General features: G+C 72.9%; 47 protein-coding genes and 1 pseudogene (1 of these 48 only partly in view). 12 read left to right on the forward strand and 36 right to left on the reverse strand.

Features of this window, described 5'->3' with window-relative positions; all coding sequences use genetic code 11:
• Positions 1-165: 165 nt before the first annotated feature.
• From ACZ7DY_RS36000 to ACZ7DY_RS36010, 3 genes are all read right to left on the reverse strand, one after another.
• Entirely contained in the window at positions 166-1,029 is an 864-nt protein-coding gene (locus tag ACZ7DY_RS36000) for an esterase/lipase family protein (RefSeq protein ID WP_471143336.1), read from the reverse strand.
• A gap of 173 nt (positions 1,030-1,202) precedes the next feature.
• Entirely contained in the window at positions 1,203-2,198 is a 996-nt protein-coding gene (locus ACZ7DY_RS36005; RefSeq protein ID WP_471143338.1) for a DNA polymerase Y family protein, read from the reverse strand.
• Positions 2,195-5,653 carry a DNA polymerase III subunit alpha gene (locus ACZ7DY_RS36010; protein ID WP_471143341.1) on the reverse strand — a complete coding sequence of 1,153 codons (3,459 nt, stop codon included), beginning with the start codon at positions 5,651-5,653 and terminating at the stop codon, positions 2,195-2,197. Before ACZ7DY_RS36010 ends, ACZ7DY_RS36005 begins: the two co-directional genes overlap by 4 nt.
• 161 nt (positions 5,654-5,814) lie before the next feature.
• On the opposite strand from ACZ7DY_RS36010, the gene ACZ7DY_RS36015 reads away from it, so the two are divergent.
• Positions 5,815-6,858: an ABC transporter permease gene (locus ACZ7DY_RS36015; RefSeq protein WP_471143344.1), complete on the forward strand. Its 1,044-nt coding sequence runs from the start codon at positions 5,815-5,817 to the stop codon at positions 6,856-6,858.
• Positions 6,859-6,915: 57 nt separating this feature from the next.
• Positions 6,916-8,064, forward strand: a complete 1,149-nt coding sequence (locus ACZ7DY_RS36020; RefSeq protein WP_471143347.1) for an AAA family ATPase — start codon at positions 6,916-6,918, stop codon at positions 8,062-8,064.
• A 15-nt stretch (positions 8,065-8,079) separates the two neighbouring features.
• Here ACZ7DY_RS36020 and adhE read toward each other — a convergent pair whose 3' ends face one another.
• From adhE to ACZ7DY_RS36065, 9 genes are all read right to left on the reverse strand, one after another.
• Positions 8,080-10,686 carry a bifunctional acetaldehyde-CoA/alcohol dehydrogenase gene (gene adhE, locus ACZ7DY_RS36025; protein ID WP_471143349.1) on the reverse strand — a complete coding sequence of 869 codons (2,607 nt, stop codon included), beginning with the start codon at positions 10,684-10,686 and terminating at the stop codon, positions 8,080-8,082.
• A 265-nt stretch (positions 10,687-10,951) separates the two neighbouring features.
• Positions 10,952-12,031 (reverse strand): S1 family peptidase, encoded by a 1,080-nt coding sequence (locus tag ACZ7DY_RS36030; RefSeq protein ID WP_471143352.1) that lies wholly within the window; start codon positions 12,029-12,031, stop codon positions 10,952-10,954.
• Between the two features lie 279 nt (positions 12,032-12,310).
• Positions 12,311-13,138, reverse strand: a complete 828-nt coding sequence (locus tag ACZ7DY_RS36035) for a slipin family protein (protein ID WP_471143354.1) — start codon at positions 13,136-13,138, stop codon at positions 12,311-12,313.
• A 188-nt stretch (positions 13,139-13,326) separates the two neighbouring features.
• Positions 13,327-14,232 (reverse strand): S1 family peptidase, encoded by a 906-nt coding sequence (locus ACZ7DY_RS36040; RefSeq protein WP_471143357.1) that lies wholly within the window; start codon positions 14,230-14,232, stop codon positions 13,327-13,329.
• Between the two features lie 253 nt (positions 14,233-14,485).
• On the reverse strand, positions 14,486-15,307 hold the full coding sequence (locus ACZ7DY_RS36045; protein ID WP_471143360.1) for a DUF1684 domain-containing protein: 822 nt from the start codon (positions 15,305-15,307) through the stop codon (positions 14,486-14,488).
• A gap of 5 nt (positions 15,308-15,312) precedes the next feature.
• Positions 15,313-16,614, reverse strand: a complete 1,302-nt coding sequence (locus ACZ7DY_RS36050; RefSeq protein WP_471143363.1) for an NtaA/DmoA family FMN-dependent monooxygenase — start codon at positions 16,612-16,614, stop codon at positions 15,313-15,315.
• A complete protein-coding gene (locus ACZ7DY_RS36055; protein ID WP_471143365.1) occupies positions 16,611-17,693 on the reverse strand; it encodes an LLM class flavin-dependent oxidoreductase in 1,083 nt (360 codons plus the stop codon). The genes ACZ7DY_RS36050 and ACZ7DY_RS36055 overlap by 4 nt, the downstream gene beginning before the upstream one ends.
• Before the next feature lie 100 nt (positions 17,694-17,793).
• Complete coding sequence (locus ACZ7DY_RS36060; RefSeq protein WP_471143368.1) at positions 17,794-19,641, reverse strand: FAD/NAD(P)-binding protein; 1,848 nt, start codon at positions 19,639-19,641, stop codon at positions 17,794-17,796.
• A gap of 431 nt (positions 19,642-20,072) precedes the next feature.
• The gene (locus tag ACZ7DY_RS36065) at positions 20,073-21,413 is read right to left on the reverse strand and encodes a DUF5685 family protein (protein WP_471143371.1); all 1,341 of its coding nucleotides are present in this window, start codon (positions 21,411-21,413) and stop codon (positions 20,073-20,075) included.
• A 292-nt stretch (positions 21,414-21,705) separates the two neighbouring features.
• On the opposite strand from ACZ7DY_RS36065, the gene ACZ7DY_RS36070 reads away from it, so the two are divergent.
• Entirely contained in the window at positions 21,706-22,155 is a 450-nt protein-coding gene (locus ACZ7DY_RS36070) for a cell division protein SepF (protein ID WP_471143372.1), read from the forward strand.
• A 12-nt stretch (positions 22,156-22,167) separates the two neighbouring features.
• Here the strand turns inward: ACZ7DY_RS36070 and ACZ7DY_RS36075 are convergent, their stop codons facing one another.
• Positions 22,168-23,364, reverse strand: coding sequence for an acyl-CoA dehydrogenase family protein (locus ACZ7DY_RS36075; protein WP_471143374.1), 1,197 nt, complete (start codon positions 23,362-23,364; stop codon positions 22,168-22,170).
• 133 nt (positions 23,365-23,497) lie between these two features.
• The gene (locus tag ACZ7DY_RS36080) at positions 23,498-25,123 is read right to left on the reverse strand and encodes an MFS transporter (RefSeq protein ID WP_471143377.1); all 1,626 of its coding nucleotides are present in this window, start codon (positions 25,121-25,123) and stop codon (positions 23,498-23,500) included.
• A gap of 232 nt (positions 25,124-25,355) precedes the next feature.
• On the opposite strand from ACZ7DY_RS36080, the gene ACZ7DY_RS36085 reads away from it, so the two are divergent.
• Both ACZ7DY_RS36085 and ACZ7DY_RS36090 read left to right on the forward strand, forming a co-directional pair.
• On the forward strand, positions 25,356-26,504 hold the full coding sequence (locus ACZ7DY_RS36085; protein WP_471143380.1) for a hypothetical protein: 1,149 nt from the start codon (positions 25,356-25,358) through the stop codon (positions 26,502-26,504).
• A 248-nt stretch (positions 26,505-26,752) separates the two neighbouring features.
• On the forward strand, positions 26,753-27,781 hold the full coding sequence (locus tag ACZ7DY_RS36090) for a phosphatase PAP2 family protein (RefSeq protein WP_471143382.1): 1,029 nt from the start codon (positions 26,753-26,755) through the stop codon (positions 27,779-27,781).
• 123 nt (positions 27,782-27,904) lie between these two features.
• Here ACZ7DY_RS36090 and ACZ7DY_RS36095 read toward each other — a convergent pair whose 3' ends face one another.
• The gene (locus tag ACZ7DY_RS36095; RefSeq protein WP_471143383.1) at positions 27,905-28,120 is read right to left on the reverse strand and encodes an I78 family peptidase inhibitor; all 216 of its coding nucleotides are present in this window, start codon (positions 28,118-28,120) and stop codon (positions 27,905-27,907) included.
• Between the two features lie 451 nt (positions 28,121-28,571).
• Between ACZ7DY_RS36095 and ctaD the strand changes: the two are divergent.
• A pseudogene (gene ctaD / locus ACZ7DY_RS36100) lies at positions 28,572-30,143 on the forward strand (aa3-type cytochrome oxidase subunit I); the annotation flags it as partial.
• A gap of 1 nt (position 30,144) precedes the next feature.
• Here the strand turns inward: ctaD and ACZ7DY_RS36105 are convergent.
• From ACZ7DY_RS36105 to ACZ7DY_RS36125, 5 genes are all read right to left on the reverse strand, one after another.
• Positions 30,145-31,209: a helix-turn-helix transcriptional regulator gene (locus ACZ7DY_RS36105; RefSeq protein ID WP_471143385.1), complete on the reverse strand. Its 1,065-nt coding sequence runs from the start codon at positions 31,207-31,209 to the stop codon at positions 30,145-30,147.
• A 45-nt stretch (positions 31,210-31,254) separates the two neighbouring features.
• Positions 31,255-32,148, reverse strand: a complete 894-nt coding sequence (locus tag ACZ7DY_RS36110; protein ID WP_471143387.1) for a hypothetical protein — start codon at positions 32,146-32,148, stop codon at positions 31,255-31,257.
• The gene (locus ACZ7DY_RS36115) at positions 32,145-33,407 is read right to left on the reverse strand and encodes a glycosyltransferase family 4 protein (RefSeq protein WP_471143389.1); all 1,263 of its coding nucleotides are present in this window, start codon (positions 33,405-33,407) and stop codon (positions 32,145-32,147) included. Before ACZ7DY_RS36115 ends, ACZ7DY_RS36110 begins: the two co-directional genes overlap by 4 nt.
• Before the next feature lie 163 nt (positions 33,408-33,570).
• Positions 33,571-34,863: an ABC transporter substrate-binding protein gene (locus ACZ7DY_RS36120; RefSeq protein ID WP_471143392.1), complete on the reverse strand. Its 1,293-nt coding sequence runs from the start codon at positions 34,861-34,863 to the stop codon at positions 33,571-33,573.
• Complete coding sequence (locus ACZ7DY_RS36125) at positions 34,838-35,404, reverse strand: MTB12 C-terminal domain-containing protein (RefSeq protein ID WP_471143395.1); 567 nt, start codon at positions 35,402-35,404, stop codon at positions 34,838-34,840. The genes ACZ7DY_RS36120 and ACZ7DY_RS36125 overlap by 26 nt, the downstream gene beginning before the upstream one ends.
• A gap of 144 nt (positions 35,405-35,548) precedes the next feature.
• On the opposite strand from ACZ7DY_RS36125, the gene ACZ7DY_RS36130 reads away from it, so the two are divergent.
• Genes ACZ7DY_RS36130 through ACZ7DY_RS36140 form a run of 3 tightly spaced genes read left to right on the forward strand, consistent with a single transcriptional unit; the run spans position 35,549 to position 39,722 of the window.
• Positions 35,549-36,094, forward strand: a complete 546-nt coding sequence (locus ACZ7DY_RS36130; protein ID WP_471143397.1) for a hypothetical protein — start codon at positions 35,549-35,551, stop codon at positions 36,092-36,094.
• 4 nt (positions 36,095-36,098) lie between these two features.
• Complete coding sequence (locus tag ACZ7DY_RS36135) at positions 36,099-39,041, forward strand: ABC transporter permease subunit (protein ID WP_471143400.1); 2,943 nt, start codon at positions 36,099-36,101, stop codon at positions 39,039-39,041.
• Positions 39,042-39,722, forward strand: coding sequence for an ATP-binding cassette domain-containing protein (locus ACZ7DY_RS36140; protein WP_471143401.1), 681 nt, complete (start codon positions 39,042-39,044; stop codon positions 39,720-39,722).
• On the opposite strand, the gene ACZ7DY_RS36145 is transcribed toward ACZ7DY_RS36140, so the two are convergent.
• Both ACZ7DY_RS36145 and ACZ7DY_RS36150 read right to left on the reverse strand, forming a co-directional pair.
• Complete coding sequence (locus tag ACZ7DY_RS36145; protein WP_471143404.1) at positions 39,688-40,272, reverse strand: transglycosylase family protein; 585 nt, start codon at positions 40,270-40,272, stop codon at positions 39,688-39,690. The genes ACZ7DY_RS36140 and ACZ7DY_RS36145 overlap by 35 nt on opposite strands.
• Before the next feature lie 86 nt (positions 40,273-40,358).
• Positions 40,359-40,979 (reverse strand): LysM peptidoglycan-binding domain-containing protein, encoded by a 621-nt coding sequence (locus ACZ7DY_RS36150; RefSeq protein WP_471143406.1) that lies wholly within the window; start codon positions 40,977-40,979, stop codon positions 40,359-40,361.
• Between the two features lie 526 nt (positions 40,980-41,505).
• On the opposite strand from ACZ7DY_RS36150, the gene ACZ7DY_RS36155 reads away from it, so the two are divergent.
• Together ACZ7DY_RS36155 and ACZ7DY_RS36160 are read left to right on the forward strand one after the other, a co-directional pair.
• Complete coding sequence (locus ACZ7DY_RS36155) at positions 41,506-42,288, forward strand: hypothetical protein (RefSeq protein WP_471143408.1); 783 nt, start codon at positions 41,506-41,508, stop codon at positions 42,286-42,288.
• 154 nt (positions 42,289-42,442) lie between these two features.
• Entirely contained in the window at positions 42,443-42,751 is a 309-nt protein-coding gene (locus ACZ7DY_RS36160) for a hypothetical protein (protein ID WP_471143411.1), read from the forward strand.
• Positions 42,752-42,855: 104 nt separating this feature from the next.
• Here ACZ7DY_RS36160 and der read toward each other — a convergent pair whose 3' ends face one another.
• The 5 genes from der to aroH form a co-directional block, all read right to left on the reverse strand.
• Complete coding sequence (der, locus tag ACZ7DY_RS36165) at positions 42,856-44,334, reverse strand: ribosome biogenesis GTPase Der (protein WP_471143414.1); 1,479 nt, start codon at positions 44,332-44,334, stop codon at positions 42,856-42,858.
• 83 nt (positions 44,335-44,417) lie between these two features.
• Positions 44,418-45,155, reverse strand: a complete 738-nt coding sequence (locus ACZ7DY_RS36170) for a lysophospholipid acyltransferase family protein (RefSeq protein ID WP_471143417.1) — start codon at positions 45,153-45,155, stop codon at positions 44,418-44,420.
• On the reverse strand, positions 45,113-45,808 hold the full coding sequence (cmk, locus tag ACZ7DY_RS36175) for a (d)CMP kinase (RefSeq protein ID WP_471143419.1): 696 nt from the start codon (positions 45,806-45,808) through the stop codon (positions 45,113-45,115). The genes ACZ7DY_RS36170 and cmk overlap by 43 nt, the downstream gene beginning before the upstream one ends.
• A gap of 125 nt (positions 45,809-45,933) precedes the next feature.
• Positions 45,934-47,019: a prephenate dehydrogenase gene (locus tag ACZ7DY_RS36180; RefSeq protein WP_471143422.1), complete on the reverse strand. Its 1,086-nt coding sequence runs from the start codon at positions 47,017-47,019 to the stop codon at positions 45,934-45,936.
• Positions 47,016-47,378, reverse strand: coding sequence for a chorismate mutase (aroH, locus tag ACZ7DY_RS36185; protein WP_471143424.1), 363 nt, complete (start codon positions 47,376-47,378; stop codon positions 47,016-47,018). Before aroH ends, ACZ7DY_RS36180 begins: the two co-directional genes overlap by 4 nt.
• Positions 47,379-47,503: 125 nt before the next feature.
• Between aroH and ACZ7DY_RS36190 the strand changes: the two genes are divergently transcribed.
• Positions 47,504-48,262 (forward strand): nucleotidyltransferase domain-containing protein, encoded by a 759-nt coding sequence (locus ACZ7DY_RS36190; RefSeq protein WP_471143426.1) that lies wholly within the window; start codon positions 47,504-47,506, stop codon positions 48,260-48,262.
• On the opposite strand, the gene ACZ7DY_RS36195 is transcribed toward ACZ7DY_RS36190, so the two are convergent.
• The 9 genes from ACZ7DY_RS36195 to ald all read right to left on the reverse strand — a co-directional run.
• Positions 48,179-48,952 (reverse strand): nucleotidyltransferase domain-containing protein, encoded by a 774-nt coding sequence (locus ACZ7DY_RS36195; RefSeq protein WP_471143428.1) that lies wholly within the window; start codon positions 48,950-48,952, stop codon positions 48,179-48,181. The two genes, ACZ7DY_RS36190 and ACZ7DY_RS36195, sit on opposite strands and share 84 nt — an antisense overlap.
• Positions 48,953-48,955: 3 nt before the next feature.
• Positions 48,956-49,930: an ADP-ribosylglycohydrolase family protein gene (locus ACZ7DY_RS36200; RefSeq protein WP_471143493.1), complete on the reverse strand. Its 975-nt coding sequence runs from the start codon at positions 49,928-49,930 to the stop codon at positions 48,956-48,958.
• Positions 49,931-49,962: 32 nt separating this feature from the next.
• Positions 49,963-50,688, reverse strand: coding sequence for an NUDIX hydrolase (locus ACZ7DY_RS36205; RefSeq protein WP_471143430.1), 726 nt, complete (start codon positions 50,686-50,688; stop codon positions 49,963-49,965).
• 79 nt (positions 50,689-50,767) lie between these two features.
• Positions 50,768-51,895: a pseudouridine synthase gene (locus ACZ7DY_RS36210; protein WP_471143433.1), complete on the reverse strand. Its 1,128-nt coding sequence runs from the start codon at positions 51,893-51,895 to the stop codon at positions 50,768-50,770.
• Between the two features lie 12 nt (positions 51,896-51,907).
• Complete coding sequence (scpB, locus tag ACZ7DY_RS36215) at positions 51,908-52,546, reverse strand: SMC-Scp complex subunit ScpB (protein WP_471143435.1); 639 nt, start codon at positions 52,544-52,546, stop codon at positions 51,908-51,910.
• Positions 52,543-53,517 (reverse strand): segregation and condensation protein A, encoded by a 975-nt coding sequence (locus ACZ7DY_RS36220; RefSeq protein WP_471143438.1) that lies wholly within the window; start codon positions 53,515-53,517, stop codon positions 52,543-52,545. The genes scpB and ACZ7DY_RS36220 overlap by 4 nt, the downstream gene beginning before the upstream one ends.
• An 18-nt stretch (positions 53,518-53,535) precedes the next feature.
• A complete protein-coding gene (locus ACZ7DY_RS36225; protein ID WP_471143440.1) occupies positions 53,536-54,120 on the reverse strand; it encodes a hypothetical protein in 585 nt (194 codons plus the stop codon).
• Positions 54,105-55,277, reverse strand: a complete 1,173-nt coding sequence (locus ACZ7DY_RS36230; protein ID WP_384546000.1) for a ParA family protein — start codon at positions 55,275-55,277, stop codon at positions 54,105-54,107. The genes ACZ7DY_RS36225 and ACZ7DY_RS36230 overlap by 16 nt, the downstream gene beginning before the upstream one ends.
• A 348-nt stretch (positions 55,278-55,625) precedes the next feature.
• Positions 55,626-56,378, reverse strand: the 3' portion of a protein-coding gene (gene ald, locus ACZ7DY_RS36235) for an alanine dehydrogenase (RefSeq protein ID WP_471143442.1). Its footprint extends 363 nt past the window's final position; only the last 753 of its 1,116 coding nucleotides appear in the window; its start codon lies off the right edge, out of view; its stop codon occupies positions 55,626-55,628.

Raw genomic sequence — 56,378 nt, forward strand, 5'->3', positions numbered from 1 at the left:
GGGCGCCGAGTGGGCCGGGCGCCGAGTGGGCCGGGCGCCGAGTGGGCCGGGCGCCGAGTGGGCCGGGCGCCGAGTGGGCCGGGCGCCGAGTGGGCCGGGCGCCGAGTGGGCCGTCGCCTCCCCGCGGCCGGGGAGGCGACGGCCCTCGCGCGTCGGGGGTCCGGTTCAGGACAGGCAGGTGCTCGGTGTCGCGTGTGCCGGGTCCAGGGCGTTGGCCACCTCGTGGTGGGCGACACGGTCCAGGATTCCGATGGCGACGTGCTCCGAGGCGTCGACGGCGCACAGGTCCTGCAGCGTCACGTTGCGCACGCCCGGGCCGTCGAGGAACTGCGTGCGGTACGGGGTGACGACCTCGTCGTACTTGGTGGCGATGACGGTGTAGCGCACGCCTGGCACCGTGTCGCCGCCCGCGTTGAGCTTGGTCAGGAAGGGCGATCCCGCCACCTGGTCGGCGAGGGCCGGGGTCTTGGTGGTCAGCAGGTCCTCGATGCCGGGGAAGTACGGCAGCAGGGCGGTGAGGCCGAGCAGGGTGGTGCCGTGGTTGTCGGGGGCGAGGCCGATCAGGGCGTTCACCTTGTCGGCGCCGCCGAGGAACTTGAGGTAGTAGCGGGGCATCATGCCGCCCTGGGAGTGGCCGACGAGGTCGGCCTTGGCGGCGCCCGTCGAGGCGAGCACCTTGTCGACGAAGGCGTCGAGCTGTCCGGCCGATTCGTCGATGGGGCCGAGGCCGTTGAAGAGCGGGACGCCCGGCAGTTGCCCGTAGTCCAGGGAGTAGACGCAGTAGCCGCGCTTGACCAGGTAGGGCGCGAGGACGAGCCAGTTGTCGACGGAGTTCCCGAACGTGCCGTGCACGAGGACGACCGGGCGGGGGTGCGCGGCGGAGGGCTTGCAGCCGTAGTCGTTCCAGCCGCTCGACGAGGCGGTCGTCTCGGACGGCGTGGCCGCCGTGGCCGCGGGGGCGAGGGTGACCGCGCCCGTCACGAGCAGGGCGGCGGCGAACGCGCGCAGCGCGCGTCTCCAGGGCAGCATCGTGTGATCTCCTTGCGGCTCAAGGGAGTTGCGGGGGGATACGCCCTGTGACCCGGATCGACAGGATGCCGTGCTCACGTCAAATTACGCGCCGGTAGCCGAAGAGTGAAGCGGCGCGGCGGGAGAAGTTCCAGTGCTGACCGGCGCGGTTGCCGCGGCGGCGCGCCCGCGCCTCACGCCGCCAGCGTCCCCGGCACGATCGCCCCCGGCCCGAACTTCTCCCGGGCCCGGTCGGCCACCTCCTCGATCCGCCGGGCCTTCTCGTCCGCCGGATCGAACGTCAGCTGGTGGGTCGCGCGTTCGGCGGGACCGATGCCCTCGGCCCGCAGGGAGACGGCACGCACCCGGGCCCGCTGCAGACCGAGCGCCTCGTACATGCGATAGGCGGCCGCGGTCAGCGCGGTGGAGTGGGCGGTCGGCTCGGGCAGGGTCCTGGTCCGGGTGAGCGCCGCGTACCCGGTGCGGTCCGCGTACCGCACGGTGAGGGTCAGCGTGCGGCACACCTGCCCCTCTCCGCGCATCCTGACGCCCAGCTCCTCGGCGCCGGAGAGCAGGGCCCTGCGGTGCCGGAAGGGGTCCAGCTCATCGCGCGGGAAGGGGCGTTCGACGGACATCGACCGGGCGGCGGCGTTCGGCACGACCCGGGTGCGGTCGACGCCCCGCGCCTTCTCGCTCAGCTCGCGGCCGGCGCGGGCGCCGACGAGCCGCTGCAGGGTGGACAGGGGCGCGGCGCCGACCTTCCCCAGGGTGTCCAGGCCGTACTCGCAGAGGGTGCGGGCGGTGGCGCGGCCGATGCCGGGCAGCTCGCCGACCGGGCGGCCGTCGAGGAACTCCCGTACGCCGTCCGGACCTTCGGGCACCGCGCGGGTCACCCCGGGGGCGGCGCCGCGCGCGGCCATCCGCGCCAGCATCGGCCCGGGGCCCGCGCCGATCGCGCACTCCACCCCGTACAGCGCCAGCGCCCGCACCCGGATCAGCGCGGCCAGCTCGACGGGCCCCCGCCGGAAGTACCGGCGCGCGCCGCGCACGTCGACGAGCGCGGCGTCCGGCGGGAGCGCCTCGACCTGCGGGGTGAACTCGGCGAGCAGGGCGAGCAGTCGGGGCAGCACGGCCTCGCGCTCGGCCGTCAGCAGGAAGCGTACGTAGAGGGTGGTGGTCCCGTCGTTCATCCCGCGCTCCCCTGACTCTGGTGCCACAGCTTCCTGTTGCCGCCCGCGGCGCCCTCGCCCGCCGGGCGCAGATCCGCCCAGGGGTGCATCTCGTACCCCGTGCCCATCCGGATGCGCCGCCCGCCTCCCCGCTTCCGCCCCTCCTCGGGGGCCTGTCCCTCCTCGGGGGCGGCGCCCGCATCCGGCTCGGCCAGACGCAGCGCCACCGCCTCAAGACCGCCCTCCTCGCGCACCTCCACCAGATCCGCCAGATTCCACGCGGCGGCGCCCACCACGCTGAGGCTGCGCGGGCCCCGGCGCTGCACCACGCCGCGCACGAGCAGCAGCCAGGAGTGGAAGACGGTGTGCGCGCACCGCTCGTGGGCGTCGTCGAAGAAGGCCAGGTCGACCAGGCCCGTGCCGTCGTCCAGGGTGGTGAAGATGACGCGCTTGCCGGAGCGGATCGGCGGGGTCTGGGTGGCGGCCTTGGCGCCCGCGACCAGGACGGTCGCGCCGTGTTCGGCCTCGCGCAGGCGCCGGGCGTCGAGGACGCCCAGCTCCTCGAGGAAGGCGCGGTGGTCCCCCATGAGGTGGCGCGAGGAGTCCATGCCGAGGACGCCGAGTTCGGCGCTGAGCCGCTCCGCGTCGTCCAGGTCGGGCAGGCCCGCGGGGGCCGTCGCGCGCCCGCCGGCCAGCGGGAGCTGGGCCCCGGCCGCGCCGCGCGCGCCGCGGCGCAGCTCGGCCAGGTGCAATTGCAGGTCGCGGCGGTTGGCGCCGAACGCGTCGAGCGCGCCGACCTGGGCGAGCCGCTGGGCGACCGGTTTGGAGGGCCTGGCCCGCTCCCAGAAGTCGACGAGCGAGGCGTAGGGCTGCCCGTCGGCGATCCGGCCGGCCTCGGCCTCGCTGATGCCGTGCACGTCGGAGAGGGCGAGCCGCAGCCCCCACATCCGCCGAGGCTCGGACACCAGTTCGATACGGTGGGCGACCGCGGACCGGTTCACGTCCAGCGGGAGGATCGGCACGCCCCTGCGCCGCGCGTCCGCGAGCAGCAGCCGCTTCGGGTACATGCCGGGGTCGTGCGTGAGCAACCCCGCGTAGAAGGCGGCCGGGTGATGGGCCTTCAGCCACGCCGACTGGTACGTCGGCACGGCGAAGGCCACCGCGTGCGCCTTGCAGAAGCCGTACGACCCGAAGGCCTCGACGATCTCCCAGGTGCGGCCGATCGTCTCCGCGTCGTACCCCCTGGCGGCCGCCTGCTGCGCGAACCAGAAGCGGATCCGGCCCTGCGACTCGGGGTCGGAGAGCCCGCGCCGCACCCGGTCCGCCTCGTCGCGTCCGCAGCCGGTCATGATGTTCACGATCTCGATGATCTGCTCGTGGAAGACGACGACGCCGTACGTCTCCTCCAGCGGCCGCGCGAGGTCGGGGTGCGGGTAGCGGACCGGCGCGCGGCCGTGCCTGGCCTCGATGAAGGGCCGCACCATGTCGGCGGCGACCGGACCGGGCCGGAACAGCGAGATGTCCACCACCAGGTCGTGGAAGGTCGCGGGCTGCAGCCGCCCGACCAGGTCCCGCTGGCCCGGCGACTCGATCTGGAAGCAGCCGAGCGTCTCGGTGGACTTGATGAGCCGGTACGTCGCCGGGTCGCCCGGCGGGACCTGGCGGGGGTCGTCGAGGTCGACGACGTCGCCGGTGGCCCGCTCGACCTCCGCCACCGCGTGCGCCATCGCCGACTGCATCCGCACGCCGAGCACGTCCAGTTTGAGCAGGCCGAGGTCCTCGACGTCCTCCTTGTCGAACTGCGACATGGGCAGGCCCTCGCCGCTGGTCGGCACCACCGGGGTGCGGGCGAGCAGCGAGGCGTCGGAGAGCAGCACCCCGCACGGGTGCATGGCGACCCCGCGCGGCAGGGCGTCCAACGCCTCGACCAGCCCCCACAGCCGGTCGTGGCCGCCCAACTCCTCGGCGACCGCCCGCAGTTCGGGCAGCTCCTCCAGCGCGGCGCGGGCATCGCGGGCGCGGATGTGCGGGAAGGCCTTGGCGATCCTGTCGATCTCGGCCGGGTCCATGGAGAGCGCGGCGCCGACGTCGCGCACGGCGTGCCGCACGCGGTAGGTCTCCGGCATGGCGACCGTGGCGACCCGCTCGGTGCCGAAGCGGCCGATGATCGCGCGGTAGACCTCGAGACGGCGTGCCGACTCGACGTCGATGTCGATGTCCGGCAGGACGTGCCGCCGCTTGGAGAGGAAGCGCTCCATGAGCAGCCCGTGTTCGACGGGGTCGGCGTGCGCGATGCCGATGAGGTGGTTGACGAGGGAGCCGGCGCCGGAGCCGCGCGCCGCGACCCGGATGCCCAGTTCCCTTACGTCGTCGACGACTTGGGCCACGGTCAGGAAGTACGAGGCGTAGCCGTGGTGGGCGATGATGTCCAGCTCGTGGTGCATCCGCTCCCAGTACGCGCGCCGGGAGTCGTAGCCGCGCCGCACCATGCCCGCCGCCGCCCGCGAGGCGAGGACGCGCTGTGCGGTGCGCCGTCCGGCGCCGACCAGGCGCGGTTCGGGGAAGCGCACGGATCCGATGCCGATGTCGTCCTCGGGGTCGACGCGGCACTCGGCGGCGGCCGTCCGCGTCTGGTCGAGCAGGCGGTGGGCGGTGTCGCGGCGGAACCCCGCGGCCTCGACGACGCGCTCGGCGATGCCCAGCATGTCGTCCGCGCCCTTCAGCCACCGCTCGCCGCTGTCGAGCTCCTTGGTCGGGTCGACGGGGACGAGCCGGCGCGCGGCGTCGAGGACGTCGGCGACGGGGCCCTGCCCCGGGTCGGCGTAGCGGACGGCGTTGCTGAGGACGGGCCGTACGCCCTGTTCGGCGGCGAGGCCCACGGTGCGGGCGGCCAGCCGCAGCGAGCCGGGGCCCGTGCCCTCGCGGCCGTGCCAGACGGACTCCAGGCGCAGCGCGTCGCCGTACCGCTCGCGCCAGGGGGCGAGGAGGCGGGCGGCGCGGTCGGGGCGGCCCGCGGCGAGCGCGCGTCCCACGTCGGAGGCGGGGCCGAGCAGCACGGTCAGGCCCTCGCCGTGGTTCTCCTGCCAGGGCAGGACGGGCCGGCCCTCGCTGGCGCGGTGCGCGGCGGTGATCAGCCGGCAGAGCGCGGCCCAGCCGGTGGCGCCGTCCCTGGCGAGGTAGGTCACGCGCGGGGTCGACTCGTCGATGAAGGCACCGCCGCGCACGGGTGCCCGCCGCCGCTCGCCCCGGTCCGGGGCGGGCGATCCCACCGCGAGCTCGACCCCGAACAGCGGCCGCACGCCCGCCTTGGCGCACGCCTTGGCGAACCGGACGGCTCCCGCGAGGGTGTCCCGGTCGGTGAGCGCGAGGGCGTCCATGCCCCGCTCGGCGGCGCGCTCGGCCAGCCGCTCCGGGTGCGAGGCCCCGTACCGCAGGGAGAACCCGGAGACGGTGTGCAGATGCGTGAACCCGGGCACACGCACCTCCTGAAACCCTGAACCGATCCGATCTCACATCCCCCACCTCCACCATAGACCAGTTTCGAACTTACGTACGACACGTATGTTCGATTACGGGGCGTCGTCCGTTCGGCCCATCCCACCTGCGAGAACGACCGCGGCCCCCGAGCGTGGGGTGCATGAGCTTCGCCGACGAATTCAAGAGCGCCGTCACTCCGCGAGCAGCCCTGCTCGTCATCGGCGTCCTCGCCCTGCAGCTGTTGTTCATCGCCTCCTACGTGGGGGCGCTGCACAGCCCGAAACCCAAGGACGTGCCCTTCGGGGTCGTCGCCCCGGGGCCCGCGGCCGAACAGACCGCCGACCGGCTGGGGAAGCTCTCCGGTGATCCGCTCGACCCCCGCGTCCTCAAGGACGAGGCCGCGGCCCGCCGCCAGATCAAGAACCGCGACATCGACGGCGCCCTCCTCGTCGACCCGCGCGGCACGACCGACACCCTCCTGGTCGCCTCCGGCGGCGGCACCGCGCTCTCCCGGGCCCTCACCACGCTCGCCACCGACGTCGACGCGGCACAGAAGCGCACCGTGAAGACCGTCGACGTCGCCCCGGCGTCGAACCAGGACTTCAACGGGCTCTCCTCCTTCTACCTGGTCGTCGGCTGGTGCGTCGGCGGCTATCTGTGCGCGTCGATCCTCGCCATCAGCGCGGGCTCCCGGGCCGCCAACCTGTCGCGCGCGGTCATCAGGCTCGGCACCATGGCGCTCTACTCGATCGTCGGCGGGCTCGGCGGCGCGGTCATCATCGGGCCGATCCTCGGCGCCCTGCCCGGCAGCGTCCTCGGACTGTGGGGCCTCGGCGCCCTGGTGATCTTCGGGGTCGGCGCGATCACGCTCGCCCTGCAGGCCCTCACCGGCATCGTCGGCATCGGCCTCGCCGTCCTCCTCGTCGTCATCGCGGGCAACCCGAGCGCGGGCGGCGCCTTCCCGCTGCCGATGCTGCCGCCCTTCTGGCAGGCGATCGGGCCCTGGCTGCCGCCGGGCGCCGGCACCTGGGTGGCCCGCTCCATCGCGTACTTCGAGGGGAACTCGGTCACCCGGGAGCTCCTCGTCCTCTCCGCCTGGGCGGTCCTCGGCGTCGTCGTCACCCTCGCGCTCTCCGCCCGCCGCAGGACGCCGCACAGCAGCTCGATCGATCTCAGCGGCACCCGCTACCGGGGCATCGCGTGAGGTGAGCGCGGCCGCTCACCGGCGGGACTGTCACACCCGGGTGCGAGGCTTGAGCGCATGATCCGCACACTCGCCGTCGAGAACTACCGCTCCCTGCGCAAGCTGATCGTCCCGCTCGACCGGCTGAACGTGGTCACGGGGGCGAACGGCACGGGAAAGTCCAGCCTGTACCGCGCCCTGCGCCTGCTCGCCGACTCCGCGGGCGGCGGCGCGGTCGCCGCCCTGGCCCGCGAGGGCGGTCTGCCCTCCGCGCTCTGGGCGGGCGAGCGCAAGGCGGAGCCGGCGGGCCTGAAGCTGGGCTTCGCGGGCGACGAGTTCGGGTACGCGGTCGACTTCGGCCTCCCCTCGTCCAGCGGCGCGGGCCCCGGCGGCACCCCCTCCATGTTCGCCCTCGACCCCGAGATCAAGCGCGAGTCCACCTGGGCCGGGCCCGTGCTGCGGCCCGCCGCGCTGCTCTGCGACCGCGCGGGCCCCGCCGTGCGCACCCGCACGGCCGACGGCGGCTGGCACCGCACCCAGGGCATCCGGCCGTACGACAGCATGCTGAGCGAGTTCGCCGACCCGCAGCTGGCGCCCGACCTGCTGCGGCTGCGCGAGCTGATCCGCTCCTGGCGGTTCTACGACCACGTGCGCACCGACGCCGACGCGCCCGCCCGCGCCGCCCGCGTCGGCACCCGCACCCCGGTCCTCGCCCACGACGGCGCCGACCTCGCCGCGGCCCTGCAGACCATCCGCGAGACCGGCGACGACCGGGCACTCGACGAGGCGGTGGACGACGCCTTCCCGGGCAGCACGGTACGGATCACCGACAACGGCGGGCGGTTCGAACTCCGGCTGCACCAGCGCGGCCTGCTGCGCCCGCTGGGCCCCGCCGAGCTCTCCGACGGCACCCTGCGCTATCTGCTGTGGACCGCCGCGCTGCTCACCCCGCGACCGCCCGCCCTCCTCGTCCTGAACGAGCCGGAGACGAGCCTCCACCCCGACCTGCTGCGCCCGCTCGCGGAGCTGATCGTCGCGGCGACGAAGGACACACAGATCGTCCTGGTCACCCATGCCCGCCCGCTCGCCGACGCGGTGGCGAAGGGAGCGGCCCGCCACCGCGTCGACGTCAACTCCATGGAACTGGTCAAGGAGTCGGGCCGGACGACGGTGGCGGGCCGGGAGAGCCTCTTGGACGAACCGCTCTGGTACTGGCCCACGCGGTGAGGCGGCCAGAGCGGATCAGGCGTCCCTGCCGTCCCCGTAGTACGCCTTCCGCATCAACGCCTCCATCTCGGAGAGCATCGGCATCCGCGGATTGGCCGGCGCGCACTGATCCGCGTACGCATTCATCGCCTGCTGCGGCAGCGCCTCCATGAAGGCCGTCTCGTCGACGCCCTCCTCCTGGAAGGAGCCGGGAATCCCGCACTTGGCGCGCAGCTCCTCGACGGCGCGGGCGTAGGACTCGACGCCCTCCTGAGGGGAGTCCGCGGACAGGCCCAGCATCCGGGCGATCTCCTGGAACCGCTCCGGCGCCCGGTAGACCTCCGCCTTCGGCCACGGCGTCGCCTTGCCGGACACCGTGCCGTTGTGCCGGATGACGTGCGGCAGGAGCAGCGCGTTGGTGCGGCCGTGGGCGATGTGGAAGGTGTTGCCGAGGGTGTGGGCCATGGCGTGCACCAGGCCGAGGAAGGCGTTGGCGAAGGCCATGCCCGCGACCGTCGACGCGTTGTGCATCTTCTCGCGCGCCTCGGGGTCCTCGGCGCCGTTGACGACGCACCGCTCCAGGTTCCCGAAGATCAGCTTGATGGCCTGGAGGCAGAGGCCGTCGGTGTAGTCGTTCGCGTACGCCGAGACGTACGCCTCCGTGGCGTGGGTCAGCGCGTCGAAGCCGGAGTCGGCGGTGACGGTCGCGGGGAGCCGCATCGGCAGGACCGGGTCGACGATCGCGACGTTCGGAGTGAGCGCGTAGTCGGCGAGCGGGTACTTCTGCGCGGCCGCGGGGTCGGAGATGACCGCGAACGGGGTGACCTCCGAGCCGGTGCCCGACGTCGTCGGGACCGCCACGAGCTGCGCCTTTTCACCGAGTCCGGGGAACTTGAACGCGCGCTTGCGGATGTCGAAGAACTTCTCCTTGGTCTCCGCGAACTCGATCTCCGGGTGCTCGTACATCAGCCACATGATCTTCGCCGCGTCCATCGGCGAGCCGCCGCCGAGGCCGATGATGGTGTCCGGCCGGAAGTCCCGCATCCGCGCGGCGCCGGCCCGCACGGTCGCCAGCTCCGGGTTCGGCTCGACGTCGTCGATGACCTGGACGTCGACGGGCCCGGGGCGCGCCGCGAGGATGTCGGTCACGCGCCGCACGAAGCCGAGCCGCGACATCGTCTTGTCGGTGACGATCGAGACGCGCTCGATGCCCTCCATCTCACCGAGGTGGCGCAGGGAGTTGCGCTCGAAGTAGATCTTCGGCGGGACCTTGAACCACTGCATGTTGTTGTTGCGCCGTCCGATCCGCTTGATGTTGACCAGGTTGACCGCGGAGACGTTGTCGGACACCGAGTTGTGTCCGTAGCTGCCGCAGCCGAGGGTGAGCGAGGGCAGGAAGGAGTTGTAGACGTCGCCGATGCCGCCGAAGGTGGAGGGCGCGTTGACGATGACGCGGACCGCCTTGACGCGCCGGCCGAACTCCTCGGCGAGCTCCTCGTCCTCGGTGTGGATGGCGGCGCTGTGCCCGAGCCCGTGGAACTCGACCATCCGGGCCGCCAGTTCGAGCCCGTGCTCGGTGGTGTCGGCCTTCAGGGCGGCCAGCACCGGGGAGAGCTTCTCGCGGGTGAGCGGCTCGCCCTCGCCGACCTCCGCGCACTCGGCGACGAGGACCGAGGTGCCCTCGGGGACCTCGAACCCGGCCCGTTCGGCGATCCACCGCGGGGACCTGCCGACGACATCCGCGTTCAGCCGCGCCCCCGAGCAGTTGCCGGCGAACGCGGTGGTGCCGAAGACGAACTCCTCCAGCTTGGTCTTCTCGGCCGCCGTGACGACGTACGCGCCGAGCCGCCGGAACTCCGCGAGCCCCTCGTCGTAGATCTCCTCATCCAGGATGACGGCCTGTTCGGAGGCGCAGATCATGCCGTGGTCGAAGGCCTTGGAGAGCACGATGTCGTGAACGGCCCTGCGCAGCTTGCCGCTTCGGGTGACGTACGCGGGTACGTTCCCCGCGCCGACGCCCAGCGCGGGCTTGCCGCACGAGTAGGCGGCCCTGACCATGGCGTTGCCGCCGGTGGCGAGGATGGTGGAGACGCCCTCGTGGTGCATGAGCAGGCTGGTGGCCTCCATCGAGGGTTCCTCGATCCACTGCACGCAGTCCGCGGGCGCGCCCGCCTCGACCGCGGCGTCCCGTACGATCCTGGCCGCCTCCGCGGAGCACCGCTGGGCGCTCGGGTGGAAGGCGAAGACGATCGGGTTGCGGGTCTTCAGGGCGATGAGCGCCTTGAAGAGCGTGGTAGAGGTCGGGTTGGTCACCGGGGTCATCGCGCAGACGACGCCGACCGGTTCGGCGATCTCGGTGATGCCGTTGAGCTCGTCGCGGGAGATGACGCCCGCGGTCTTCAGGCCGCGCATCGAGTTCACCACGTGTTCGCAGGCGAAGAGGTTCTTGACGGCCTTGTCCTCGAAGAGGCCCCGCCCGGTCTCCTCGACGGCCAGCCGGGCGAGTTCCCCGTGCCGGCCCAGCGCCGCGAGAGAGGCCTTCTTGACGATGTGGTCGACCTGCTCCTGGTCGTAGGACTCGAACTGGCCGAGCGCGGCGAGTGCCCTCGTGACCAGGTGGTCCACCATCTCCTTGGCCTGCATGACAGGTGCTCCTTCGTCGGGACCGAGACCTTTTCCGTGCATCTCAATTCGACACCTGGAGGCTCCGCCCGACGGTCCGAATAAGGCCCGATCCAGCAGGCAGGAAGTCCCCCAGGGGCGCGAGGATTTCTCCATTCACCCGCTCTGACCTGGCCTTTCGGCACGGGACTTTCGACCCTTGCGAGCTTGTGAAAACTTTCACAAGTTTTACGGAAAAGGCCCCGCCCCCGATTTCCGGGGGCGGGGCACGAGCGGTCCGGGCAGGTCAGCCGATTTCGGCTCCGTAAGCGCTCAGCGCCTCCGGGACCGGCTGGAAGAACGTCTCGCCGCCCGATGAGCAGTCGCCGCTGCCGCCCGAGGTGAGACCCAGTGCGGTGTCACCGGCGAAGAGCGCGCCGCCGCTGTCGCCGGGCTCGGCGCAGACGGTGGTCTGGATCAGGCCGTCGACCTGGCCCTCCTGGTAGTTCACGGTGGCGTCGAGCGCGGTGACCTCGCCGTCGTGGACCTGGGTGGTGCTGCCGCTGCGCGTCACCTTCTGGCCGACCGTCGCGTCCCCGGCCTTGCTGATCGCCTGGGTGCCGCCGTAGAGGTTGACCTCGCTCGGGTGCGGGGTGTCGGCCGTGTACTTCACGAGGGCGTAGTCGTTGCCCGGGAAGCTCGACTCCTCGGTGGCGCCGATCTCCCCGCCGCCCTGGGAGTCCGACCAGCTCTTGACGGCGTTGCCGCAGTGGCCCGCCGTAAGGAAGTAGGGCTCACCGCCCTTGACCACGTTGAAACCGAGCGAGCAGCGCGAACCGCTCCCCCAGATCGCATCGCCGCCGGCGAGGAAGGCCTTGTACTCGCCCTTGCTCCGCCGCAGCTCGGCCCTGCCGCCCAGGCTCTTCACGATCGAGCCGACCTTGTCGAGCTTCGCGCCCCCGACCGTGCGGTCCGCCGTGACCACGATCTTGTTCGTGGCCGGGTCCATCGCCCACGAGGTGCCGGGCACGGCCGCCTTGTCGTCGAGCGTCGTGCGGGCGCTCTCCAGCTCGGTCAGGGAGTTCTCGACGATTCTGGCCTTGCCGCCGGCCGACTCGACGGCGTGGGCCGCGCTCTCGCTCAACACGTTCACGACGAGGTTCTTGGCCTTGGCGTCGTAGTACGTGCCCGCGGTGTCCGCGCCGAGGTCCTTGCCCAGGGACGAGGCGAGCTTTCCGGCCTTCGCCACCGAGAGGACGTCCGGCGTGGGGGCCGGGGAGTTCTCGCTCGCGTTCGCACTCTGGAAGGTGATGCCCGCGGCGACCAGCGCGGCGATGCCCGCGCCCGCCACGGCGGCACGCCGCTTGGGTATGCGTCGGTGCTTCAAGACTGACGACCTCCTGTGGGGGGAACGACCCGCCTGGCGTGGGGGCCTGACGGGTCGTAAGGCTTGCGCGACATGGAGGTACCGCGCCACGGAAGCCGCGTCCATGTCAATTTGGCCCCGCCCACTATTCCGACGCCGTCCCGTGGCACACAAGGTCTGCTTCAGGTCGCGCGCCCCGGGGCGGCCGCGCGCTCCCGGTCCGTCGGCGAGGCCGGGTCCCACCACGTCGGTTCCCGTTGCAAACACCGTGAGCAAGGAGCGGTCGTCAGCCTGTGAGGACTAGTCCTGTCCGGTTCTCGCCCCTCCGGCGGGGGGCGGCTGCGGCGGCTGCTGCTGTTGTGGCAGCGCCTGCTGGGCCCGCTCCAGGAAGCGGAGCAGTTCGACCGGGAAGGGCAGGACGAGGGTGGAGTTCTTCTCGGCGGCCACGGCCACCACGGTCTGGAGGAGGCGCAGTTGGAGTGCGGCCGGTTCCTCGGACATCTCGTGGGCGGCCTCGGCGAGTTTCTTGGACGCCTGGAGTTCGGCGTCGGCGTTGATGACGCGGGCGCGGCGTTCGCGGTCGGCCTCGGCCTGGCGGGCCATGGAGCGTTTCATCGCCTCGGGCAGCGAGACGTCCTTGATCTCGACGCGGTCGATCTGCACGCCCCAGCCGACGGCCGGGGAGTCGATCATCAGTTCCAGGCCCTGGTTGAGTTTTTCGCGGTTGGACAGCAGGTCGTCCAGGTCGCTCTTGCCGATGATCGAGCGCAGTGAGGTCTGCGCCATCTGCGAGACCGCGAAGCGGTAGTCCTCGACCTGCACCACCGCCTCGGCCGGGTCGACCACCTTGAAGTAGATGACGGCGTCCACCCGGACGGTGACGTTGTCGCGCGTGATGCCGTCCTGCGCGGGCACCGGCATCGTCACGATCTGCATGTTGACCTTGCGGAGCCGGTCCACCAGCGGGATGACCATGGTGAACCCCGGTCCGCGCACGGAGCGTTGGAGCTTGCCGAGGCGCAGCACCACACCCCGTTCGTACTGTTTGATCACGCGGGCCGCCGCCATCGCGTAGACCACACCGACAGACCCGAGGGCCGCTCCCGCCGCCACCAGCTCCTCGACCATGCCGGCCCCCAGGGTCCGAATTGGGCGTGTTGGGTGTTCTCTTCGAAGGTAGCCCCGCGCCGGACACAAAGGGAGGGGGCGTCAGGGAGCGGGGGCGGGTCCCGGCCGTGGACGGGAGTGAGCCCCCGCCCGGGGTCCGGACGGGGGCTCACACACTGCCGGCTGCGGTCAGTGGCCGTGCGCGGGGATCAGTAGACGCTGACGTTGTACGCGCGCAGCGCCTCGGTGACCGGCTGGAAGAAGGTCGTGCCGCCCGAGGAGCAGTTGCCGCTGCCGCCGGAGGTCAGGCCCAGCGCCGTGGAGCCCGCGTACAGGGGGCCGCCGCTGTCGCCCGGCTCGGCACAGACCGTGGTCTTGATCATGCCGTAGACGACGTCGCCGCCGCCGTAGTTGACGGTCTGGTTCAGCGCGGTGACCCGGCCGCTGTGGATGCCGGTCGTGGAACCGCGCCGCGTGACGGTCTGGCCGACGGTGGGATCGGCTGCCCCGGTGATGTCCTGGCTGCCCACGGTGCCGGACTTGGTGATCGAGCTGTTGGTGTACCGGACGATGCCGTAGTCGTTGGTCGGGAAGCTGGAGCCGGCCGTGGTGCCGAGCACGGTGGTCTTCGACGAGTTGGCCCACCAGGTGCCCGCGCCGTCGGTGCAGTGCCCGGCGGTGAGGAAGTAATAGGTACCGGCGCTGTTGCGCACGTTGAAGCCGAGCGAACAGCGCCAGCTGTCCGCGTAGATGGCGTCGCCGCCGGAGATGTACTTCTGGAACTTGCCCGGGGTCCGCTCGATCTTCAGGGCACCGGCGTTGGCACCGGCCGCGTCCTTGAGCTCGGCGATCTCGGACGCGGAGACCGTGCTGTCGACGGTGACGACGACCTTCTTGGTCTTCGCGTCGACGCCCCAGGCGGTGCCCGCGACGTCCGCGCCGAGCACGGCGTCGCTGGCCTGTTCGAGCTGGTTCGCGCTGAAGGTGGCCGGGGCGTCCTGTGCGTTGGCCGCGGGTACGGCGAGCGCTCCGGCGGCCACGAGGCCGGTGGCCAGGGCCAGCATGCGGGGGTGTCTCGATATGCCACTGCGGGGGATGGTGCGCTTGATCCTCACGTTGTTCCTCCCGAGGGAAGTCAGTGGGTCTTTGCGGGTTGAAGACCCGTGAGGCGCAGCCAAAGAGCAAGCCGGGGTTCCGGATATGCCGTGCTCCTGACAAGCGCTGCTCGGGAGTATTGGGGGGCGGGCACCGGCCGCACAAGGGCGCCTTTCGGCCGCCGACCGATACACGTCGGCCCGCCCCGGTGGGTCCCGTACCTGTCGTACGCCACCGGGGCAGGGCAGTCGTCCCTTTGTGGGCTCCGACGTCTCAGGCGTCGCGGAGGTTCCGCTCGCCTGCCGCGATCTCGGTGACGAGGGTGTTGCCGGGCGGCGGGAAGGGACAGATGAAGTGCTCGGCGAAGGCGCACGGGGGCAGCAGCGCGCGGTTGAAGTCCACCGTCGTGCGCCCGTCGGGGCCGGGCGCGGCGGGCCGCAGGAAGCGGAAGCGGTGGCTGGTCGTGCCGCTGGTGGCGTCCGCGAAGACGGCCCACAGGGAGCCGTCGCCCTCCACGCTCACCTGGAGGGTGTGCTCGACTCCCCCGAGGCGGAAGGAGAGTTCGCCGTCGAGACCGAGGCCGCGCTCCTTGCCGTCCGCGTTGCCGACGGTGACGGTGCGGCCCTCGCCGTACGGCGTGAAGCGTCCGGGCACGGCCCAGCGGGCGTCGTACGCGGTGGCCTCGATGCCCCGGAAGGTGTGGCGCGCGACGGCGTCCGGGTCGAAGTCGCGTACCGCCCAGAGGCCTTCGCGCCGCATGACGACGAGGCGGCGCCGGCCGTGCGCGACGCGGGCGTCGGCGATCGGCGCGGTGTCGGCGCGCAGCCGCGCCTCGCCGGCCAGGGGGCGGCCGTCGACGGTGAGGCCGTCGTCGGGGCCCGCGACGAGGACGACCTCGTCGCCCGCCTCCGTCCACCGGCCGGGGATCCCGGGGAGGTGTTCGTCGGGATGGTCGGCGAGCCAGTGCGTGCCGGTGAGGGAGAGCGGCCCGTAGGGGGCGGACACCGTCTCCGTCCGCTGCTCGTGCCAGTGCTGCCACTCCCGCGCGGCGTCCGTGGTCCCGTCGGCGGCGCGGTGGGTGTTCTCGGTGCTCATGGGGATCAACCCTTCCATACCGGCTCACGCAGCCCGAGGTGGGAGCGGAGCGTCGTGCCGCCGTACTCCGTCCGGAACGCCCCGCGCTCCTGGAGCAGCGGCACCACCCGGTCGACGAAGTCGTCGAGGCCGCCGGGGGTGAGGTGCGGGATGAGGATGAAGCCGTCGGCGGCGCGGGTGCGCACGGCCTCCACCAGTTCGGCGGCGACCGTGTCCGGGGTGCCGATGAAGGACTGACGGGCGGTCGTCTCGATGACGGTCTGCCGGATGGAGAGCCCCTTGGCCTCGGCGAGGGCCCGCCACTTCCCGGCGACCGCCATCCGGTCGGCGATCCGCACCCGGCCCCGGGCCAGTTCGGCCGTGGGGTCCGGGTCGAAGTCGGGCAGCGGCCCGTCCGGGTCGTACGCGGAGAGGTCCACGCCCCAGACCTGTTCGAGGGCGACGATCGCGTTCTGCGGGGTGACCTGGTCACGGCGGATCTCGGCGGCCTTCTCCTGCGCCTCGGCCGCGGTGTCGCCGAGGACCCAGGTGATCCCGGGCATGATCAGCAGCTCGTCGGCGGTCCGTCCGTACCGTGCGAGGCGGCCCTTGACGTCGGCGTGGAAGGCGCGGCCCGCCTCCGGTGTGCCGTGCCGGGTGAAGATTACGTCGGCTGCGGACGCGGCGAACTCCCGGCCCTCGGGCGAGTCCCCCGCCTGGATCACGACGGGGTGCCCCTGCGGGGAGCGCGGGAGGGTGAACTCCCCCTCGATCGTGAAGTGCCGCCCGTGGTGCGCGAAGGGCCGCGCCCTGCCCCCGGGCGTCCAGGAGTCCCACAGCTCGCGCGCGGTGGCGAGGAACTCGGCGGCGCGGGTGTAGCGGTCGGCGGGGTCGAGGTAGCCGCCGCGGCGGAAGTTCTCGCCGGTGAAGGCGTCCGAGGTGGTGACGACGTTCCAGGCTGCGCGGCCCGCGCTCAGGTGGTCGAGCGAGGCGAATCTGCGGGCCAGCTCGAAGGGTTCGTTGAAGGTGGTGTTGACGGTGCCCGCGAGGCCGAGCCGCTCGGTGACGGCGGCCAGCGCGTTCAGGAGGGTCAGGGACTCGGGCCGGCCGACGACGTCCAGGTCGTGGATGCGCCCCTTGTGCTCGCGCAGGCGCAGCCCCTCGGCGAGGAAGAAGAAGTCGAAGAGGCCACGCTCGGCGGTGCGGGCGAGCGCGGCGAAGGACGAGAAGTCGATGTGCGAGCCGGACCGCGGATCGGACCAGACGGTGGTGCTGTTGACGCCGGGGAAGTGGGCGGCCAGATGGATCTGCCGGTGGTGGCCGGTCATGCGGACTCCCCGGTGAGCGCGGCGTAGCGGTTGGCGGGCCGGGCGAGACCCAGGTGCTCGCGGAGCGTGCTGCCCGGGTAGAAGGTGCGGAACAGGCCGCGGTGCTGGAGCAGCGCGACGGTGCCGTTGACGAGCCGCTCCAGGTCGCGGCGCGGCTCGACGGGCGTGAGGTGGAAGCCGTCGACGGCGCCCGCGCGGTGCCAGCCGGCGACCAGGTCGGCCAGGTCGACGGGGCCGCCACGGTAGGCGGGCCCCTCGGCGGTGGGCAGCGGTCCCCCGCCGTGCCCTGGTTCCGCCGCGTGCTCGCCGCCGCCGAGGTCGACGTCGAGTGCGGCGAACACCCGCAGCGTCCCCGGGTCGCGGCCGAACCGGGCGGCCAGGGCGCGCAGTTCGGCCCGGGCGGCACCGGCACGCTCGGCGGACGAGGCGCGGACCAGGGCCACGTCCGCGTACCGGGCGGCGGTCTCGCGCGCCTGCGGCACGGTCGCGTCGACGACCCTCACCGGGTGGCCCTGCGGTGGCCGCGGCACGATGGAGGGGCCCCGCACCGAGAAGGAGCGCCCCACGAAGTCGACGTGGTGCAGCTTGTCGCGGTCGATGAAGCGTCCGCTCGCCGCGTCCCGTATCTCCGCGTCGTCCTGCCAGCTGTCCCAGAGCCGGGCGGCGACGTCGGCGACCTCGCCGGCCTCGCGCCACAGCTCCTCGCGGGGTGCGGCGCGGCGCCGCCCGAAGAGTGCGGCCTCGGCCTCGGTCGCCGATACGTCGAGCCGCCAGCCGGCCCGCCCGTGGCTGACCCAGTCGAGGGTGGCGACGGCGGCCTGCACGTGGAACGGCTCGGTGTGCGTGGTCGTGACGGTCGGTACGAGGCCGACGCGTGCGGTGCGGGGCGCGAGCCGGGCGGCCACGGCGAGCGCGTCGGGTCCGGGCCGCGCGAAGGAGTCCTGGAGCGTCACGAAGTCCAGCGCCCCGTCTTCGGCGAGCAGCGCCAGCTCGGCGTAGGAGTCCGCGTCGTACGCGCCGGGTACGTCGATGGCCGCGGCGAGATGGAGGGGTCCGGCGCAGGTTCCTCGGTGGGTCATCGGCTGAACCTTTCTGCGAGGGGTGGCCGCGGCTCGGGCTGGGCTCGGGCCGGGGTCCGGGAGGGGGGTGGCGGGTGCCGCGGCGGATCGCGCCGGCGGCTCAGAGGGCGCGCAGGAATGCGAGTACGGCGCGCGCGGTGGCGTCGTTCTGCCGGAACGTGGGGCTGTCGGTCCGCGGCCGGGTGAAGGCGCCCGCGCCCCGGGCGTCGGTGTGCGGGCCGAGCGCGAAGCGGCGCGGGTGCGGCGTGCCCGCGCGGTCGAGAACGCGCCCGTCGGCCGGGTCGACGGCGAGGAGCCCCGAAGCGGTCGACGCGGCCCCCTCGGCGTGCAGGGCGCGCAGCAGCGGGTCGCGGGTGCGGGCCAGGTCGGAGCCGGGCAGCCGCGCCTCGACGAGGGCGCGGGCCTCGGTGACCCGGCCGGGCAGGGTGGGGCTCTCGGCGCGGAACACCCCGTCCTCGGCCCGCACCCGGAGATCCGCGCCGAGGAACCGCACGACGCCGGCGCGCGAGAGGGCGAGCAGCTGCCGCAGCCGTGGCCCGGGCGGCCCGGAGGCGAGACGGCTGAAGAAGCCGTGCCACCACGGTCCGATGTCGCCGAGCCGCACCACCTGCCCGTAGACGGAGAGCAGGGCGAGGAAGACGGCGAGGTCGGGGCTGTGCGCGGGATCGTGACGGCGCGTCAGGTCCGCGGTGACGCGGTCGCGCATCCCGGCCTGCAGTTCTTCGTACGAGGTGTACCGCGTCCCGGCGAGGGGCCGGTCGAGCGCCGCGAGGTCGAGCCGGTCGGCGGGGTCGGGTACGGCGGAGGCGATGAGGGCGTCCAGTTCGGGCGCGCCGGGCGGGCAGGCCTCGTACTTCTCGTCGAAGTCCGTCCAGGCGGTCCGGGTGCGCTCGGGGTGGGCGGTGAAGAGGCGGTGGTAGTGGGCGAAGCCGAGTTCCTTCTCGATGAGCGGCCATACGTCCCGCCGGAAGTCGAACCCGCCGGGCCTGGCGAGGAGTTCGTCGATCTGACCGGGCCCCAGGTGACGAGGGAGCGGCGGCGCTCCGCCCGTCAGGTCGTAGCCGATCTTCGAGAGGTGGGGGACGCCCCGCCGGGAGCCGACGTACAGGACGGGCTCACGGCCCGAGGGGTGGTACGTGTCCTTGTCGTGCCGTCCGCCGCGCCCCTCGGTGAGCAGCACCATCAGGTCGACGAAGGCGAGTCCGAAGCCGCGCACCAGGACGGGCGCGCCGGGCGCGAGCCGGGACAGGTCACTGTCGGCGGTGAAGTCGGGCGGCAGGTGCACGAGTCCGTGCCGCTCGGCGTAGGCGCTCAACTCGGCCTGTTCCGCGTCGGGTTCGGCGTCCAGGTGCCCTTGGGCGAGGATGACGAGGTCGGCGGCGAGGGGGTGCGCGGCGCCTTCGAGGAACACCTCCTGGCGGCCGCCCCGGGTCCCGGTCAGACGCACGGCCCGGCGCCGGTGGTGGTGGACGGTGACGCCCGGGGGCAGGGCTGCGACGGCTCTCTCGTACACCCAGCGCAGGTAGTCGCCCTGTTGGCGGCGGCCGAGGAAGGAGCGCCCGTCGGTTCCGGCCCACTCGTGGAGGGCGGGGCCAGGCCGGACGGGGCCCACCATCCGCACCGTGTCGTCGGTGAACATGGTGACGTCCTGGGCCTGCGAGTTCATCCAGAGCAGCGGGGACTGCTCACGGCGCCAGACACGCCCGCCGCCCGGCGGATGAGGATCGACGAGGTGCAGGTCGAACGCGGCCCCGGCGCCGGGCGCCCGCCTGGGACCGCCGTAGAAATCGGGCAGGTTGGCGGCGAGGCGCTCCAGGATTCCGGTGCCGCGGGGTCCGGCGCCGACGATCACGAGGGAGCGGCGGGGCGGGGCACCCGCGGGGGGCGGACAGAGTGCCGGGCGGGGCGCCGGGGCGGTCGCCGCCTCGGCAAAGGTGCGGGAAGGCATGCGGAAGGCTCCGTGGATACCAGGGATCGAACACGGGTGACGCCTTCACACGGACCGAGCCCCTCAGCACGATCCGGTCCCGAGATTACGGTTCGCCGCACGTACGCTGTCAAGGCCGTCCAGGATGTGGGCCTTGCGTCTCACGGCAGTTGACGCGGAACCGGATGGCTGTTCCACTTGGCCCATGCATTCGCAGCAGTGGCTGGTCACGCGCTCCCACATCGACCTCGGTCGAGTGTGGTCGGCGTCCTGTTGATGCCCTCCTGAGCCGGCCCGCCGCGCTGCAAGCGCGCCCCGCGCGCCCTCTTCACTCCCGGTCCGACGGCCGTGCCCGCGCACGCCGTCGCCCGCGCCTTCACACGCACGCCCCGCCGCCCCCTGCCCGGGGGCGGCGACCCCTCCCCTCGTACGACCGCTTCGCCCACGAACCGCTACAACCCGCAGTCGCAGCAGGAACAGCACTCGCAGCATTCGCAGCACCCGCCGTCGCAGCCGCAGTCGCAGTTGTTGCAGCAGCCCTCCCGCCGCTTGCGCGACCACGGGCCCTCGTAATGGTCGGCGCAGCACACCTTGCAGGTGCAGCAGAGTCCGATGGCGACGGCACACCCCGCCCAGAAGCCCCGCTTGCCGGGCTTCGGCGGCTGCGGATCGAAGGCGGGCCCACCGCCGAAGCCGCCGGGACCACCCGGGCCGCCCGGACCACCCGGCCCGGAGCCTCCGGGACCACCGAAGCCGCCGGGCACTCCGCCCCCATAAGGATTCTGCGACCCGTACGGATTCTGCGACCCGTACGGACCACCGGCAGGGTTCCCGTACGGGCCGCCCTGCGGCGGAGCACCGTACGGGCCGCCCTGCTGCGGCGGCCCGAACGCGCCGTCGCCCTGATGCGCCGTCACCTGGTGTGCGTGGCCGCACCCGTCGGTGCCGAAGGCGCGGTCGACCGACCTGCTCAGCTCGTGCGCGAGCAGCATGTGCGCCAGCTTGCCGTCGGTGAACTCGACCTCGCGCAGTGCGAGCCGGATGCCGTGCAGCGCGTCGTCGGCCAGCCGGCGCGCCTCGGGCAGGGGCGTGCCGGTCGCGGTGAGCGGGTTCCAGGCACCCGACGCGGCGTCAGCTTCCTTGTCCTCCACGGCGTCGAGCAGGTGGGCGAGCCTGCCGAAGAGCCGGCCGGCCTCGGCGAGCGGCGCCGCGTTGCCGGGCCGCCCGGCGAGCACGGCGGTGTGCGCGAAGGCCGCCGCCGTCGCGGTCTCGGTGGGTTCGGTGACCGTGAGCAGTGAGGTGCCGGGCCCGGCCAAGGCCTCCAGGCCTGCCTGCCGTTCGACGGCGTCGACCAGGACCGCCGTGTCGAAGCCCACATCGGCGCCGGTCCGCGCACCGGCCCTGTCCCAGCCCCGGGCCACGCGGCGGGCGGCGACCGCCACCGGCCTGCGCGCCAGGAGGCCGTCGCCGTCGACGACATGGTCACGGATCTTGGCGGAGGCGAGCACCAGCGAGACGGCGGCGGCGAGCCGCGCACCCTCGCCCCGCGCGACGGAGGCGGTCCGCATGCCCCGCAGCGGGCAGGGCCCCGCGGTGCGCCGCCACCCGGTGGACCGCTCGGCCTGAGCCTCCGTCAGGACCGAGATGATGAGCCCGTCGTAGTTGGTCACGACGCGGGCGAACTGCCCGTGGTCGCCGCGCAGCGCGAGGCAGAGCCCGCACAGGTGCGCCATCCACTGGGTCTTGAGTCCCTCACCGAGACGATGACTGCAGGGCCTGACTATTCCGAACACGACGTCTCCCCCGAGAGGCCCGGATCCGATCAACTCCGCGCATCGTAGCGACGGCTCCGTTCACCCGTACGCACCGGCCGTCACCCATACGCCGTGAAGAATCATATTTCACTCACAGTCAGCAGCCGTACACAGCACGACCCTTGGAGCGCACCGCACGACGGCGTGTTGACTCTGCACCAGTACCGTCACGAAAACCCCGCGCGGCGACTATCCACTTGGCGCATCATCCGCATCATGGACGACGATAGGGATGCGGAATCCAGGGAAACCGCTGTGAGAGGAGGCGTCCATGGGATCGGTGCGCAAGGCGAGTGCTTGGCTTGGCCTCGTCGACGACGACCACAACGAGCGTTACTACGACGACGGCTACGAAGACGACCGGGACGAAGGGCCCGACCAGCCGGAGGCCTGGGTCACCGACCCGCGGGGGCGGGTGGCGCCCGAGCCTGCCGGAGAGGAAGAGCGCAGGATCGGGACCGTGACCCCGGACAGCTTCCGGGACGCGCGCGCCATCGGCGAGCTCTTCCGGGACGGCGTCCCGGTCATCATGAACCTCACGTCCATGGAGCCCACCGATGCAAAGCGCGTGGTCGACTTCGCGGCCGGTCTCACCTTCGGCCTGCGCGGTTCGATCGAGCGGGTGGCCACACGGGTCTTCCTGCTCACCCCCGCCGACACGCACATCGTCAACGGCGAGGCCACCAGCCGCCCCTCGGACGGCTTCTTCAACCAGAGCTAGGGGCAGGGCCGCTCACCGGAACGCGTCGAGACCGGTGAGCGCCTTGCCCAGTACCAGCTGATGCATCTCGACGGTGCCCTCGTAGGTGAGCACCGACTCGAGGTTCGTCGCATGCCGCATGACGGGGTACTCGAGCGAGATCCCGTTGGCGCCCAGGATCGTCCTGGCCGTGCGGCAGATCTCGATCGCCTCCCGCGTGTTGTTGAGCTTGCCGAAGCTGATCTGTTCGGGACGGAGCCTGCCCGCGTCCAGGCGCCGCCCCAGGTGGTGGGCGAGCAGGATGCCCTTGTGCAGCTCGACCGCCATGTCGGCGAGCTTGGCCTGGGTGAGCTGGAAGCCGCCGATGGGCCGGCCGAACTGCTCGCGGGACTTCGCGTACTCCACCGCCGCCTCGAAGGAGGAGCGGGCCGCGCCCATGGCTCCCCAGACGATGCCGTAGCGGGCGTGGGAGAGACAGCTCAGCGGGCCCTTGAGCCCGGTGACCTCGGGCAGCACGGCGTCCGCGGGCAGCCGCACCTCGTCGAGGACCAGCTCACTGGTGACGCTCGCGCGCAGTGACCACTTGTGCCGGATCTCGGGCGCCGAGAAGCCCGGCGCGTCGGTCGGTACGACGAAGCCCCTGATGCCGTCGTCGGTCTGCGCCCAGACGACGGCGACGCCGGCCACCGAACCGTTGGTGATCCACATCTTGCGCCCGGTGAGGACCCAGTCCGTCCCGTCCTTCTTGGCGTGCGTCCGCATGGAGGCGGGGTCGGAACCGTGGTCGGGCTCGGTCAGGCCGAAACAGCCGATGATCTCGCCGGCGGCCATGCCGGGCAGCCAGCGCCGCTTCTGCTCCTCGGAGCCGAAGCGGTGGATGGCGTACATGGCGAGGGAGCCCTGCACGGAGACGAGGGAGCGGATGCCGGAGTCGGCCGCCTCCAGTTCCAGGCAGGCAAGGCCGTACTGGACCGCGCTCGCGCCCGCGCAGCCGTACCCCTCCAGGGACATGCCGAGCGCCCCGATGGAACCGAGCTCCCTGGCCAGCTCGCGGATGCCGGGCAGCTCGCCCTTCTCGTACCAGTCGGCGATGTGCGGCAGGACCCGGTCGTTCGCCCAGGTGCGGACGGTGTCCCGGATCGCGAGGTCCTCCGCGTCCAGGAGGTCGTCGACGCCGAGCGGATCGGCGGGGTCGAAGGGCGGCAGAGGGGTGCGGGCGCTTGCGGACATGCGGGCCTCCGGCGACACAAAACTAGCGGTGGTAGTCAACGGCTCGCGCTGACGTTACGCACGCAGTGTGTCGCACGTCCAGAGGCGGGCCCCCGGCCGGCGGGCCGCCCTGACCCCGCCCCGACGGGGTCCCTCAGCGGAGCGACTCCGCCCGGACCCGACCGGAGTCGCGGGGGGCCGGCACCTCCTGCTCGGGCCGGGGCGCCGGCGCCCCGCACTCCATGACGCGCGGCAGCCGCAGCGCCGCCACCGCCCCCAGCAGCAACAGCCCGGCGCTGACCAGCAGGGTCACGTGCAGCCCGTGGACGAAGGAGTCCCGTGCCGCGGCCCGCAGCGCCGCGCCCGACCCGCCGCCGAGCCGCGCCGCGACGTCGTACGCCTCGCCGAGCGAGTGGCTCGCCGCCGCGCTGTCCGCGGCCGGCACGCCCCGCACCGAGGAGAGGCCCGGCGCGTAGGCCGCGTTCATCACGCTGCCGAGCAGGGCGATGCCGATGCCCGCGCCCAGCTGGTAGGAGGTCTCGCCGATCGCCGCCGCGCCGCCCGCCTGGTCCTGCGGGGCCTCGCTCAGCATCGACTCGTACGCACCGAAGAGGGTGGTCTCCAGGCCGAAGCCGAGCAGCACGAACCCGGCGAGCAGCAGCGCGTCGTTGGCGTGGCCGCCCATGCCGGTGAGGAGCACCACGGCGAAGGCGGTGAGGCAGAAGCCGGCGCAGACCATGGTGCGCGGGCCGAGGCCGCAGAGCAGTTTCGAGCCGGCCAGGCCCGCGGCCATCGCGGCGACGGTAAGGGGAAGCAGGCGCAGCCCCGTCTCCAGCGGGGAGAGGCCGAGGACCAGCTGCAGGTACTGGGCGGCGATCAGCTCGAGCCCCACGAGGGCGAGCATGGCGAGGACGATGCACCCCACCGAGGTGCTGAACGCGGGCCGGCCGAACATCGACAGGTCGACCAGCGGATACCGGCGCCGCCGCTGCCTGCGGACGAAGCCGGCGAGCAGCGCGCCGCCTATGGCGAGGGAGAGGAGGGTCGTGGGGCCGAGCGGCGACTCGCCGCCGCCGAGCCGTTTGACGCCGAGCACGACGGCGAAGAGCCCGGCCGCGGCCATCAGCGCGCCGACCACGTCCCACGGCCCGTTCCTGTCCCCCGTCGACTCGGGCAGCAGCCAGCGCCCGATGGGCAGGCTGACGAGCATCAGCGGGATGTTTATGAGGAAGACCGAGCCCCACCAGAAGTGCTCCAGGAGGAACCCGCCGAGCAGCGGGCCGACGGCCGCGCCGACCGCGGCCACCGCGCTCCAGATGCCGATGGCGAGGGCGCGCTCGCGCCGGTCGGGAAAGACCTGCCGCAGGATCGAGAGGGTGGCGGGCATGATCATCGCGCCGCCGACGCCGAGCAGCGCGCGGGCCGCTATGAGGATCTGCGCGTTCTCCGCGAGGGCGGCGACCGCCGAGGCGACGCCGAAGAGGGCGTAGCCGAGGAGGAGGACGCGTCTGCGGCCGACCCGGTCGCCGAGCGTGCCGAAGAGGATGAGGAGCGCGGCGCAGACCAGCGGATAGATGTCGACGATCCACAGCAGCTCGATCGCGCCCGGCTTCAGGTCCTCGGTGACCGCGGGCACCGCGACGTGCAGCACGGTGGCGTCGACGGCGACCAGCAGCAGGCTGACGCAGAGGACGACGAGCACGAGCCAGCGGTTGGCCCCGGCACCGGCCCCGGATCCCCGACGGCCCTGCGGTGCTGCGGCCGTGGTCGTCCCGGACATGTGCGTACCTCCCAGTGGTCCCTCGCGTCGGCGGCGGGCGGGATGTGTGGACTCCCTGCTCGGGCGGCGCAGACAAAGGCGAGTGAGCCGTCAGAGTACGCGAGTGCGCGCCGGGGGCGCGTGGTGGACCTCTCACGGTTGCACGGATGCGGTGTGGTGTGCGCCACGCCCCTGCCCCTCGTCCACGCCCCGCGGCGGCGTCCGGTTCCCCCGGCGGCCGATAATCGAGCCCGTGACCGATCTTGATCAACGCCTCCGGCCGTCCCCGGCCGGCCACGCGCCGCGCCGCGCCGCGCCCGCGCTCCTCGTCTACGCCGGGGTGCGCGCACTGGGCCTGGCCGCGCTCGCGGCCTGGGGCGCGGCCGCCGGCAAGAGCCCGCACACCCTGCTGAGCGCCCGCTGGGACTCGCTCTGGTACACCCGCGTCGCCGAGCACGGATACGGCTGGGAGGTGAGGCTCCCGGACGGCAGCGTCCACTCGAACCTCGCCTTCTTCCCCCTGCTGCCGTGGCTGGAACGGTTCGTCTCCGCGGTCTCCCCCCTCTCCTGGGCCGACGCGGGTCTGGTGGTGAGCTGGCTCGCCTCGCTCTTCGCGGCCGCGGGGATCTTCGCGGTCGCCGACCATGTCCACGGGCGGCGGGCGGGGATCTGCGCGGTGGCGCTGTGGGCGGTCCTGCCGGTCGGCATCGTGCAGTCGATGGCGTACAGCGAGTCCCTGTTCACGGCGCTCGCGGCCTGGTCGCTGTACGCGGTGCTCACGGACCGCTGGGTGGCGGCGGGCCTGCTCGCCTCCCTCGCCGGGCTGACCCGGCCGGTGGGCGCCGCGGTGGTGGCCGCGGTCTGGGTGGCGGCGGCCGTGCGGATCCGCCGCGAGCGGCGGGCCTCGTGGCGCACGGTCCTCGGCGTGCTGCTGGCCCCGCTCGGCGCCGCGGCCTACGTGCTGTGGGTCGGCCACCGCACCGGCGGCGGCCTCTTCGGCTATCTCGACGTCCAGGCGGGCTGGGGCAACGGCTTCGACTTCGGCTATGCCTTCGCCCGCTTCGTCGGGGAGAAGTTCACGTCGGTGCCGGGCGCCTTCGCGGGGCTCGGCCTCATCGCCGGGGTGGCCCTGGTGGTCTGGCTGTACGTCCTCGGTGTGCGTCGCGGGCAGCCGCTGCCCCTGCTCGTCTATACGGGGATCGTCGTCGTCCTCGCGCTGTGCGCGGCCGGCTACTTCGGCTCGAAGCCGCGGCTCCTGATGCCCGCCTTCCCGCTCCTGCTGCCGGTCGCGGTGGCCCTGGCCCGGCTGCGTACGTCCAGGTCGGCGCTGATCCTGGGGTGCGCGGCCGTGGTGAGCGCGGTCTACGGGGCGTTCTGGCTGCACGGCTCGGGCCCGCCCTGATCACGTCATGATCGTTTCCGCGGTCCGCCGGCGACCGAACGGCCAATTCCACGCCAGCACCCGGTGAACGAATTCATAAGAGCCATAAAACGCCACCGGAAATGATCAACGAATTGGGCAAGGAGGTCTCCGCGAAATAAGAAACCCGCGGAATAAAGTCCGTCCTGAGATCAATCCCACATCACATCGTCATCACAAAGCCACTGATTCGGCCTAGTGCCCCACTCACTCGCTGTAACGTCGATTGGGTGCGTACCGAACGAAACCTCACCCGTCTTGACCGGGTCTTCGCCCGGCTGGACCGTGAGCCGGAACGACCGGCCCACCTCGATGTGCCGAGGATGAGCCGGCACAGGGTCGTGCTCTTCAGCGCGACCCTCGCCTTCTACCTGGCCATCGTCGTCGCCGTGCTGACCACCTCGTGGCTGGTCCGCTTCGACTGGCAGGTCATGTTCTTCCGGCCCTACCAGCAGTGGCCGGAGATCCACGCCTTCCTCGACTACTGGGTCGTCCTCGGCCAGCGCGGCCCGACCGCCGTCATGGTCGCGGCCTGGCTCGGCTGGCGCTCCTGGCGGCAGCACACCCTGCGCCCGCTCCTGATGTTCGGTGCCGCACTGCTCCTGCTCAACATCACCGTGGGCGCCGCCAAGCTCGGCATGGGCCGCCTCGGCCCGCACTACGCCACCGCGATCGGCTCGAACGAGATGTGGCTCGGCGGCGATATATTCCCCTCCGGCCACACCGCCAACGCCGTCGTGACCTGGGGAATCCTGGCCTATCTCGCCTCCACCCCGCGCACCCGCCGCTATCTGTCGGCGCTCTCCGCGGTGGTCTCCCTGAGCGTCGGCCTCACCACCGTCTACCTCGGTACGCACTGGCTCAGCGACGTCCTCCTCGGCTGGGCCGCGGGCCTGCTCATCCTGCTCGCGCTGCCCTGGTTCGAGACGCTGATCGCCCGCGTCGAGGCCACCATCTTCAGCGTCCGCGAGGCCTGGCGCGCCCGCCGCGCCGGCGTCATCACCGTGCCGGGGCCGGAGCCCGTGCCGGTCGGCGCCCCCGCGATGGTCCCGCAGCGCCCGGCCGTCGACGACGGCATCCCGGCGCGCGAGCCGGTCGGCGCCGGACGCCCCGCACGCCCGACGGCGTACCTGGCGCCGGGCCCGCACACCGCCCGCTCCGAGCGCACCCCGGTCACCCCGGCGGGCAGCCGCCGACCGCCGCACTCCGACCGCACGTCGCGCGGCACCACGTCGCCGCGGCCGGTGGCGGGCGGCTGACACAGGGACAGCGGGGGCGGTACGCACAGCCCATCCCCCGCACCGCGAAGGCCCCGGTTCCGTCCAGGAACCGGGGCCTTCGTCGTACGTCGTGCGGGCGGTCGCCCGCGGTCCGGAGGCGGCTCAGCCCTTCCAGCAGCGCCTGACGACGCCTGCCTCGACCTCGAAGTTGAGCCGCCCCGCGAGGTACTCCATGGTGATGACGGTGCCCGGCGGCAGGGACCTGACGGTGGACCAGCCGCGCTCGCGCGCCGTGCGCTCGGCGTCGCCGGCCGGCAGGCCCACGTAGCCGTCCGGGGTGTCCTGGGGCTCGGTGGGAGGGGTCGGTATAGGTGCCATGGCCGCCACGTTAGGCGGCGCGGCGCCGGCGGACCAGGCCGGGGCCGGACACCATGGGTCACCGGTACCTCTCCGGTCACGCTTCTGTCACAGGATCACCACGCGCGTTTCGGCCTGACCGGGTCACACGTATGGGCGGTTCCGTAGCTGGGACGGCGTAATTCACGGGCTTCTTCCGGTCACCGGGAAGCGGTCTTCGGCAGCCGCGGAAAACCTCTCGCCGAATAACCACACCGTCCCTTTACGACCCCTCCGCAATTCCGAATCCCGGTCCTCTCGCGGGATGTGACGAGGCATAGGGGAATTACTGATTCCGGGGCGCTTGCCCGCGTGCGGGGCAACCGGAGTCGACGCGTACGCCCCCTGTCGGAGCCGGGCCGACGCGAGCATCATGGCGTGAGCCCGGAGCCACTTCGGGCGGGCCCAGGACGCGATGGCGAAGGGGCGGGCGATGGGGACCGAGACGGCGCACGCGACCGAACACCCGGTGCGGGACCCGCGTCCCGGCCGGGTGATCGTGGACTGGCTGACCACCACGGACCACAAGAAGATCGGCCACCTCTACCTGATCACCTCGTTCGTCTTCTTCCTGGTCGCCGGCGGCCTCGCCCTGCTGATGCGGGCCGAACTGGCCCGCCCCGGACTCCAGCTGATGACCGACGAGGAGTTCAACCAGGCCTTCACCCTGCACGGCACGATCATGCTGCTGCTCTTCGCGACACCGACGTTCGCGGGGTTCGCCAACGAGATCATGCCGCTGCAGATCGGCTCGCCCGACGTCGCCTTCCCGCGCCTGAACATGCTCTCGTACTGGCTGTTCCTCTTCGGCGGCCTGATGGTGCTCGGCTCGCTGTTCGTGCCGAGCGGGCCCGCGGGGTTCGGCTGGTTCGCGTACGCGCCGCTGAACAGCCTGGAGCGGTCGCCGGGCATCGGCGCGGACCTGTGGATCATGGGCCTCGCGCTCTCCGGTTTCGGCACGATCCTCGGCTCGGTGAACTTCCTCACCACCATCATCGGGATGCGGGCGCCCGGCATGACGATGTTCCGGATGCCCGTCTTCACCTGGAACGTGCTCTTCACCTCGATCCTGGTGCTGATCGCGTTCCCCGTGCTCGCCGCCGCGCTGCTCGTCCTGGAGGCGGACCGGCGCTTCCACTCGCTCGTCTTCGCCCCGGAGAACGGCGGTGCGCTGCTGTGGCAGCACCTGTTCTGGTTCTTCGGGCATCCCGAGGTCTACATCATCGCGCTGCCCTTCTTCGGCATCATCACGGAGATCATCCCGGTCTTCAGCCGGAAACCGATCTTCGGCTACCTGCCGCTGGTCGGCGCGACGATGGCCATCACCGGCCTGTCCGTGGTCGTGTGGGCGCACCACATGTTCGCCACCGGCGCCGTCCTCCTGCCCTTCTTCTCCTTCATGTCCTTCCTCATCGCGGTCCCCACGGGCGTGAAGTTCTTCAACTGGACGGGCACGATGCTCAAGGGCTCGCTCTCCTTCGAGACGCCCATGCTCTGGGCGGTCGGCTTCCTGGTGAGCTTCCTCTTCGGCGGGCTGACCGGCGTCATCCTCGCCTCGCCGCCGCTCGACTTCCACGTCACCGACTCGTACTTCGTCGTCGCGCACTTCCACTACGTGGTGTTCGGCACCGTCGTCTTCGCGACCTTCGGCGGCTTCTACTTCTGGTGGCCGAAGCTGACCGGCAAGATGCTCGACGAACGGCTCGGCAAGATCCACTTCTGGACGCTCTTCGTGGGCTTCCACACGACGTTCCTCGTCCAGCACTGGCTGGGCGCGGAGGGCATGCCCCGCCGCTACGCCGACTATCTGGCGGCGGACGGCTTCACGCTGCTCAACACCATCTCCTCGATCGGCGCGTTCCTGCTCGGCCTCTCCACGCTGCCGTTCCTCTACAACCTCTGGAAGACGGCGAAGTACGGCGCGAAGGTGGAGGTCGACGACCCGTGGGGGTTCGGCCGCTCCCTGGAGTGGGCGACGTCGTGCCCGCCCCCGCGCCACAACTTCGTCACGCTGCCCCGGGTCCGCTCGGAGTCCCCGGCGTTCGATCTGCACCATCCCGAGTACGCGGCGTACGCGGCCGGGGACGGGCAGGATCCGCAGACGGAACACCCCGGTCCAGGGCCCGGGTCAGCAGGTCACGCGCCGACCTGACCCGGTCGGCGAGCTCGGTGGGCTCCACGATCTCGAACTCGAAGCCCATGAACATCACGTGGAAGACCATCACGTCCAGGCTGGCCGCGCCCGTGCGCAGCAGGCAGCTCGTCCCGGTCTCCGCCTCCAGGGTGCCGGCGGTGGGGGTGATGTGCTGGGCCGCCTCGGCCAGCGGGACGAGGAGCCGGACGACGGCCCGGGTCGCGTACGCCCGCGTGGAGACGCCCTCGGAGACGTACGCGGCGAGGTCCTCGGCGGGCCCGGGGCGCGGCGCGAAGCGCGGGCCGTGCGGCGGCCGCGGTGTGATGCGGTCGGCGCGGAAGGTCCGCCAGTCGTCGCGGTCGAGGTCCCACGCCACCAGGTACCAGCGGCGCTCGCTGCAGACCAGGCGGTGCGGTTCGACGGTCCTGCGGGTCGAACTGCCGCCGTGGTCACGGTATTCGAGGCGCAGCCGCTGCGAGTCCCGGCAGAGGTCGGCGAGTTCGGTGAGGACGGCGGGGTCGACGCCCTGCGGCTGCGGGGCGCGCAGCATCGGCACGGTGAACGCGTTCAGCGCGCCGACGCGGCGGCGGAGCCTGCCGGGCAGCACCTGTTCGAGCTTGGAGAGCGCGCGGACCGAGCTCTCGCCGATGCCCTCGACGCCCTGCCCCGCGGCGGTCCGCAGCCCGACGGCGACCGCCACCGCCTCGTCGTCGTCCAGGAGGAGCGGCGGCAGCTCGGCACCCGCCCCGAGCTGGTAGCCGCCGCCGGTCCCCGGGCTCGCGTTGACGGGGTAGCCCAGCTCGCGCAGCCGGTCCACGTCGCGCCGGACCGTGCGCGGGGTGACACCGAGTCGGTCGGCGAGGTCCGCGCCGGACCAGTCGCGGTGGGCCTGCAGCAGGGAGAGCAGGCGGAGCAGTCGTGCCGAGGTCTCCAACATGGACGTGATTGTGCCGTCGATTCAGGACAGCCACGGTCCGCGATGTCAGCTGCCGGCCCCGGCCTCTTCCTCCTCGGCGCGCGCCTCGCGCACCCGCACGGACAGGTCGTTGTCGACCGTGTAGTACGGGCCGGCGTCGACCGGGCCGTGCGCCGCGCTCCGCAGGGCCGTCACGGGGTAGGTGAAGATCGCCTTCTTGTCCGGGACGTCGTCCAGGATGCGGGCGAGCCGGACCCGGGGGCCGTCCGCCCCGGTGGGGAGCAGCCACAGGTCCCAGGGGCCGAGTCCGTCGTCGGCGAGCGGCCCGAAGGCCAGCGCGAGGGTGAAGTCGGCGCCGTCGGTGGTGATGTCGCTGCGGTGGACGCGGTCGGGCTCGGCGCGCAGGACGGCCTCGACGTACGCGGCGTCGGTGAGTTCGGTGCCATACACCCGGCCCCGCACGGTCATGGCGGCGCCGGCGAGCTCGATCTCGCCGGTCTCGGCGTGCGGCGCCCGCAGCCAGCTGCGCACCGAGAGGTTGCCCTGCTTGGTGGCGTAGGGGATGCGCACCGCGACATGGCCGCGGCTGCCGCTGGGCGCGCGGTCGACGAGCGAGCGCAGGTCGTTCACGCCCGGCATCAAGCGGCGCGGTTCGCTCCCCGCGACCTCGGCGTAGGCGTTCCAGCGGCCCTCGGCGAGCTCGACGCTGCTGGGCAGCGCGGCCCGCAGCCGGCCGTCCGCCGACGGGGAGAGCGGCAGCCGCACATGGTCGTCCGGGCTGTCGGCGTCGCGGCGGCGCAACAGCAGGTGGGCCGCGCCGGCCTCGGGCTCGCCGGGGTCCGTGACGTCGAAGGTGAGGCCGCCCGCGGAGTCGGCGATGCAGTCGGCGCGCGGCGCCGCGGCCGCCTCCTCGTCGTCTCTGGCCTGCGCTGCCGCTTGCGAGGTGGCCAAGGCCGTCATGCGGTCGATCCCTTCGTCTGTACCCGGCCGAGATCCCGCACCGCGTACGCGCCCCCGAGCAGCGCGCCGCGCGTGCGGTGCAGGGAGCCGCGCATCCGGCCCCCGAGCGAGCCCCCGCGGGCGAGCATCCCGGAGAACATCGCGTCGTAGCGCTCGGCGATGCGCTGGGGGTCGAAGCGCTCCGAGTCCTGGAGCGCCGCGCCCGCCATCCGCTGCCGGAGCGAGTCGTTGTTGATCAGTTCGAGGAGTCCGCCGGCGATGGCGTCGGCGTTGCCCACCTCGACGAGCCTGCCGTCGACACCGTTGTCGATGATCTCGCCCGGCCCGTGCGGGCAGTCGGTGGCGACCACCGGGAGTCCGCAGCGCATCGCCTCCACGATCGTCATGCCGAACGACTCCAGGCTGGAGGTGACGGCGGCGATGGAGCCCTTGGCCCACTCGGGCTCTATGGGGTGGGCGGGGCCCATCAGGAAGACGTGGTTGTACAGGCCCAGTTCGTCGATCAGGGCGCGCAGCTTCTCCTTCTGCTTGCCGCCGCCGTAGATCCGCAGCCGCCAGTCGGGGCGTTCGCGCCGTACCTTGTCGAAGGCCCTGATCAGCAGGTCGTACCGCTTGACCGGGGCGAGCCGGCCGGCCGCGACGACCCACTTGTGGGAGCCGTCGGCGGGCTCGATGCCGGGGGCGGGCACCGGGTTCGGCACGGCCTGGACGTGCACGCCGGGCAGCCGCATCTTGCGGGTGTACGCGCGGGCGTCGGCCTCGGTCGTCGTGGTCAGGACGTCGAGGCGCGGGTACACGCTGCGCAGTTGGCGGCGGAGTTCCTTGGGGTGGCTGTCGAGCGTGAGGTGTTCCTGGCCGACCCGGAGCGGGCCGCGCGCGGTCTGCCGGGCGATGTGCACGTTGAGGCCGGGCCGGGTGCCGACGACGACGTCCGCGTCGAGGCGCGTGAGGTGGGCGGCGATGCGCCGGTCGGTGAGTGCGCTGTACTGGTCGTAGCGGCCCTCGGCGCTGGGGAACGTCCGGGCAGGGGTCAGGTGCTCCGGGTCGTCGCCCTCGTAGCCGGCGGTGTCCTTGCGGAGGTCGACGAGGTGGCTGAGGCGGACGCGTGGGTCCGCCTCGAAGACCGGCACGTCGCGGTGGCGGAAGACGCTGACAACTTCGACGTCATGCTGCTGGGCCAGCGTGTTCGCCAAGTTGTACGTCGTCCGGATCGTCCCTCCGATTCCGTACGCGTTGTGAATCAGGAAAGAGATGTGCATGCGTCCCCGTATTCCGCGCTTCCATGCGGACAGTCCCCCTCGTCCGCCTACCGAAGGGTTAGACGGGGATTACTGGCCAAGGGTTGGGTTTCCTCACCATCCTGTTCCCGAACAGATGCGTGATCGATAGCCAGGAATGGGAACCTTTCTGCGAAACGTCGCATCAAGGCTGGTAGGAGAGCTGGGGGACGTCAAAGCAGTTCGTGGTCATTTCGCCGCCTTGGGTGACCCAGCCGCTCCCATCTTGCCAGCGGGCCACCGAGATGCACGTCCGACGCGACCTGGGTGGCTCCGAACGGTGCTCGAAGGTCACGGGCACCAGGAGTCCGCGCGCGGAGTACGGCTCCTTCCGGTTCATGAAGCGGTCCACGCACGCGCGCGTGATGCCCGCGCCGCGCTCCTGGCAGGACCGCGCGGCGTCGGAGAACCACATGGCGGCGGCCCAGCCCTCCAGCTGCCACTGGGAGAGGTCCTTGCCCTTCATGGCGGCGCGGAACGCGCGCACCGCCGGGTGCCCGGTGTCCTCGTGGTTCCTGCTCGACCCGGTGACCCACAGGGCGTTGCGGCAGCGTGGCGCGTTCTTGTAGTCGTCGGCGACGGTCGAGGTCCAGTTCTGCACGTTGGTGACCTTGGCGGTGACCTTCGCCCCGACGGCGTCCATCGCCTCGCACAGCCGGGCGTTGCCGTGCGTGTCCATCGCGTCGAAGACGAGGTCGGCGCCCTGCTCCTTCAGGTCGGCCGCGGCGGCGCGGAAGTTGGGCAGCGCGAAGTCGAGCTGTTCGGTGACGACCTTGTAGCCCTCGGCCTTGAGGCCGCGGGTGACGAGCCCGGCGTACGCGGCGGATGCGGCCTGGTTGTAGGAGACGACCGCGGCGGTCCGCGCGCCGTGCTTCCGCTTGAAGTAGCGGTAGACCTCGGTCCCGCCGTACAGCTTGCCGTCCCAGCCCGGTTCGCCGGTGCGCGGGGCGAGGCTCCCGTAGATGCCGTACAGGTGCGGATAGGTCTCGTACTCCGGTCCGATCGGCTGCCCGCCGATGTCGGGCACGCCGGCGCGGGAGACGCGTGCCGCGCCCGCGTAGTCCAGGGAGGAACCGGCCACGAGCGCGACGACCTTCTCCTCCTCGACCAGCCGGTGCACGCAGTCGTTGTTGCCGACGCCGCTGCCGCCGTCGTCGCACGTGCGCACCTCGACCCGGCGGCCCGCGATGCCGCCGCGCGCGTTCAGCCGGTCGAAGTAGGCCTTGGCGCCGTCCCGCGGCCCGGTGAACGCGGCGCCGCCGACCGGGCTGGTCGCGCTGGTGATGATGCCGACCCTCAGGGGCGCCGCCCCGCCGGGGGCGGGCGCGGGGCCGCGCTCCTCGAAGTCGCTCTCGGGGAGCCGGCTCCCGCAGGCGGTGCCCGCCACGAGGAGGACGGCGGCGAGCAGCGCCTCAGCAGCCCGGGCCGGGCGACGCATTCCCGCTCAGCTTCACCAGGGCGCAGAGCGTCTTGACGGAGACCTTCCAGGTGTCGTCCTCGTTGACGGCCGTCCCGGACGCGTCGGGCAGCGCGGTGGCGCCCTTCAGGGTCAGCGCGTACGTGACGTCGGCCTCCGTCGCCGAGGAGAACGCGACCTTCCCGACGTGGGCGGCGACCTGCCCGCCCCGCTTGTCGCCGTCGAAGCTCTTGAGGACGGCGCGCATCCCCGGGCCGTTCTCCAGGACGCTCTCCTTGTCCTTCAGCGACACCTCGGGGTCGAAGAACTTCTCCCAGTTGGCGCGGACCTCCTTCTCCGCGGCCGCCGGATCGGCGGGGGCGGTCGCGCTCTTGCCGGTCGGCTCCGCCGTCTTCTCCACGGTCGGTTCGGGCGGCGCGGAGCCGTCCCCGCCGCCGCTGTCGTCACCGCAGGCCACGGCGGCCGGGGCGATCAGCAGAACCGTGGCGGCCGCCAGCGCCGCGCTCCGCGCCCGTCCCCCGCCGGGGTACGTCCCCCGCCTGGAGCTGCTCCCGAGAACCATCTGGCTCACCACCGGTGTCGGTCCGGACCGTCACGGCCCGGAGCTTTCAGGGTCGGCTTCCAGAGGGCATAGTGCAATCCATCGGCTGACATGGACAGCCCACCGACGTGACTGATGTGACCGACGACGTCCCAGGGGGCCTCGATGCGGGGGGATCGGACAGCTCCGACGGCCGGTGCGTCCGGCCCGGCCCGGCCGCGCGGCGCGCACCCCGTGGTGTGGGCGGCCTGCGCGGCGCTCGCCACCGGTGCGGTGCTCTGCGTCATCGGCTGGTACGGGATCTCCGGGGAACGCTTCGCCGAGCGGCAGTTGCCCTACCTCGCCTCCTGCACGGTGCCGGGCGCCGCGCTGATCGTCGCTGGTGCCGTCCTGCTCGCCCACGGCAGGAGCACGCTGGCGGCGTCCCGCGTCGAGGAGTTGTACGGCCTCCTCGTGACGGCGGAGCCCGCGGCGCCCGGGGAGCGCTCCCGGCCGCCCGTGGCGACCAGCGGGGCGCTCCTCATGGTCCCCGGCGGCACGCTCTGGCACCGGGCGGACTGCCCGCTGGTCGCGGGGAAGCCGGAGGCGGCCCCCGCGGACGCCACGGTCCTCGCGGCGGGCGCCCTGGCCCCCTGCCCGGTCTGCGAACCGCCCCGCCCCCCGGAGCCGGACACCCCGCCCGCCGCCCCCGAACCGGCACCGGAGCACTGACCCGGTGGCGTCCCTGAGCTACGACCTCACGCTGGCCGGGCTCTCGGTCGGCAGCGCCGCCGCGCTCACCGGCGTCGGCCTGATCGTCACGTACCGCGCGACCGGCGTCCTCAACTTCGCGCACGGCGCCGTCGCGATGGTCTGCGCCTACGTGCTGCGCCAGTTGACCGCCGCATGGCACTGGCCGCTCCCCCTCGCCGCCGCCGTCACGCTGCTCCTGGTGGCGCCCGGCATCGGCCTGCTCCTGGAACGCGCCGTCTTCCGGCCGCTCGCGGTCCTCGGGTCGGCGTCCTCGCGGGCGGCAGGCCCCGGCGGCGACCCGGCCCAGACCCTGGTCGCCTCGATCGGCGTCTTCGTCCTGCTCGTCGGCGGGGCGGCCCTCCTCTGGGGCCCCGGGGCCCGCGACGACGCGCCCGAACTCCTGCCCGCCGACCCCTGGGTCCAGCTGGGCACGGCGCTCGCCCTCGCCGCGGCCGTCGGGGCGGCGACCCGCTGGACCCGCTTCGGCGGCGAGCTGCGCGCCGTGGTCGACAACCGCCGCCTCGCCGTGCTCTCCGGCATCGACGCGGACCGGGTGGCCGCGGCGGGCTGGGCCTTCGGCTCCTTCACGGCGGGGCTCACCGGTGTCCTGCTCGCCCCGCACGTACGTCTCGACCCGTACGGCATGCCCCTGCTGGTCATGGAAGTGGTGGCCGTGGCGGTGGCGGCCGGCATGCGCAGCCTGCCCGTCGCCGTGGTGGTCGCGCTCGGCCTCGGCGTGGCGCAGAGCCAGTTGACGCGCCTGCACCCCGGGGGCCGGTCCGAGCAGCTCCTGCAGACCGCGGGCGCCAACCTCTTCGTCATCGCACTGCTGGTCGCGGCGTTGATCCTGCCGGGCATCGGCGCCAGGGACGCGCTCGCCCGCACCGCGACGGCCCGCGTCCCGACGCCGCCGGGCGCGTGGATCGTGGCGGGCGTGCTCTTCCTCCTGCCGCTCGGCTTCGCCGGGCCCGACCTGACGACGGCCGTCCAGGTCCCGGCGCTCGCGGTGATCCTGCTCTCGCTGGTGATCGTCACCGGCCGGGGCGGGCAGATCTCCCTGGGCCAGGCGGCGTACGCGGGGCTAGGCGCCCTCTTCACCGGTCTCCTCGCGGCGGGCCGCTTCCCCGGCCTCCCCGAGCTGCCGCACGTCCCGGCCCTCGCGGTGGCGGTCCTGCTGGTGGCTCCCCTCGGCCTCCTCACGGGCCGGCCCGCCATCAGCCGGCACGGCCTCGCGCTGGCCCTGGCGACCTTCGCGGTCGGCGTGGGCGTCAGCCGCTTCGTCTTCACCCAGCCGTACGCGACGTCGGGGCTGAGCCTCGGCCGGCCCGCCGGGTTCGCGGGCGACCGCGCGTACTATCTGCTCGAACTGGCCCTTTTGGCCGGGGCGTTGCTCCTGGTCCTGGCGTTGCGTCGGGGCCGCGCGGGCCGGGCGCTCGCGGCGCTGCGCGACCACGAGGCGGGCGCGGCGGCCGCCGGGGTGCCGGTCCCCGCCCTCAAACTCACCGCGTTCGTCACCGGGGCGGCGCTCGCCGCGCTCGGCGGCGGCATGCTCGCCATGGGGCAGCGGGCGTTCGACGCCGGGGCGTACGACCCCGTGCGCGGGCTCCTCTGGTTCGCGGCGGTCGTGGTCCTCGGCTCGGACAGCGTGCTCGGGGCGCTGGCGGCCGCGGCCCTGCTGGTCGGCCTGGACGCGGGCACGCGCGGTGGCGTGGCGGCGGCGCTGATCGGCCTCCTCGCGGTCCTGGTCGGCCGCTTCCCGGGCGGCCCGTACGAGGCGCTGCGCGCGGCGTCACACCGTTTCCACCGGACCGCGCGCCTGACGCGGGCGGGCACGGCGGCCCGCCAGAAGCTGATGCTCCCGCCCCCCGACGCCACGGTCTCGCGCCCCGATGCCGCTCCCGGCCGCCCACGCCCACGCCCACGCGAAGAGGATGGCCCCGCAGAAACCACGGCACCCGGGCGCCCCCGGCCCGCACCGGGCAGGGCAGACCGCGAGAAGCTGACGCTCCCGCCCCCCGACGGCACCGACCCGTCCCCCGACGCCACGGTCTCGCACCCACGCGAAGAGGACGGCCCCGCGGAAACCACCGCGCCCCCGTACCCCCGGACCGCGCAGGCGGGCACGGCGGCCCGCGAGAAGCTGACGCTCCCGCCCCCCGACGGCACCGCCCCCTCCCCCGACCCCACGGCCCCGCACCTCACCCGCCCGCACCTCCCGCACCCCCACCCGACCGAACCCCCGCACCCCCGTACCACCCTGACGGCCCGCCACCTCACCGTCACCTACAACGGTTTCACCGCCCTCGATGACGTGACCCTGCCCGTCCCCCGAGGCCGCGTCACCGCCGTGGTGGGTCCCAATGGCGCGGGCAAGAGCACCCTCTTCCACTGTCTGGCCGGGACCCTGCGCCCCGCCCGGGGCCGTATCGCCCTCGGCGGCCGTGACATCACCGCGCTCCCCGCCCACGCCCGGACCCGCGCCGGCATGGCCCGCACCTTCCAGCAGCTGGCGGTGTTCCCGTCACTGACGATCACCGAGAACGTCCGGGTGGGCGCGGACCAGACCCCGCGACGCTCCCCCGGCTCCACCGACCGGGCCCTGCGCCTCCTGGACCTGACCGACCTCGCCGGACATCCGGCGGCCGACCTGCCCACCGGCACCCTGCGCCGCACGGAGCTGGCCCGGGCCCTGGCCGGTGACCCGCACACCCTGCTCCTGGACGAGCCCGCCGCCGGGCTCGACGCGTCCGAAGTGCGGTTCCTGGCCACCCTGTTGCGGGCCCTCGCGGCCGACGGCATGGCGGTCCTGGTCGTCGAGCACGACCTCGACCTGGTGGCGGGCCTCGCCCACACCGTGCACGTGATGGCGGCGGGCCGGATCGTCACCACGGGCCCCGCGGACCAGGTCCTCGCGGAGGTCCGCTGAATGGACGGCGTCGAACTGCGCGCGGCCCGCGTCCACTACGGCCCCCTCGAGGCACTCCACGGCGTCACCCTGGCCGCTCCCGCCTCCGCCGTCACCGTCCTCCTCGGCCGCAACGGCTCCGGCCGCACCACCGCCCTGCGCGCCCTGGCCGGCACCGTCGCGCTCTCCGCGGGCGCGGCCCTGCGCGACGGCCGGGACATCACGCACCGCCCCGCCCACCAACGCGCCGCCGAGGGCCTGTGCTTCGTACCGGACCGGCAGGCGGTCTTCGCCTCCCTGACCGTCGCCGAGAACCTCGAACTCTCCCACCCGTCGGGCGACCGCACCCGGGCCCTTGAGGCCTACCCCGAGCTGCGCCCGTTGCTCTCCCGCCGCGCAGGCACCCTCTCCGGGGGCGAGCAGCGCATGGTGGCGCTCTCCCGTGCCCTGCTCTCGGCGGCGTCGGTGATCCTCGTGGACGAGCCGACGCAGGGCATGTCGCCCGCCGTGGCGAGCCGTACGTACGCGCTCCTGGCCGCCACGGCGGCCTGCGTCGTCCTCGCCGAACAGCGGCTGCCGCCCGCTGTGCGCGAGGCCGGCGGGCGGACGGCGGTCGTGCACGAACTGCGCCGGGGCGCGGTGGTGTTCAGCGGGGAGCCGGCAGAGCTCAGGCCCGGCCGGTCGCGGTACGCCCCGGGATGACGAGGACGGTGCCCACGGCGAGCCGGTCGGGGCTGCTCCCGATCGTGGCGCGGTTGGCCTTGTACAGGGCCTGCCAGCCGCCCTTCACCTGGTGGCGGCGGGCGATCGAGCTCAGCGTCTCCCCCGGCCTCACCGTGTGGACGCGGTGGTCGAACCGTTCGATCCGCACCTTCCTGGAGCAGGCGGGCCAGGCGTTCCACCCCTGGGCGTGCAGCACCTTCTCGGCGACCTTGATCTGCTCCTGGCGGGTCGCGAGGTCGGCGCGCGGCGCGTACTTGAGCCCGCCGTACGCCTCCCAGGTGGGCTGGTAGAACTGCAGCCCGCCGTAGAAGCCGTTGCCCGTGTTGGTGTCCCACCGGCCGTTGCTCTCGCACTGGGCGAGGCAGTGCCACGGACCCTTGGTGGCGGAGCAGTCGTACGATCCGGCCGCGCCGCCCGGCCTCGGCGGCGGGGCCGCGGCGGCGGGGGCCGGCGCGAGGGCCCCCGCCGCCAGGATCGCGCCGACGACCAGGGAGACGGACCGGACACGCTTGGTCAGCTTCGGGTGCATCGGTTCACGCTAGGCAGCTCCGCGGCGGGCCGAAGACGTGCCGCGCCGCCGCGGAGCCGACCCCACCCGGTCGGACTATCAGCCGGTCAGACTTGGAGGCGCTGCCCCGGAACGATCACGTTCGGATCGCCGCCGATGACGTGCCGGTTGGCGGCGTACACCTGCTGCCAGCCGACGCCGTGCCGGGCCGCGATGCGGCTGAGGGTGTCGCCCGAGCGGACGGTGTAGGTGCCAAAGGCGCCGTGCGAGGCGCCCCGGCCCGAGCGGTCCGCGGCCCCGGCCGGGCGCTGCCCGACGGCCTTGGGCGCGGGCTTGGCGGCCTTCGGCACCGGCGCCGCCGCGGACGGTGCGCCGCCGTAGGCGCCGGCCCGGGCCGCGCAGCTGGGCCAGGCGCCCCAGCCCTGGGCCCGCTGGACCCGGGTGGCGACGGCGATCTGCTGCGCCTTGGACGCCCTGTCGGCGGTCGGCGCGTAGGCCCCGCCACCGTAGGCACGCCACGTACCGGCGGAGAACTGCAGCCCGCCGTAGTAGCCGTTGCCCGTGTTGATGCCCCAGTTTCCGCCGCTCTCGCACCGTGCGATGCGGTCCCACACTCCGCTGTCGGCCGCGCCGGCCTGGCCGGTCGCGGCGAGCAGTCCCAGCGGGGCCAGAAGCGCGGCCCCTCCGATCACTGCCGTCCTGCGCGTGCTCTTGGGACGTGCGGACATGTATTTCCCTCTCGAACGACCCGGGCTCCCCCTGACCGTGCGGGCCCCTCGCGCATCCGGCGTCCGGGGTCCGGCCGGCCCCGTCCGCCGGTGTCGTGCTGAAGACTGCTGGTGCGGTCGGCGGACGTACCCGAGCGGTGCTCGCTGCACACGGCGGTGGAATCTAGGAGCCCGCGCGCCCCGCCATCAACCGGGCCCCCGTCGGTCCAGGCCAGTCCGGTGTTACCCGGAGTAGCAACGAGTTCCGGACACCCACTTCATCGCCCGATAGCGGGATTTACCCGGCGGTACCCCGGCCGGCCTGTGACTCAGCTCACCGCCCCAACTTCCTTGCATTCAGCACCTGTTGGCGCGGAGTGACAGATTCCGCCGCCCGTCTCACCCTCCGCTGCGGATGATTCGATTCCGTTCCCCGTCGCGCGTGACCTGCACCACTGATCGACCGTTGTCTCCTTATGAGCCGGGCAGGGTCCGGCCCGTCACACCCTCCCCATGCACCCCAGATGACGATCCCGAGGAGCCACCCGTGCCGCGCATGCTCGACGTCAGCGACGACGTACGCGCCGAGATCGGCGACGAAGAAGCCGACCGGCTGCTCGCCGGAGACAACACCCCGGGCAGCTACGACTGCACGTCCTGCCGCACCCCCGGCGACGCCGAACAGGAGCGCACGAGCACCGTCCTGTTCGTCGGTGACGAGACGGCCGTGCTCGCCTTCGCGCACGCCGGCTGCCTGCCCTCGCAGATCGTCACGGTCTCCGAGGAGCAGCTGCAGGGCGCCGTGCGCTCGATCACCGGCGACGACGGCGAGACGACGGCCGACGCGGCACCCAACCAGGCCGTCCTCGGTGTCACCAGCGGCCTCGTCCTCATCGAGGGCGAACTGCGCCCCGCGCTCGTCGTCGAACCGACCGGCGCCATCGCCCGCCCCGGCGCCGCGCCGGGCGGCGGCGACGACTTCCTGCCGCTCCTGATCGAGCAGGGGTTCCTGCCGGTGGCCTCCCTCGACACCGTCCCGCCGCCGCTGCCCGGCTGGTCGGTGCTGCTCGCCATGGGCCAGCTGCACGCCATCCTGCAGCCCGGCACGGGCGGCGGTTCCCCGGTCGCCTGGTGGCAGGCGCACCACCCGCTCCAGGTCACCGAGGACTGGCGGACCGCGGCCAACAAGACCCAGACCGTGCTGCTCTTCGCGGCCCCCGCCGGCTCCATCGGCCGTCAGCCGCGCGAGGACATGCTGCGGGACGCCCTGGACAAGGCGGCGACCCACGGCAGGCTCGTCGCCGCCTCGATGCCGCTCGCCGGCACCTGAGCCGCGGGGAGCCCACATGCGCCGGTCACACTCCTGCCGGACGGGGAAAGCCGTACTGCCCCCGCATCCGCAGGGCCCCGGTTTCGTTGGCACAGACGTGCACACATACGACCCCTCCCGGCCCCGGCCGGCGTACCAGACCCCCATCCCCTCCATGCGCACGGCGCAGGAACCGACGGGCAGCCACTCGGCCACACCCATCTACGACACGCTGTACTCGGAGTACCTCAGGGCCTTCCGCGCCCTGCCGGGCGACCGGTCCGGCGAGGAGGACCTGGGGTTCACCGGCTTCGGCACCATGGGGCCGTACGGCGTCCAGCACCGCATGGACGGGCGGCACGACCAGCGCCACGGCTCGTACGGCCAGTTCCACGTGGCCCGCTACGGCCAGCACGAGCACCACGCCACGGGCCACCACCAGTTCCCCGCGGCGCTGCCCCCGGGCCCGCGCCGCGAGCACTGAGCCCGCGCACCACGCCGGACCCCCGGACAGCCCGATGCCCGGCCTCCCCAGAGGGGGGCCGGGCATCGGCGCACGCGCGTGCGTGCCGTCGCTCTTACTTTTGCTTACTTCTTGCGGCCGCGCTTCTCGCGCACCCGCACCGAGATGTGGATCGGCGTCCCCTCGAAGCCGAACTCCTCGCGCAGGCGGCGCTCCAGGAAGCGGCGGTACCCCGCCTCGATGAAGCCGGAGGCGAAGAAGACGAACCGCGGCGGCTTGGTGCCCGCCTGCGTGCCGAAGAGGATGCGGGGCTGCTTGCCGCCGCGGACCGGGTGCGGGTGGGAGGCGACGATCTCGCCGAGGAACGCGTTCAGACGGCCGGTCGGCACGCGCGTCTCCCAGCCCTCGAGCGCCGCCTCGATCGCCGGGACCAGCTTCTCCATGTGGCGGCCGGTGCGCGCCGACACGTTGACCCGGGGCGCCCAGGCGACCTGGGCGAGCTCGGTCTCGATCTCCCGCTCCAGGTAGTAGCGGCGCTCCTCGTCGAGGGTGTCCCACTTGTTGTACGCGACGACGATCGCGCGGCCGGCCTCGACCGCCATCGTCACGATGCGCTGGTCCTGCACCGAGATGGTCTCGGAGGAGTCGATGAGGATCACCGCGACCTCCGCCTTCTCCACGGCGGCGGCCGTGCGCAGCGAGGCGTAGTAGTCGGCGCCCTGCTGGAGGTGGACGCGCTTGCGGATGCCCGCCGTGTCGACGAACTTCCAGGTCACGCCGCCCAGTTCGATGAGCTCGTCGACCGGGTCGCGGGTGGTGCCCGCCTCTTCGTTGACGACCACGCGGTCCTCGTTCGCCACCTTGTTGAGCAGCGAGGACTTGCCGACGTTCGGACGGCCGATGAGCGCGATGCGGCGCGGGCCGCCGATGGCGGCGCCGAAGGTCTGGGCGGGCGCGTCGGGCAGCGCCTCGAGGACGGCGTCCAGCATGTCGCCGGTGCCGCGGCCGTGCAGCGCGGAGATGGGGTGCGGCTCGCCGAGGCCCAGGGACCACAGGGCGGTGGCGTCGGCCTCGCCGGAGGGGCCGTCGACCTTGTTGGCACAGAGGACGACGGGCTTGCCGGCCTTGCGGAGCAGGCGTACGACGGCCTCGTCGGTGTCGGTGGCGCCGACCGTGGCGTCGACGACGAAGACCACGGCGTCGGCGGCCTCGATGGCGTACTCCGCCTGGGCGGCGACGGAGGCGTCGATGCCGAGGACGTCCTGCTCCCAGCCGCCGGTGTCGACGAGCTTGAAGCGGCGGCCCGACCATTCGGCCTCATAGGTGACGCGGTCGCGGGTCACGCCGGGGCGGTCCTCGACCACGGCCTCGCGGCGGCCGATGATGCGGTTCACCAGGGTCGACTTGCCGACATTGGGGCGGCCGATGACGGCGAGGACGGGCAGCGGGCCGTGGCCCGCCTCCTCGATGGCGCCCTCGACGTCCTCGACGTCGAAGCCCTCCTCGGCGGCGAGCTCCATGAACTGTGCGTACTCGGCGTCGCCGAGCGCCCCGTGGTCGTGCTCGGCAAAGCCGTCGCCCTCGGGCTGGATCTGGTCGTTCATGAAGTCCGTACCTCGTCGTTCATCGTGGTGATCGGTGCGCCGGCCTCTCGGGTCGGACCGGGGCACTACTTGATAAGTCTCGCTCAGCGCCCGGTCAGGCGCCTGGCGTTTTCCAGGTGGGCGGTGAGCCGCTCCTGGATGCGCACGGTCGCTTCGTCGAGCGCCTTGCGCGTCCGCCGTCCGCTGCCGTCGCCCGCCTCGAAGGGGTCGCCGAAGACGACGTCGACCCGGCTGCGCAGCGGGGGCAGCTGCTTTATCAGCCGTCCGTTGCGCTCGGTGCTTCCCAGCACCGCCACCGGGACGATGGGGGCGCCGGAGCGCACCGCGAAGTACGCGAGTCCGGCCCGCAGCGAGGCGAAGTCGCCCTCGCCCCTGGTGCCCTCCGGGAAGATCCCGAGGACGCCGCCCTGCTCCAGGACGCCGAGCGCCCGGGTGATGGCCGTCCGGTCGGCGACCGAGCGGTCCACCTTCAGCTGGCCGATGCCGTGCAGGAAGTGGCCGAGCGGCCCGATGAACGCTTCCTTCTTGATCAGGAAGTGCGTGGGCCGGGGCGCGACGCCCATGACCATCGGGCCGTCGACGTTGTGCGAGTGGTTGACGGCCAGGATCACCGGGCCGGTCGGCGGCACCCGCCAGGAGCCGAGCACCCGCGGCTTCCACAGGCCGTACATGAGTCCGACGCCGATACGGCGGCCGACCTCGGCACCCCGCTCGGAGGCACCCCGGTCCGAGGCACCTCGCTCGGAGGCGCCCCGCCCGGGACCGGAGGGAGCCTCGCTCACTTCGCGGCCCGCTTCTCCTCGACGAGGGTGACGACGCACTCGATGACCTGCTGGAGCGTGAGCTCGGTGGTGTCGACCTCGACGGCGTCGTCGGCCTTGGCCAGCGGGGACGTCTTGCGGCTGGAGTCGGCCGCGTCCCGCTTGATCAGGGCTTCCTGGGTCGCCTTGACGTCGGCGCCCTTCAGCTCGCCGGAGCGGCGGGCGGCGCGGGCCTCGGGCGAGGCGGTGAGGAAGATCTTCAGGTCGGCGTCGGGCAGCACGGTCGTACCGATGTCACGGCCCTCGACGACGATGCCCTTCTCGGCCGAGGCGGCGATGGAGCGCTGCAGCTCGGTGATGCGGGCACGCACCTCGGGGACGGCGCTGACCGCGCTGACCTTGGAGGTGACCTCACTGGTGCGGATGGGGCCCGCGACGTCCGTGCCGTCGACCGTGATGGTCGGGGCGGCCGGGTCGGTGCCGGAGACGATCTCGGGCTTGCCCGCCACGGCGGCGATCGCGGTGGGGTCGGTGAGGTCGATGCCGTTGTGCACCATCCACCAGGTGATCGCCCGGTACTGGGCGCCGGTGTCCAGGTAGCTGAGGTCCAGCTGGGCGGCGACGGCCTTCGAGGTGCTCGACTTGCCCGTGCCGGAGGGACCGTCGATGGCGACGATCACGGCTGCCGGGTTGGCGGTTGCTGCGGTTTCCACGGGGGGCGGGCACCTTTCGCAGTACTCGGGGCGGGAGGCGGGGCGTGCACACGCCCCGCACAAGGTTACTGGCTCGCACACCCTGCCCCGACAGCCCCTGCGCCCGCGGGCGCCCGCCGCGCCGCCTACCGCCGTATCGACCAGCCGCGCTCGCTCAGCGCCGCGCTCAGCACCGGAGCGGCCGTCGGCTCGACCATCAGCTGCACCAGACCGGCCTGCTGTCCGGTGGCGTGCTCGATGCGCACGTCCTCGATGTTGACGCCCGCCTGGTCCGCGTCGGCGAAGATCCGGGCCAGCTGACCCGCCTTGTCGTCGATGAGCACCGCGACGATCTCGTACGACGCCGGGGCCGCGCCGTGCTTGCCGGGCACCCGGGTGCGGCCCGCGTTGCCGCGCCGCAGCACGTTCTCCACGCCGGCCGCGCCCTCGGAGCGCTTCGAGCCGTCGGCGGACTGCAGGGCGCGCAGCGCCGTCACCGTCTCGTCCAGGTCGGCGGCGACGGCGGCGAGCAGGTCGGCGACGGGCCCGGGGTTGGCGGAGAGGATGTCGATCCACATCCGCGGGTCGGAGGCGGCGATCCGCGTGACGTCGCGGATGCCCTGGCCGCACAGGCGTACCGCCGTCTCGTCGGCGTGCTCAAGGCGGGCCGCGACCATGCTGGAGACCAGGTGCGGCATGTGCGAGACGAGGGCGACCGCCCGGTCGTGGGCGTCGGCCTCCATGACGACGGGCACGGCGCGGCAGAGCGCGACGAGCTCGAGGGCGAGGTTGAGCACCTCGGTGTCGGTGTCCCGGGTCGGGGTCAGCACCCAGGGCCGGCCCTCGAAGAGGTCGGCGGTGGCGGCCAGCGGGCCGCTGCGCTCGCGCCCCGACATGGGGTGGGTGCCGATGTACGGGGTGAGGTCGAGGCCGAGCTCCTCCAGCTCGCGACGCGGGCCGCCCTTGACGCTCGCCACGTCGAGGTAGCCGCGAGCCACCCCGCGCCGCATGACGTCGGCCAGCGTGGCGGCGACATGCGAGGGGGGCACGGCGACGACGCAGAGGTCGACGGGCCCCTCGGGCGCCTCGTCGGTGCCGGCGCCGAGGGCGGCGGCGGTGCGGGCCTGTGCCGGGTCGTGGTCGGCGAGGTGGACGGCGACGCCCCGGGAGGCGAGGGCCAGGGCTGCGGAGGTGCCGATCAGACCGGTGCCGATGACGAGGGCGGTTCTCACTGGGCGATGTCCTTGCGGAGTGCGGCCGCGGCGCCGAGGTACACGTGGGTGATCTCGGAGCGGGTCCGCTCGGTGTCGATGTGGGCGAGGAGGCGGACGACGCGGGGCATCGCGCCCGCCACGTCCAGTTCCTGCGCGCAGATCAGGGGAACGTCGACGACGCCGATCGCCCGGGCGGCGGCCGCGGGGAAGTCGGAGCGCAGGTCGGGGGTGGCGGTGAACCAGATGCTGATCAGGTCCTCCGCGGTCAGCGCGTTGCGTTCGAGGACCGCGGTGAGCAGGGCGGCGACCTGCTCGCCCATGTGTCCGGCCTCGTCCCTCTCCAGCTGGACGGCGCCCCGGACCGCTCGTACCGCCACGTCACCGCTCCTCGTATCGCTTGCGCACTGGCTCGGCCCCAAGCCTATCCGGGCGATCAGAGCCGCCGCCCCCTTGGGCCCGGCCCCCGCGAGGCCCCGCAGGACCCGGCCCGTACGCTCGCCGCATGCACTCCCAGGACCTGTCCCTCGTACGCGACCACACGGTCTACTCCTGCGTGATGGGCTCGCGTGCCTTCGGGCTCGCGACGGAGGGCAGCGACACCGACCGCAGGGGCGTCTTCCTGGCCCCCACCCCGCTGTTCTGGCGGTTCGAGAAGCCGCCGACGCATCTGGACGGGCCGGCCGACGAACAGTTCAGCTGGGAGCTCGAGCGCTTCTGCGAGCTCGCGCTGCGCGCCAACCCGAACGTCCTGGAGTGCCTGCACTCCCCCATCGTGGAGCGCCTGACGGACACCGGCCGCGAACTGCTCGCCCTGCGCGACGCGTTCCTCTCCCGGCAGGCCCACGAGACCTTCACCCGCTACGCGCTGGGCCAGCGCAAGAAGCTGGAGGCGGACGTCCGCACCCACGGCGCCCCGCGCTGGAAGCACGCCATGCACCTGCTGCGGCTGCTGATCTCCTCCCGGGACCTGCTGCGCACCGGTGAACTGACGATCGACGTCGGCGGCCACCGCGAGGCGCTGCTCGCGGTCAAGCGCGGCGAGGTCCCCTGGCCCGAGGTGGAGAGCCGGATGAACCGCCTGGCGGCCGAGGCCGACGAGGCGGCGGCACGCAGTCCGCTCCCGGCCGGCCCGGACCGGGAGCGGATCGAGGACTTCCTGTTCCGTGCGCGCCGGGCGTCAGCCCTGCGGGCCCTGGAGCCGCACCCGGACGACGAGGTCGTGCAGGGCGTCGTGGGCGGTGTGGACGCCGGGCAGCGCTGACCCCGCCTGCGCCGCGTCGAGGAGGGCGTGCAGCCGCTCCACGTCGGCGGCCACGCGCGCGTGGTCCACGTCGGCTGCGCCGTGTTCGGCCGCGCCCTTGGCCGCGATGAGCTCCGGCAGGTACGCGGGGGCGGCGGGCACCTCCCCGAGGAGCGTGGGCAGATCGGCGACGACCTGCCCGCTGCGCATCAGGTGGATGCCGGTGAGCAGGACGCGGAAGGTGTAGAGCAGCGGCTTGAGCTCGCCGTTCTTCTCGAAGAGCCGCCACTGGGTGCCGGCGAACCCCCGGTAGTGGTGGGCGTGGTGGCTGGTGAGCACGGCCGGGGCGAGCGCGACGAGCTCGGCGTGCGCGTCGGTGGTGTGCACCACCAGCGGGGAGAGCAGCTGCTCCAGGACGTAGCCGTTGTTCCGCAGCATCAGGCGGGCGAACTTGCGCAGGTCGTGCGTGACGAGGTCCATCTCGACGCCGTCGCGGTCCCACATCTTCGTACGGGTCTCTTCCGGTTCCCTGAGCCCCACCAGGTCCGCCGTCGGCAGCAGGTGCACACCGCGCAGGTCCACGTCCGAGTCGCGGGACGGGAAGCCGTACAGGTGCGCTCCGGATACGGTCGCGAAGAGCAGCCGGTCGCGTCGCTCGGCGACGACGGAGGCGAGGTCGATGTCCGGGCCGGGGCCCAGGTCCACAGTCATCCCTCAAGCGTCCCAGAGGGCCCCGAAGGCGAGGAGCTCGGCCCGGTACTCGATCCGTCCGGTCCACTCGGCGGGCCAGGCGCCGGCGCCGTGGTGGGCACCGGCGAAGGCCCCGGCGAGGCAGGCGATCGAGTCGGAGTCGCCGGATGTGCAGGCGGCCCTGCGCACTGCGGTGACCGGCTCGTCGACGCATTGCAGGAAGCAGAGCAGAGCGGTGGCGAGTGCCTCTTCGGCGATCCAGCCCTCGCCGGTGGCCAGGCACGGGTCGGTCTCCTGGTTGGCGCGTTTGAGGGCGCCCTCCAGGCGTTCGAGGACGGCGAGGCACTCGTCCCAGCCGGGGGTGATGAAGGCGCGCGGCGTGGCCGCCCCGCTCCGCTTCCACAGCTCGCCGAGCCAGCGCTCGTGGTAGGTCTCGCGGTTGTCGTACGCGTAGGAGCGGAGGAGTCCGACGAGTCCGGTCGGCTCGGCGCCCTCGGCGAGCAGCCGTACGGCGTGCGCGGTGAGGTCGGAGGCGGCGAGGGCCGTCGGGTGGCCGTGGGTGAGCGCGGACTGCAACTGGGCGGCGCCCGCCCGCTCTTCGTCGCTCAGGCCGGGGGCGAGGCCGAGGGGTGCGACGCGCATGTTGGCGCCGCAGCCCTTGGAATGCAGCTGGCTCGCCTCCTGCCACGGCCTGCCGGTCTTGAGGAGGTGGCAGGCCTTCAGGCAGGTGTTGCCGGGGGCGCGGTTGTTCTCCGGCGACTGGTACCAGTCGACGAACTCCTCGCGCAGCGGCCGCTCGAGCCGCTTCGGGCCGAGGGTGCCCCGCTCCATGGCGGTGCGCAGGCCGCGGGCGAGCGCCAGCGTCATCTGGGTGTCGTCGGTGACGATCGCGGGCCGCGGCAGCTCCATCTCGCGCCAGGGGCCGCACTTGGCGAGGATCGAGGGGACGTCGTTGAACTCGGTCGGAAAGCCGAGGGCGTCACCGAGGGCGAGCCCCATGAGGGATCCGGTGGCGGCACGTTTCGGGGCGTTCACGAGGGCTGTCCTTCCGGGGCCGGGCGGAGCAGGGGCGGGTGCAGGGTGGTGGCGGTGCCCGCCCGGAAGAGCGCGGCGGGCTTGCCGCGGCCGCCGGTCAGCCGGGCGGCGCCGGGGATGGCCTCGACGAGGCCCGGTGTGCCGACCACCTTGCGCCGGAAGTTGGCGGGGTCGAGCTCGGCGCCCCACACGGCCTCGTAGACCTGGCGCAGCTCGCCGAGGGTGAACTCGGGGGCGCAGAAGGCGGTGGCGAGGCCGGTGTACTCCAGCTTGGCGCCGACCCGGTCGTGGGCGTCGGCGAGGATCCGGTCGTGGTCGAAGGCGAGCGGCCGGTAGGTCGCCGGGCGGTACGGCAGCCAGGCGGCGCGGGCCGCGTCGCCGCCCCCGCGCACCTGGGGCGGGTCCGGCACGAGCGCGGCGAAGGCGACGGAGACGACCCGCATGCGCGGATCGCGGTCCGGGTCGCTGTAGGTGCGGACCTGCTCCAGGTGGAGCCGTCCGGCGTCCGCGATGCCGGTCTCCTCGGTGAGCTCCCGTGCGGCGGCCTGTTCGGCCGACTCGTCGGGAAGCACGAATCCGCCGGGCAGGGCCCAGCGTCCCGCGTACGGGTCCTGACCGCGCTCGACGAGCAGGACGTGCAGCACGCCGTCCCTGACGGTGAACACCGCCAGGTCGACGGTGACGGCGAAGGGCTCGAAGGCGTACTTGTCGTACTCCTGCATGCGCCACCACCCCCCTCTCTTTATGGTCTCGATGACTATAAAGAGAGGGGGGTGGTTCGGGCAAGGGAGTCCCGCCGGTCTACAGGTCGACCTCCTGCATCAGCATCCCGACCTCCGTGTTGGACAGGCGCCGCAGCCAGCCGGACTTCTGGTCGCCCAGGGTGATCGGCCCGAAGGCCACCCGCACCAGCTTGTCGACGGGGAAGCCGGCCTCGGCGAGCATGCGCCGCACGATGTGCTTGCGGCCCTCGTGGAGGGTGACCTCGACCAGGTAGTTCTTGCCGGTCTGCTCGACGACGCGGAAGTGGTCCGCGCGGGCGTACCCGTCCTCCAGCTGGATGCCGTCCTTGAGCTGCTTGCCCAGGTCGCGCGGGATCGGGCCCACGATGTGCGCGAGGTAGACCTTCTTCACGCCGTACTTGGGGTGGGTCAGCCGGTGCGCCAGCTCGCCGTGGTTGGTGAGCAGGATGACGCCCTCGGTCTCGGTGTCGAGCCGTCCCACGTGGAACAGCCGCGTCTCGCGGTTGGTCACGTAGTCACCGAGGCACTGGCGGCCCTCGGTGTCCTCCATGGTGGAGACGACACCGGCCGGCTTGTTGAGCGCGAAGAACTGGTACGACTGGGTGGCGACCGTCAGGCCGTCGACCTTGATCTCGTCCTTCTCGGGGTCCACGCGCAGCCCCTGCTCCAGGACGATCTCGCCGTTGACCTCGACGCGGGCCTCGTCGACCAGCTCCTCGCAGGCACGGCGCGAGCCGTAGCCCGCGCGGGCGAGGACCTTCTGCAGGCGCTCGCCCTCCTGCTCGGCGCCCGGGAAGGTCTTGGGGAGGCTCACCTTGGGCTTGCCCGCGTACCGCTCGCGGTTGCGCTCCTCGGCCCGCGCGTCGTACTCACGCGAGGTGGCGGGAGCCCAACGGCCCCGTCCGGCGCCCTGGCCCTGCCGGGGCCCGCCCTTCGCGCCGCCGCGGGCGGAGGCGCCACGGCCCGACTTCGGACCGTCCTGCGTGCCGCCGGAGCCCACGTCGTAGCGCCGCTCCTCCGGACGCGGCTTCTTCGGGCGGCCGCTGCCGCCCTGCTTGTCGTCGCGGTTGCCGCCGGCCCCGCGGGGGTTGCCGCGGCCGCCGCCGTTCCCGCCGCGGCCGCCGCTGTTGCCACCACGGCTCCCGCCGTTGTTTCCGCTGCTGTTCCTGCCGCTGCTGCTTCGCATCAAAAGTTCCGTCTAGTCGACTGTGTCCTCGTAACCCGGCGCATCGGGTGCGTCCGGATCGAACGACGGGACACCCTCCAGTGTGTCTCCCTCGATCGCGTCCGCCTCGGGGAGGAAGGGCGCGAGCTCGGGGAGCTCGTCCAGGCCGCGCAGGCCCATCCGCTCCAGAAAGTAGTTCGTCGTCCTGTACAGGATCGCACCTGTTTCGGGTTCCGCGCCCGCCTCCTCCACCAGACCCCTCTGGAGCAGGGTGCGCATCACGCCGTCGCAGTTCACCCCGCGCACCGCGGAGACCCGCGAGCGGCTGACCGGCTGGCGGTACGCGACGACCGCGAGGGTCTCCAGAGCCGCCTGGGTGAGCCGTGCCTGCTGCCCGTCAAGGACGAAGCCCTCGACGGCGGCGGCGTACTCGGGGCGCGTGTAGAACCGCCAGCCGCCGGCCACGAGCCGCAGCTCGAAGCCGCGCCGCTGCACGGTGTACTCGTCGGCCAGCTCGCGCAGCGCGTCCGCGACCTCGCGCCGGGGCCGCTGCAGGATCTTGGCCAGGTGGTCCTCGGTGGCCGGCTCGTCGACGACCATCAGGACGGCCTCCAGGGCGGGCCGCAGCTCCAGGTCCGCGACCGTCGCCGCGCCCGCCGGGTACTCGCTCACGCCTTCTCCTCCATCGGCTCGGGCGGCCGGTCGAACTCGTCGGTCACGGTCGGCTCCCCGGCGCCGTCCCCGCCGGTCCACCGGACCATGAGCTCCCCCAGGGGGTCCTCCTGGTCCAGGGTGACGGCCTTCTCGCGGTAGAGCTCCAGGAGGGCCAGGAACCTGGCGACGACCGTGAGGGTGTCCCCCCCGTCCTCCACGAGCACCCGGAAGCTCGTCTCGCCGTGCTCCCGCAGCCGGGCGATCACCAGAGAGGCCTGCTCCCGCACGGAGACCAGCGGGGCATGGATGTGTTCGACGTACACCTGCGGCTTCGCGCGCGGCTGCATGGCCTTCACGGCGAGCTTCGCGAACCCCTCGGCCCCGATGCTGATGACGACTTCCGGCAGCAGCTCGGCGTGGTGCGGCTCAAGGCCCACGGTCCGCGGATGGCGCCGCGCCTCCGCCTCGAGCCGCCCGCTGAAGATGTCCGCGATCTGTTTGTACGCGCGGTACTGCAGGAGCCGCGCGAAGAGCAGGTCCCTGGCCTCCAGAAGCGCGAGGTCGGCCTCGTCCTCGACCTCGGCGGCGGGCAGCAGCCGCGCCGCCTTGAGGTCGAGCAGGGTGGCGGCGACGACCAGGAACTCGGTCGTCTGGTCCAGGTCCCAGTCGGCCCCCATCGCCCGGATGTGCGCCATGAACTCGTCGGTCACCTTGGAGAGGGCGACCTCGGTGACGTCCAGCTTGTGCCGGGAGATCAGCTGGAGCAGCAGATCGAAGGGGCCCTCGAAGTTGGCGAGCCGGACCTTGAACCGCCCGTCGTCGGGCTCTGCGGGCTCGGAGGGTTCGGCGGGCGCGGGCTCAGGCTCGGCGGGAGCCCCGGGCTCCGCGGCCGGCGCCGGCTCCGGCTCCGGCTCCGAGGGAGCGGACCCGGGTCCACGCCCCAGAGCACGCCGGCGGGCGGGCGGGGCGGATTCATCGTTCAGGCGCATCGCCGGTGAACGCTACCCCTACCGCCCGCGAAGCCGTCGTACGAGAATGCTCGCGTCCCCGCGCGACTCCAGGTCGGCGAGGACGACGGCGACCGCCTCGCGCACGATGCGCCCGCGGTCGACCGCGAGGCCGTGCTCGCCGCGCAGCACGAGCCGCGCGTGTTCGAGGTCCATCAGCTCCTCGGCGGAGACGTACACGGTGATCTTCTCGTCGTGCCGCTCGCGCCCGCTGGGCCGCCGGTTGGCCGCCCGGGCCCTGCGCCGCGCCTGCGCGGTCGACGAGCCGCCCGACTTGCCGCCCGGTGAGGCGGCCGAACCTTCCTGCGCGGACCGGCGCCCGGCGTTCTTCTCGCCCTCCGCAGCCGCGCGGCTGCGCGACTCGGCCCCGGACTCCGCGTCCGCGGCCGTGTGTTCGGCCGGCTCGCCGCCGTCGCCCTGGACCGCCGTGTCCTCGGCCGCCGCCGTCTCGTCGCTCTCGCCCGCCGGAGCGGGCACCCGCGCCTCGCCGTTCGCCTGGCGCCGCGGCGTCGACGACTGGAGGGCCATCCCCCCGGTCGTGCGGAACAGTTCGTCGGCCCCGGGCAGACTCACTCGGCGTGACACCGGGCGAGCACCTCCCTGGCGAGCTGGCGATAGGCGGCCGCGCCGACCGAGTTGGAGGCGTACGTCGTGATCGGCTCGCCGGCGACCGTGGTCTCCGGGAAGCGGACCGTGCGGCCGATGACCGTGTGGTAGACGTGGTCGTCGAAGGCCTCGACCACGCGCGCGAGCACCTCACGGCTGTGCACCGTGCGGGAGTCGTACATGGTCGCGAGGATGCCGTCGAGCTCCAGGTCGGGGTTGAGCCGCTCCTGGACCTTCTCGATGGTCTCCGTCAGCAGGGCGACACCGCGCAGCGCGAAGAACTCGCACTCCAGCGGCACGATCACCTTGTGAGCCGCCGTCAGGGCGTTCACGGTGAGCAGGCCGAGCGAGGGCTGACAGTCGATCACGATGTAGTCGTAGTCCTGCATGAGCGGCTTCAGGGCGCGCTGCAGCGTCGACTCGCGCGCGACCTCGCTCACCAGCTGGACCTCGGCCGCGGACAGGTCGATGTTGCTGGGCAGCAGGTCCATGTTGGGGACCGCCGTCTTCAGGAGCACCTCGTCCGCGGACATGCCGCGCTCCATGAGGAGGTTGTAGACCGTCAGGTCGAGCTCCATCGGGTTGACCCCGAGGCCCACGGAGAGGGCGCCCTGCGGGTCGAAGTCGACGAGCAGGACCCGGCGTCCGTACTCCGCGAGGGCCGCGCCCAGGTTGATGGTCGACGTCGTCTTGCCGACGCCGCCCTTCTGGTTGCACATCGCGATGATCTTCGCGGGACCGTGGTCGGTCAGCGGGCCCGGGATCGGGAAGTACGGCAGCGGGCGGCCCGTGGGGCCGATGCGCTCGCGGCGCTGACGGGCGGCGTCCGGCGCGAGCGTGGCCGCGTACTCCGGATCGGGCTCGTACTCGGCGTCGGGGTCGTAGAAGTGCCCCTGGGGCAGTTCCTCGTAGTCGGCGAGGTGGGTGTGGGTGTTATCGCCACTCCGGTCGCCGGCCATGGCGTTCACGTGATGGCCATCCATGCTCTGGGGTGCTGACTGTGTCGGCTGGGGGCTCTGCCGGGCTTCGAAGGTGCGGACAGCGACCGAGCCGACGGCCTCGAGCCCCACGGGACCCTGGTCCCGCACAGACGTTCCTGGTTGACCACCCCCGGGAGCAAATGTCGACTCATTCACAAGTCGTCTTACCTCCTTGGTGACCAGGAAATTTCTCGATAGGTCAGCGTGGCACCATGCCGACGGTTGGCGACTCTATGGCGTGTCACCGCTCCACAGCAACACAATCCGCCGGACCCGGCCCGATGTGTCGGCAACGGAACACCCTTGTGTCAAGGGTGTACGGCTCGTCATCGCGACGTTTCGAGGGTGCGCGAATCGGTTAAAGGGTTACGTTCAAGGCCAGTTGAGCGTGTCCACACTGATACGCATACGGCCGGACCCCTCTCAAGGTCCGGCCGCGGGCGTGAGATTGACGACTTTCGTTGACGAAAGTGTCGTGAGACCGACCGGAGTCGGCCTGCTGGGTCAGCCGAGGAGCGACTCGAGCTCCACGTGCTCGAGACCGTGGGCCTCGGCGACCTCCTTGTAAACCACCTTGCCGTCATGCGTGTTGAGGCCGAGCGCGAGCGCCGGGTCGCGGCGCAGGGCCTCGACCCAGCCGCGGTTGGCCAGCTCGACGATGTACGGCATCGTCGCGTTGGTCAGCGCGTAGGTGGAGGTGTTCGGGACCGCGCCGGGCATGTTGGCGACGCAGTAGAAGACCGAGTTGTGGACCGGGAAGGTCGGCTCGGCGTGCGTGGTCGCGTGCGAGTCCTCGAAGCAGCCGCCCTGGTCGATCGCGATGTCGACAAGGACACTTCCCGGCTTCATGCGGGAGACGAGCTCGTTGGTGACCAGCTTCGGGGCCTTGGCGCCCGGGATGAGGACGGCGCCGATGACGAGGTCGGCCTCGAGGCAGGCCTTCTCCAGCTCGAAGGCGTTGGAGACGACGGTCTGGATCTTCGTGCCGAAGATCTTGTCGGCTTCCTTGAGCTTGTTGATGTCCTTGTCGAGCAGGGTCACGTGGAAGCCCATGCCGATGGCGATCTGCGCGGCGTTCCAGCCGGAGACGCCGCCGCCGATGACGACGGCCTTGCCGGCGGCCACGCCCGGGACGCCGCCCGGCAGCACGCCGCGGCCGCCGTTGGCGGCCATCAGGTGGTAGGCGCCGACCTGCGGGGCGAGGCGGCCCGCGACCTCGGACATCGGGGCGAGCAGCGGGAGCGCGCGGTTCGCGGT

Source organism: Streptomyces sp. NPDC037013, from assembly GCF_055607265.1.

What these genes read in the sequence shown, in the direction of transcription:
- ACZ7DY_RS36060 (WP_471143368.1), bottom strand. Translation starts at nt 19,641, where the DNA reads ATGCCTTCCCGCACCTTTGCCGAGGCGGCGACCGCCCCGGCGCCCCGC.
- adhE (WP_471143349.1), bottom strand. Translation starts at nt 10,686, where the DNA reads ATGCAGGCCAAGGAGATGGTGGACCACCTGGTCACGAGGGCACTCGCC.
- ACZ7DY_RS36095 (WP_471143383.1), bottom strand. Translation starts at nt 28,120, where the DNA reads ATGGCACCTATACCGACCCCTCCCACCGAGCCCCAGGACACCCCGGAC.
- ACZ7DY_RS36045 (WP_471143360.1), bottom strand. Translation starts at nt 15,307, where the DNA reads ATGAGCACCGAGAACACCCACCGCGCCGCCGACGGGACCACGGACGCC.
- ACZ7DY_RS36160 (WP_471143411.1), top strand. Translation starts at nt 42,443, where the DNA reads ATGCGCACGGCGCAGGAACCGACGGGCAGCCACTCGGCCACACCCATC.
- ACZ7DY_RS36120 (WP_471143392.1), bottom strand. Translation starts at nt 34,863, where the DNA reads ATGCGTCGCCCGGCCCGGGCTGCTGAGGCGCTGCTCGCCGCCGTCCTC.
- ACZ7DY_RS36050 (WP_471143363.1), bottom strand. Translation starts at nt 16,614, where the DNA reads ATGACCGGCCACCACCGGCAGATCCATCTGGCCGCCCACTTCCCCGGC.
- ACZ7DY_RS36115 (WP_471143389.1), bottom strand. Translation starts at nt 33,407, where the DNA reads ATGCACATCTCTTTCCTGATTCACAACGCGTACGGAATCGGAGGGACG.
- ACZ7DY_RS36205 (WP_471143430.1), bottom strand. Translation starts at nt 50,688, where the DNA reads ATGCAGGAGTACGACAAGTACGCCTTCGAGCCCTTCGCCGTCACCGTC.
- ACZ7DY_RS36055 (WP_471143365.1), bottom strand. Translation starts at nt 17,693, where the DNA reads ATGACCCACCGAGGAACCTGCGCCGGACCCCTCCATCTCGCCGCGGCC.
- ACZ7DY_RS36150 (WP_471143406.1), bottom strand. Translation starts at nt 40,979, where the DNA reads ATGTCCGCACGTCCCAAGAGCACGCGCAGGACGGCAGTGATCGGAGGG.
- ACZ7DY_RS36125 (WP_471143395.1), bottom strand. Translation starts at nt 35,404, where the DNA reads ATGGTTCTCGGGAGCAGCTCCAGGCGGGGGACGTACCCCGGCGGGGGA.
- ACZ7DY_RS36220 (WP_471143438.1), bottom strand. Translation starts at nt 53,517, where the DNA reads ATGCGCCTGAACGATGAATCCGCCCCGCCCGCCCGCCGGCGTGCTCTG.
- ACZ7DY_RS36140 (WP_471143401.1), top strand. Translation starts at nt 39,042, where the DNA reads ATGGACGGCGTCGAACTGCGCGCGGCCCGCGTCCACTACGGCCCCCTC.
- ACZ7DY_RS36075 (WP_471143374.1), bottom strand. Translation starts at nt 23,364, where the DNA reads ATGTCCGCAAGCGCCCGCACCCCTCTGCCGCCCTTCGACCCCGCCGAT.
- ACZ7DY_RS36005 (WP_471143338.1), bottom strand. Translation starts at nt 2,198, where the DNA reads ATGAACGACGGGACCACCACCCTCTACGTACGCTTCCTGCTGACGGCC.
- ACZ7DY_RS36200 (WP_471143493.1), bottom strand. Translation starts at nt 49,930, where the DNA reads ATGGGGCTCGCCCTCGGTGACGCCCTCGGCTTTCCGACCGAGTTCAAC.
- ACZ7DY_RS36130 (WP_471143397.1), top strand. Translation starts at nt 35,549, where the DNA reads ATGCGGGGGGATCGGACAGCTCCGACGGCCGGTGCGTCCGGCCCGGCC.
- ACZ7DY_RS36195 (WP_471143428.1), bottom strand. Translation starts at nt 48,952, where the DNA reads ATGACTGTGGACCTGGGCCCCGGCCCGGACATCGACCTCGCCTCCGTC.
- ACZ7DY_RS36110 (WP_471143387.1), bottom strand. Translation starts at nt 32,148, where the DNA reads ATGACGGCCTTGGCCACCTCGCAAGCGGCAGCGCAGGCCAGAGACGAC.
- ACZ7DY_RS36020 (WP_471143347.1), top strand. Translation starts at nt 6,916, where the DNA reads ATGATCCGCACACTCGCCGTCGAGAACTACCGCTCCCTGCGCAAGCTG.
- ACZ7DY_RS36000 (WP_471143336.1), bottom strand. Translation starts at nt 1,029, where the DNA reads ATGCTGCCCTGGAGACGCGCGCTGCGCGCGTTCGCCGCCGCCCTGCTC.
- ACZ7DY_RS36035 (WP_471143354.1), bottom strand. Translation starts at nt 13,138, where the DNA reads ATGGTCGAGGAGCTGGTGGCGGCGGGAGCGGCCCTCGGGTCTGTCGGT.
- ACZ7DY_RS36145 (WP_471143404.1), bottom strand. Translation starts at nt 40,272, where the DNA reads ATGCACCCGAAGCTGACCAAGCGTGTCCGGTCCGTCTCCCTGGTCGTC.
- ACZ7DY_RS36210 (WP_471143433.1), bottom strand. Translation starts at nt 51,895, where the DNA reads ATGCGAAGCAGCAGCGGCAGGAACAGCAGCGGAAACAACGGCGGGAGC.
- ACZ7DY_RS36105 (WP_471143385.1), bottom strand. Translation starts at nt 31,209, where the DNA reads ATGTTGGAGACCTCGGCACGACTGCTCCGCCTGCTCTCCCTGCTGCAG.
- ACZ7DY_RS36015 (WP_471143344.1), top strand. Translation starts at nt 5,815, where the DNA reads ATGAGCTTCGCCGACGAATTCAAGAGCGCCGTCACTCCGCGAGCAGCC.
- der (WP_471143414.1), bottom strand. Translation starts at nt 44,334, where the DNA reads ATGAACGACCAGATCCAGCCCGAGGGCGACGGCTTTGCCGAGCACGAC.
- ACZ7DY_RS36080 (WP_471143377.1), bottom strand. Translation starts at nt 25,123, where the DNA reads ATGTCCGGGACGACCACGGCCGCAGCACCGCAGGGCCGTCGGGGATCC.
- ACZ7DY_RS36190 (WP_471143426.1), top strand. Translation starts at nt 47,504, where the DNA reads ATGCACTCCCAGGACCTGTCCCTCGTACGCGACCACACGGTCTACTCC.
- ACZ7DY_RS36070 (WP_471143372.1), top strand. Translation starts at nt 21,706, where the DNA reads ATGGGATCGGTGCGCAAGGCGAGTGCTTGGCTTGGCCTCGTCGACGAC.